The organism is Photobacterium phosphoreum (assembly GCF_002954725.1).
In the GTDB taxonomy this organism is placed as follows: domain Bacteria; phylum Pseudomonadota; class Gammaproteobacteria; order Enterobacterales; family Vibrionaceae; genus Photobacterium; species Photobacterium phosphoreum.
In genome coordinates, this window is the sequence record NZ_MSCQ01000001.1 from 1,904,784 (window position 1) to 1,948,688 (window position 43,905).

Annotated in this window: 41 protein-coding genes and 1 pseudogene; 12 read left to right on the forward strand and 30 right to left on the reverse strand. The window is 35.8% G+C overall.

The window, feature by feature from the left end; all coding sequences use genetic code 11:
* Window positions 1–89: 89 nt before the first annotated feature.
* Window positions 90–1,463, reverse strand: coding sequence for an MBL fold metallo-hydrolase (locus BTO21_RS08265; protein WP_045030638.1), 1,374 nt, complete (start codon window positions 1,461–1,463; stop codon window positions 90–92).
* 229 nt (window positions 1,464–1,692) lie between these two features.
* On the opposite strand from BTO21_RS08265, the gene BTO21_RS08270 reads away from it, so the two are divergent.
* Together BTO21_RS08270 and BTO21_RS08275 are read left to right on the forward strand one after the other, a co-directional pair.
* Window positions 1,693–2,571 (forward strand): lipase family protein, encoded by an 879-nt coding sequence (locus BTO21_RS08270; protein WP_052672687.1) that lies wholly within the window; start codon window positions 1,693–1,695, stop codon window positions 2,569–2,571.
* Window positions 2,568–3,227, forward strand: coding sequence for an N-acetylmuramoyl-L-alanine amidase (locus BTO21_RS08275; protein WP_045030640.1), 660 nt, complete (start codon window positions 2,568–2,570; stop codon window positions 3,225–3,227). Before BTO21_RS08270 ends, BTO21_RS08275 begins: the two co-directional genes overlap by 4 nt.
* Window positions 3,228–3,349: 122 nt before the next feature.
* Here the strand turns inward: BTO21_RS08275 and BTO21_RS20340 are convergent, their stop codons facing one another.
* Window positions 3,350–3,478, reverse strand: coding sequence for a hypothetical protein (locus BTO21_RS20340; RefSeq protein ID WP_269781394.1), 129 nt, complete (start codon window positions 3,476–3,478; stop codon window positions 3,350–3,352).
* Between the two features lie 523 nt (window positions 3,479–4,001).
* On the opposite strand from BTO21_RS20340, the gene BTO21_RS08280 reads away from it, so the two are divergent.
* Window positions 4,002–4,277 (forward strand): hypothetical protein, encoded by a 276-nt coding sequence (locus BTO21_RS08280; protein ID WP_045030642.1) that lies wholly within the window; start codon window positions 4,002–4,004, stop codon window positions 4,275–4,277.
* Between the two features lie 271 nt (window positions 4,278–4,548).
* Here the strand turns inward: BTO21_RS08280 and BTO21_RS08285 are convergent, their stop codons facing one another.
* From BTO21_RS08285 to BTO21_RS08295, 3 genes are all read right to left on the reverse strand, one after another.
* Entirely contained in the window at window positions 4,549–4,737 is a 189-nt protein-coding gene (locus BTO21_RS08285) for a hypothetical protein (RefSeq protein WP_239992743.1), read from the reverse strand.
* Window positions 4,738–4,964: 227 nt separating this feature from the next.
* Entirely contained in the window at window positions 4,965–5,372 is a 408-nt protein-coding gene (locus BTO21_RS08290) for a type II toxin-antitoxin system YafO family toxin (protein WP_052672688.1), read from the reverse strand.
* Complete coding sequence (locus BTO21_RS08295; RefSeq protein WP_107293850.1) at window positions 5,369–5,683, reverse strand: type II toxin-antitoxin system Phd/YefM family antitoxin; 315 nt, start codon at window positions 5,681–5,683, stop codon at window positions 5,369–5,371. The genes BTO21_RS08290 and BTO21_RS08295 overlap by 4 nt, the downstream gene beginning before the upstream one ends.
* A 482-nt stretch (window positions 5,684–6,165) precedes the next feature.
* Between BTO21_RS08295 and BTO21_RS08300 the strand changes: the two genes are divergently transcribed.
* Window positions 6,166–6,846 carry a Crp/Fnr family transcriptional regulator gene (locus BTO21_RS08300; protein WP_045030646.1) on the forward strand — a complete coding sequence of 227 codons (681 nt, stop codon included), beginning with the start codon at window positions 6,166–6,168 and terminating at the stop codon, window positions 6,844–6,846.
* Window positions 6,847–6,900: 54 nt separating this feature from the next.
* Here the strand turns inward: BTO21_RS08300 and tsgA are convergent, their stop codons facing one another.
* The 3 genes and pseudogenes from tsgA to BTO21_RS20345 all read right to left on the reverse strand — a co-directional run.
* Window positions 6,901–8,067, reverse strand: a complete 1,167-nt coding sequence (gene tsgA / locus BTO21_RS08305; protein ID WP_045030648.1) for an MFS transporter TsgA — start codon at window positions 8,065–8,067, stop codon at window positions 6,901–6,903.
* Window positions 8,068–8,143: 76 nt separating this feature from the next.
* The gene (gene deoD, locus BTO21_RS08310) at window positions 8,144–8,851 is read right to left on the reverse strand and encodes a purine-nucleoside phosphorylase (RefSeq protein ID WP_045030649.1); all 708 of its coding nucleotides are present in this window, start codon (window positions 8,849–8,851) and stop codon (window positions 8,144–8,146) included.
* Between the two features lie 386 nt (window positions 8,852–9,237).
* Window positions 9,238–9,804 (reverse strand): annotated as a pseudogene (locus BTO21_RS20345) (polysaccharide biosynthesis protein); the annotation flags it as partial.
* Window positions 9,805–10,295: 491 nt separating this feature from the next.
* Here BTO21_RS20345 and BTO21_RS08320 point away from each other — a divergent pair.
* From BTO21_RS08320 to BTO21_RS08355, 8 genes are all read left to right on the forward strand, one after another.
* The gene (locus BTO21_RS08320; protein WP_045030651.1) at window positions 10,296–11,846 is read left to right on the forward strand and encodes a PTS transporter subunit EIIC; all 1,551 of its coding nucleotides are present in this window, start codon (window positions 10,296–10,298) and stop codon (window positions 11,844–11,846) included.
* Between the two features lie 2 nt (window positions 11,847–11,848).
* Window positions 11,849–12,538: an N-acetylmannosamine-6-phosphate 2-epimerase gene (locus tag BTO21_RS08325; RefSeq protein WP_045030653.1), complete on the forward strand. Its 690-nt coding sequence runs from the start codon at window positions 11,849–11,851 to the stop codon at window positions 12,536–12,538.
* Window positions 12,539–12,576: 38 nt separating this feature from the next.
* Complete coding sequence (locus BTO21_RS08330) at window positions 12,577–13,431, forward strand: MurR/RpiR family transcriptional regulator (protein WP_087820958.1); 855 nt, start codon at window positions 12,577–12,579, stop codon at window positions 13,429–13,431.
* Window positions 13,432–14,023: 592 nt separating this feature from the next.
* Entirely contained in the window at window positions 14,024–14,500 is a 477-nt protein-coding gene (locus BTO21_RS08335) for a hypothetical protein (protein ID WP_045030655.1), read from the forward strand.
* An 18-nt stretch (window positions 14,501–14,518) separates the two neighbouring features.
* The gene (locus BTO21_RS08340) at window positions 14,519–16,135 is read left to right on the forward strand and encodes a site-specific integrase (RefSeq protein WP_045030657.1); all 1,617 of its coding nucleotides are present in this window, start codon (window positions 14,519–14,521) and stop codon (window positions 16,133–16,135) included.
* Window positions 16,136–16,138: 3 nt separating this feature from the next.
* Window positions 16,139–19,039, forward strand: a complete 2,901-nt coding sequence (locus BTO21_RS08345) for a site-specific integrase (protein ID WP_105026762.1) — start codon at window positions 16,139–16,141, stop codon at window positions 19,037–19,039.
* Window positions 19,039–20,286 (forward strand): hypothetical protein, encoded by a 1,248-nt coding sequence (locus tag BTO21_RS08350; protein ID WP_045030663.1) that lies wholly within the window; start codon window positions 19,039–19,041, stop codon window positions 20,284–20,286. The genes BTO21_RS08345 and BTO21_RS08350 overlap by 1 nt, the downstream gene beginning before the upstream one ends.
* A gap of 215 nt (window positions 20,287–20,501) precedes the next feature.
* Window positions 20,502–21,677, forward strand: coding sequence for an Arm DNA-binding domain-containing protein (locus tag BTO21_RS08355; protein WP_045030665.1), 1,176 nt, complete (start codon window positions 20,502–20,504; stop codon window positions 21,675–21,677).
* 104 nt (window positions 21,678–21,781) lie between these two features.
* Here BTO21_RS08355 and BTO21_RS08360 read toward each other — a convergent pair whose 3' ends face one another.
* The 22 genes from BTO21_RS08360 to BTO21_RS08465 form a co-directional block, all read right to left on the reverse strand.
* Window positions 21,782–22,792, reverse strand: coding sequence for an acyltransferase family protein (locus BTO21_RS08360; RefSeq protein WP_045030667.1), 1,011 nt, complete (start codon window positions 22,790–22,792; stop codon window positions 21,782–21,784).
* 173 nt (window positions 22,793–22,965) lie between these two features.
* On the reverse strand, window positions 22,966–23,751 hold the full coding sequence (locus BTO21_RS08365; protein ID WP_045030669.1) for a glycosyltransferase family protein: 786 nt from the start codon (window positions 23,749–23,751) through the stop codon (window positions 22,966–22,968).
* A gap of 144 nt (window positions 23,752–23,895) precedes the next feature.
* Window positions 23,896–24,441 carry a dTDP-4-dehydrorhamnose 3,5-epimerase gene (rfbC, locus tag BTO21_RS08370; RefSeq protein ID WP_045030671.1) on the reverse strand — a complete coding sequence of 182 codons (546 nt, stop codon included), beginning with the start codon at window positions 24,439–24,441 and terminating at the stop codon, window positions 23,896–23,898.
* Between the two features lie 20 nt (window positions 24,442–24,461).
* Window positions 24,462–25,355, reverse strand: a complete 894-nt coding sequence (gene rfbD, locus BTO21_RS08375) for a dTDP-4-dehydrorhamnose reductase (RefSeq protein WP_205068434.1) — start codon at window positions 25,353–25,355, stop codon at window positions 24,462–24,464.
* Window positions 25,356–25,368: 13 nt separating this feature from the next.
* A complete protein-coding gene (rfbA, locus tag BTO21_RS08380; protein ID WP_045030674.1) occupies window positions 25,369–26,247 on the reverse strand; it encodes a glucose-1-phosphate thymidylyltransferase RfbA in 879 nt (292 codons plus the stop codon).
* An 80-nt stretch (window positions 26,248–26,327) separates the two neighbouring features.
* The gene (gene rffG, locus BTO21_RS08385; RefSeq protein ID WP_045030676.1) at window positions 26,328–27,386 is read right to left on the reverse strand and encodes a dTDP-glucose 4,6-dehydratase; all 1,059 of its coding nucleotides are present in this window, start codon (window positions 27,384–27,386) and stop codon (window positions 26,328–26,330) included.
* A gap of 13 nt (window positions 27,387–27,399) precedes the next feature.
* Entirely contained in the window at window positions 27,400–28,566 is a 1,167-nt protein-coding gene (locus BTO21_RS08390; protein ID WP_045030678.1) for a nucleotide sugar dehydrogenase, read from the reverse strand.
* 19 nt (window positions 28,567–28,585) lie between these two features.
* Window positions 28,586–30,010 (reverse strand): phosphomannomutase, encoded by a 1,425-nt coding sequence (locus BTO21_RS08395; RefSeq protein ID WP_045030679.1) that lies wholly within the window; start codon window positions 30,008–30,010, stop codon window positions 28,586–28,588.
* Between the two features lie 2 nt (window positions 30,011–30,012).
* Window positions 30,013–31,431, reverse strand: a complete 1,419-nt coding sequence (locus BTO21_RS08400; protein ID WP_105026763.1) for a mannose-1-phosphate guanylyltransferase/mannose-6-phosphate isomerase — start codon at window positions 31,429–31,431, stop codon at window positions 30,013–30,015.
* Window positions 31,432–31,440: 9 nt separating this feature from the next.
* Entirely contained in the window at window positions 31,441–32,223 is a 783-nt protein-coding gene (locus BTO21_RS08405) for a hypothetical protein (protein WP_128973089.1), read from the reverse strand.
* A gap of 395 nt (window positions 32,224–32,618) precedes the next feature.
* Window positions 32,619–33,668, reverse strand: coding sequence for a glycosyltransferase family 4 protein (locus tag BTO21_RS08410; protein WP_045030685.1), 1,050 nt, complete (start codon window positions 33,666–33,668; stop codon window positions 32,619–32,621).
* The gene (locus BTO21_RS08415) at window positions 33,658–34,716 is read right to left on the reverse strand and encodes a glycosyltransferase family 4 protein (protein ID WP_045030687.1); all 1,059 of its coding nucleotides are present in this window, start codon (window positions 34,714–34,716) and stop codon (window positions 33,658–33,660) included. The genes BTO21_RS08410 and BTO21_RS08415 overlap by 11 nt, the downstream gene beginning before the upstream one ends.
* Complete coding sequence (locus BTO21_RS08420; protein ID WP_052672690.1) at window positions 34,697–35,722, reverse strand: glycosyltransferase family 4 protein; 1,026 nt, start codon at window positions 35,720–35,722, stop codon at window positions 34,697–34,699. Before BTO21_RS08420 ends, BTO21_RS08415 begins: the two co-directional genes overlap by 20 nt.
* The gene (locus BTO21_RS08425) at window positions 35,703–36,587 is read right to left on the reverse strand and encodes a hypothetical protein (RefSeq protein ID WP_105026764.1); all 885 of its coding nucleotides are present in this window, start codon (window positions 36,585–36,587) and stop codon (window positions 35,703–35,705) included. The genes BTO21_RS08420 and BTO21_RS08425 overlap by 20 nt, the downstream gene beginning before the upstream one ends.
* Before the next feature lie 9 nt (window positions 36,588–36,596).
* Window positions 36,597–38,021, reverse strand: a complete 1,425-nt coding sequence (locus BTO21_RS08430) for an oligosaccharide flippase family protein (protein ID WP_170064501.1) — start codon at window positions 38,019–38,021, stop codon at window positions 36,597–36,599.
* Entirely contained in the window at window positions 38,018–39,136 is a 1,119-nt protein-coding gene (locus BTO21_RS08435) for an SGNH/GDSL hydrolase family protein (RefSeq protein WP_105026766.1), read from the reverse strand. Before BTO21_RS08435 ends, BTO21_RS08430 begins: the two co-directional genes overlap by 4 nt.
* Before the next feature lie 78 nt (window positions 39,137–39,214).
* On the reverse strand, window positions 39,215–39,967 hold the full coding sequence (locus BTO21_RS08440) for a glycosyltransferase family 2 protein (protein WP_045030694.1): 753 nt from the start codon (window positions 39,965–39,967) through the stop codon (window positions 39,215–39,217).
* Entirely contained in the window at window positions 39,961–40,293 is a 333-nt protein-coding gene (locus BTO21_RS08445; protein ID WP_239998053.1) for a cupin domain-containing protein, read from the reverse strand. Before BTO21_RS08445 ends, BTO21_RS08440 begins: the two co-directional genes overlap by 7 nt.
* Entirely contained in the window at window positions 40,286–41,374 is a 1,089-nt protein-coding gene (locus BTO21_RS08450; RefSeq protein WP_045030698.1) for a nuclear transport factor 2 family protein, read from the reverse strand. The genes BTO21_RS08445 and BTO21_RS08450 overlap by 8 nt, the downstream gene beginning before the upstream one ends.
* Window positions 41,367–42,005, reverse strand: a complete 639-nt coding sequence (locus tag BTO21_RS08455) for an HAD family hydrolase (protein ID WP_239998051.1) — start codon at window positions 42,003–42,005, stop codon at window positions 41,367–41,369. Before BTO21_RS08455 ends, BTO21_RS08450 begins: the two co-directional genes overlap by 8 nt.
* Window positions 41,998–42,627 (reverse strand): PI-PLC domain-containing protein, encoded by a 630-nt coding sequence (locus BTO21_RS08460; RefSeq protein ID WP_045030700.1) that lies wholly within the window; start codon window positions 42,625–42,627, stop codon window positions 41,998–42,000. The genes BTO21_RS08455 and BTO21_RS08460 overlap by 8 nt, the downstream gene beginning before the upstream one ends.
* A gap of 18 nt (window positions 42,628–42,645) precedes the next feature.
* Window positions 42,646–43,635, reverse strand: coding sequence for an undecaprenyl-phosphate alpha-N-acetylglucosaminyl 1-phosphate transferase (locus BTO21_RS08465; RefSeq protein ID WP_045030702.1), 990 nt, complete (start codon window positions 43,633–43,635; stop codon window positions 42,646–42,648).
* Window positions 43,636–43,905: the final 270 nt, after the last annotated feature.

The window sequence follows — 43,905 nt, forward strand, 5'->3', positions numbered from 1 at the left end:
CCCACAACGCGCGGACAGTTGATTCTTTCTCGCCCCTGCTCTTTCTAGTTACTCGAAACTCGCAACCTCGTCCCTGCCCTTCCTATCTCTTACTCACTTGCCGCAATAATCACCGTGGCTTCAGGTTTAACCCTACGTAATTCAGTCGCCAACGCGGTTTGTGCTTCTAAATCACCATGCACGACTTTAATCACTTGTGGGCCTTGCTCAATGTCAGCCACAAAACTGACTAAATCTTCTTGGGCGGCATGAGCAGAATAGCCTGATAATTGATGGATCTGCGCGGCAACATCGATCACCTTGTCGTCAATTTTAATCACTTTTTCGCCATCCACTAAAGCGCGTCCGGTTGTACCTTGAGCTTGATAACCTGCAAAAATCACATCGGTACGTTTATCAGCTAACAACGCTTTTAAATAATTCACCACGCGCCCGCCAGAACACATTCCACTGGCGGCAACAATGATCGCGGGCTCACCAGAATGCTGAAGTCGATTCACCAATTCGAGATGATCAGTATGGCTATTAATAGTAATGCATTGTTCAAACGCCAATGGATGACGGCCCATATAACGGCGCTGTTTTGCTTCTTTGGCCCACAACTCGTGGAAATAACGGTATTGTTCGGTCACCTTTTGCGCCAATGGTGAATCCAGTATGATGGGTAACCTTTTCCACACCCGTTTAATGGTTTGATCTTCGTTAGGATCAACATCAACTTCTGCAATAATATTTTCAAGATCAAACAGTAATTCTTGGGTACGGCCAACACTAAAGGCAGGAATAACAATCGCGCCACCATCTTGTAATGACCGTTCAATGATCTGTTTTAAAACCCGCTGCCGCAGTTCAAGTTGGTGGTGAGGTTTATCGCCATAAGTACTCTCAATCACTAACGTATGCGCCGCTGTAGGGGCAACGGGATCGGTTAATAATGGGGTGTTTTTCGGCCCAAGATCACCACTAAAAACCACAATCTCATTGGTAGGCAGTTTAATTTCAATATATGCCGATCCCAAAATATGCCCCGCAGGACGAAAACGGATCTTCACTAACTCACCAGTCGGTAACACGATTTGCGCCCAACAATCATAAGGCACCGGACGAATGCGCTGATGAATTAAAGCCAACGCTTTTTGACATTGTTTTTTATTGAGCCCTAACTGAATTTTAAGCCCATCTTCTAACATTAATGGTACCAACGCGGCTGTTGCTTCAGTGGCATAAATAGGACCCGCAAAGCCTGCGGCAAGTAACCACGGTAAGCGCCCAATATGATCAATATGGCTATGGGTCAGTAATAATGCAGCAATATTATTAATATTAAATTCAATATCTAACGTCTCACGGGCTTCTTTTCCCTGAAATAAACCACAATCAATCAATAAGCTATTATCACCGATAACAAGCTCATGACATGATCCCGTTACTCCTGTTTTCGCGCCATAATGAACAATATCCACTGCTACCTCCCTCGCCACTCATAAATAAAAATCCATAATGACAGCGTACTGATATTGTTAGAAATATTAACAGGAAGAAATAGGAACCATCCGCCGTTACCATGTTAATGTAATGTAACAATCACTGGGGAGTTCTTAATCGGTCACAAAAAAGCACCTTAATATATACATATGCACACATATAAAATGTAATAGCACTCTGGTAACCCACCAAGAGAGCTTACCCATTATGTATCCGATCATTATTGCTATTCATGGCCGCGGAAATAAACTTCCCACCACCACCTTAAGTGCTCATTGGCAACAAGCGCTGCAACATGGCTTACAATGCTATAACCAATCACAGCTACATCCGCACATTGATTTCAAAATGGCCTATTATGCCGATCATTTTTATCAGCAACCGTTGGTGCTATCAGCGGCAACAACCACCGCTATTCAACATATTCATGCCATTAAACCGTTACCAACTCGCAATAATACGCATAATAATAACCAACCATTAGCCACCACTAACACTTCCCATTGGGGATCAAAAATAGCGGAGTGGATGGAAGATAAATTCAACGTCTTTTCTTGGATCTCGAAACCCTTTTTAAAATCACTGCTACCTGATATTCATCATTATTTTCATGATTCGAGCTACCAACAAGCTGTCGAACAACCGTTAATAAAACTCATCAATCAATATCAACATCGACCGATTATTTTACTCAGTCATTCAATGGGCACCGTGATCGCATATAACGTCTTGCATCAACTGAGCCGCCAAACTACCCCACCCCAAATTAGTACTTGGTTTACGTTTGGCTCTCCACTCGGACTGACCAGCGTCAAAGGTTTTTTACCTAAAATAACTCACCAGCCGAGCGTTAGAAAATTAGCCACGCCAGATTGTGTGACCGAGCAATGGATCAATGTCAGCGATAAAACCGACATCGTGTGTATCGATCATGATTTAAGTGATGATTACCTTGCCAATCGCCATCAAGTAAAGCCTCAAGATTGTTATATCACCAACGACTATCCCGGTAATACGCATAAGTCTTATGGTTATTTATGGAGTGATGTTATCGCCAAATACGGTATTCCGAAGGTGACGTTATGAAACCCTTTATCTTATTAGATCCCGGTCATGGCGGCGTGATTAATGGGATTTACCAAACACCCGGTAAGCGTTCACCATTATGGTCTGATGGTAGCCAATTATTTGAAGGGGAATTTAATCGTGCTATTACGCAAGGTATCAGCCAAGCATTAACGTTACGTGGAATTGAAAATAAAATTATTGTGCCAGAGCTGGAAGATATTAGCTTACCAACCCGCGTCAGACGCGCTAATCATTTAGTGACTCAATACCCTGTTCACCAGTGTTTATTAATTTCAGTACATGCCAATGCAGGCGGTGGCAGTGGTTTTGAAATTTTCACCAGCCGAGGTCAAACCGACAGTGACATCATTGCCGATCATATCACTCACGCTTTCACGCAAGTGTTTCCCAATAAACCATTACGGTGTGATTACAGCGATGGTGACAGTGATAAAGAACGCGGCTTTTATATGCTGAGAAAAACCCGCATGGCGGCAGTATTAACTGAAAATTTCTTTATGGATAATGAAGTCGAGTGCTGCTTGATCTTAATGCAACCTAAAGGCCGTCAAAAAATCATTGATTATCATGTTCGCGGGATATTAGCGTGGGTAAGAGAGGAAGGAGGTAGTGCAGGGAAAGTAAGGGACGAGGGTAAAGCAGCAAGTGCATAATCATCTAATTAAGCGAGGAAAATAAAGTAACAATAATATTAAATAGCAGCCATAAAAAAACCACAACCATGTTATGCGAATATGGGTTGTGGCTTAATTATTATATATTTAAGAGTCTAGTATTATTTTTTTACAGACTCAGTGGTGTAATCATATTCACCACGACGATCTTCACAACGTATCTTTTTTGCTTGCTTGTCGTACTCATCAAGTTTGCTTAGCCATGCCGTAAACTTCTTAAATAGTTGCATATTATTTCACTCTAAAATATATAAATATATCGAACAGCACCCTGTTCTATTTATTAAGTATATGTAGGGCATCAGTTGCACGCTATCAAAATAATACATTTAAGGTATATTTGTGACAATAAACATAAATGTAAAAGATATAATGCCAATAACACACAGATAGTATGATTTATTCTTATATTAAGCGTTTTAAAGCTGCTATAATGAGTCAAAAGTGGAATAAGAAGATTGAGAAGCTAAAAAATGTGTCTTATCATGTCAGTAAGAGCTAATAAGATAAAGGATCGACTGTCCGCCAAAATGCCATAAACACATAATTATGCTACTAAAAAATAGAAACTCATTACGTTGTGACAAAAACATCACCATTCATCCCATTTTAGAATGAATAATTTGATCAAGCTCTAAAAACATAACTGCTTTTATTGACCATAACCTGATGGTAAAATATAAGAATTCATTATATTAACTGGTTGATGTATTGATACCTTATCTTAATGCTTGATAACAAAAGATGATAAAAATGAAATTGATTGATTACGTACTATCAATGCTAAATAACAAAAAACAAAACGACGTAAAGTTTATTGAGTACACATGGAATGACGTTCTTAATATGTCACCAGACACTGATATTGTTATAAAGTGGAACTATGAAAGTAGCGACGCGACGCCTGAATTAAAAACTGCGGGAGAAGTGCAAGCGATGGTAAAAGAGTATGACGATAATCAACAATATGGTTATAAGAGCTTCGCGACATGCTACCACAAAGACACTTTGCCGCTGTTATTGCAATAAATAAAAATACATCAACACACGAGCCTATTGTTAATCAGTAGGCTTGATGATTGAACCATCAACATGTTCTATCGTGTTGTCATTTATCCAATTATTTAAACACCTTGAAGTAACTCACTTAAACTCACCTTGCTTGGTAAATGCCATCGCTTCAAGCTATGCTTTATTTGGCACTTTCGCTTCGTCGCATGCTGCTATAAATGGGTCAAATACATTCGCCCTAATCATAACACCTTCATATTTAGCAATAACTTGCGTTGCCTCTGCTTGATTAATCAGTGCAATTATATTTACGTGATCGACCGTCACCAATGGCTGCTATCTGATTGTCTTCAATAAGTTTATTAAGCCAACGCTGAAGCGTACGGCGAATTAAGTCGGGATGAGCCATAATAAGGTCTGAAACAGACACTGGGTGACAGTGTTGTTCGATATAGCGTTGGATTTCAAACCTATTCATGGCAGATACCCTTTTAATTGTGACACTTCTCTGAATAAAAGTGTCACAATTATGGCGCATTTATCCTTTAGTGACAATAAAGGTGTCACAGTAAGCATTTTTTGCATGACTTAGCTACACCAAGTATTCATGCTTCATTAGTTACAGCGAAAAAATTGGACGGACATATAAATTAGTCATGCTAACAATGGTAAAGAAAGCGGTCATCACAAATCAAGAAATCATCGTTAAAAACTCGTTTTAAAGCGTTCTGCTAATTCAGAGAGGCTTAACATTATATCCATTGATTCAGCATCTTCATGGGTCAACATATCAAGCAAACAATAAATTGAGTGATCGTCATTAAAGCAATAGGCGAGGTGATAATCACTGGTATTATTGTATTGCTGCTTATCTTCGTTGTAGCTATCGACGGTTAAAAGATGGACATGTTGCATTTCTGCTTGTAATGCTGCATTAGGGCGGTGATATGGGACGTCACGCCCAAATGACCAGCCATCTTGTATATTGTTGTTTGTTATTTTGTACTCGAGAAAAGACGCTTTCACTGAATCTCTAGCATCATTATCGGTAAAACTATCTCTAAACGGTTTAGCCGAAATGATCCTTATAACATCAGGCATAATGGTGTTCACTCAAACAACTCATCATCAGACATATCTTTATACTTAACGTAATTACTCGCACTTTTCGTTTGAATTCCATTTAATGCTTTTTTTGCACGACTTATTTTAGATTCAATATCAGGGCTTAATTGCTTTTTAATTGATGTGAAACCATCCAAAATATTCATCATAGATTCAAATGTTTCTGCGTTAACGATATAACCCGTCACCTTATTATTATTTAATAATGCCGTTGTACCATTATCTAAACACTCTTTTATATGGCTTCTTGCGTAAGTCACACTGACCGCTTTTTGAGAATATACATTTTGCGTCGTCATATCACCACCTTTTTTGTACATTATAACGTACATAACCTAATTGTGATATAAAGCTGTTTGAGTTTGAATAAAATTATTTAAACATCTTGGAACAAATCACTTAGACCCATCATTTTTTGTCCATGCCGCAACGCCAAGGCATGCTTTATTGAGCGCTTTAGTCTTATTACATGCAGCCATGAATTTCTCAAAGACAGTTGCTTCCACTGCCATTATTTTTAACTCATCATTGCATGTTCAAAAATAACTGAGGCTAAATCTTCCCCCATTAAACGAGCATATATTCCATAACGCCATTTATAAACATCATTTAAATAGATCAATACCGCGCACTTACCCAGCATTTTTCATCTCGAGACTCGTTACTAATACACCCACAATCTTAACCCTGCTCTTCTTTGCCGCTGCTGCTTCCTCTCTTTTCCTAGCCCAAATCGAATCAATACCGTATCATTCATAGGAATAAATAATAGGTATTTAACATGCAACTTAAACCGCTACAAAAAGGCCGTTATCAGCAATCTTGGACTGATGAATATTCGAAAATAGAAAAAATAGTATTAGCTTGTATTAGCGAAAAGAGATTCGTGAATGAAGGGCAATTATTGATACAGCAAGGACAGAAGTTAGGATCACTGGTCTTAGTCAAACAAGGTCGCATTGCGTTAAAATATAGCACCCGCAGTGGACGTAACTTTCAATTAGGCTCGATTTATTGCGACCACCAAATCTTTGGTGAAATGGAGTTTTTTTCTAATTACCGTTGTCAGATGGATGTCATCGCATCTGAAGCACTGGAAGTATGGATCATTAATCGTGACAAGCTCCAACAAGCACTTAATCAAAACCCGCAATTAGCTTTATTTTTTGCCAGCGCGATAGCCATTGATTATCAAGATACGATTGAAATTTTGACTCGACGTTTACTCTACCCGATTGCTTATAATATTGCCTACGATCTTTATCACCAACACTTGGATGATCTTCCTATTGATGGCTTTACAAAAGGCTATTTAGAAGCAGAACGCTTTGGCACATCAGACAGAGTGTATCGCCGCTCAGTCCAGCAATTGATCACATTAGGATTAATCATTAAAGAAAAGAAAAAATTAGAAGTCGTTGATATGGATAAACTTAAAGCCTACTTAGACGCAGAAGAGTAAGCACATAAGTCCTTACTCTTCATAACGAGTGGTGAAGGTTTAGTTAGCGTTACATTAACGACATAACACCGCTTGACGCACTTGGTAACGCTGACATAGCAACAACATCACCAAAATAGCTGCATAGATAACAGGGATTGCGTACATCACCGTTTGTAACCCAACCACACGCTCAAACACGGAACTGATTGCTGGGCTAAACATCGCGCCAGCACTACCACTGACTAAGATGTACGACACATTTTTACTGCTCGCATTGCGTACAAACGACACCCCGTAAGCAATGAAGGCATTATAAAGCGCGGCACACACAAAACCGTAGCCATAAGTTAAGTAAGAGAGCCATGACATCTTATCGGTGGTCACAATAAGCGCGGTGATCACCATTGCAAATGAAATCACTATCAGTAAGAAATGTTGGATTTTCATGCGTGAGACAATCACGGTCGACACTAGTGCACCGACTAACGCAGCTGACCAATATTGGGTAATAATGCTACCCGCATCTTCAAATGGAATCGAAAATTTGTCTTTAACAAAGATAGGCGCCCAAGTAAGGAAGGTATAAAGCGCAAGCATGCCAAGAAACAAGCCAATACCGCCACTAATAATACCGAAATTCCATTCTGAGTGTTCTTTCTCGCCATTTACCCCTGTCGATTCACAGGCTTTAAAATTAGTGAATACCGCTATAATTGCCGTTGCAATCGCCACCATACCCACAGCTAAATAACTGTAACTCCAAGATAGACCTTGAGTTAATGCATAAGTAGTGATTAACGGAAATATGACCCCTGCAATGTTAAACGTAGCATCTTGCACCACTAACATTGTGCTTTGAATTTTGTCTTTCCACACAGATACCACAATGGTACCAGCGATACATAAACCGACACCGCCACAAAACCCAACTACCGTCATCGCCATCATCACCACAGTTAAACTGGTGGTCAGATGAAGAATAACCGCCGCAACGGCAATCAATGAATAACATCCCATTGTCATACGTTTAATACCGATTTTTTCAATCAGGAAAAACGCAGCAATCGTACCTGCTAATGCACCACCATTGAGTAATGAAAATATCGACGCAACTTCGTTAACGTTAGCAGCAAACTTAGTTGCGATAGGTTCAATTAACATTCCAAATTGAGTGGCAAAACCTGCCATAATAAAATTGGCAAGGAAACTAAGGGCGGTAAGGGTGATTTTATTCTTCATTGATTCCACTCCATGAGTCAGCGGCGAAACAATGGCTCTTTTTAATATAGTCAAAAAAGAGCCTATTGCGGAATGATTAAGGCTGTAATGCGGTTTCTAATGCCAATTCAATCATATTATTAAAAGACAATTGACGTTCTTCAGCGGTAGTTTCTTCGCCGGTTAGACAGTGATCAGACACCGTTAAAATAGCGAGGGTTTCAATATTAAACTGATGCCCAAGGCCATATAAACCCGCCACTTCCATATCAATCCCTAATACCCCAAAGCGCTCTAATGCGGGGATCAAATCTTCATCAGGATCGTAATACATATCACCAGTGAAAATATTGCCGACTTTAACATCAATGTTTTTTTGCTGGGCTGTCATGTAAGCATTATGCAACAGACCAAAACTGGCCGAGGTTGCCATTTGATAACCACTACTGCGCTTAGCGTTAGTTGGAGAATCAGTACCAGCAGCTTGCGCTAAAATAATATCGCGCATATGCACATCTTTTTGGGTTGCACCAATGCTACCAATACGAATAATGCGCTTAACCCCAAAATCATGAATCAGTTCGTGGCCATAAAGCACCATTGAGGGAATACCCATACCGTGACCCATTACCGACACCCGCTGACCTTTGTAATAACCGGTATAGCCCAGCATATTACGAACATCAGTGACTAACACCGCATCCGTTAAATACGTTTCAGCGATAAATTTAGCGCGCAGTGGATCACCCGGCATAATCACAGTTTCAGAAAAATCACCCGGTTGAGCATTAATATGTGCAGTCATGAGATAAACCTTCAAGTGTTTGTATGCGCTCATAGTAATCAAACACCCACTCAACATTTCAGGACTAAAGTCCGCTTTTCCAGTTTGATATCTCAATTTTATTATTCTTTTTTGGGTTGAACTTTTTACGCTATTTGTTGCAAACGCTCAATTAACATATCCCTATAAAGAATATGAAGAATATGAAGAATATGAAGAATATGAAGAATATGAAGAATATAAAGAACGATAATATAGCTACTGTCTATTAATGTTCAGAAAACCTGAAATCTTAAACGTAAAACAACATAAATATAAAGCCCCAAAACAAAAAAACACCCGTACTGCAAAGTAATACGGGCGTTAATCTATTTTCAATCTTTTAAAAATCATCTTGCGTCACAAGACTAAGCACTAATCAGTTGATGCGGTATCACTTCAGCCAATTGCGGACGCGATTTAATATTCCACACGATGTCACAAATACCATCAGTAGGAACAAAACCTGTTGGTGCTTCAAGCAGAATATTACGTACCACTTCATGCTCAAAGTCATGACATGCAACATCTAAGCGCTGTAATAACGGCTCAAATTCAGACTACGGCAAGTAAATCTCATCAGCAGTCATAATACGTTCATGACGAGTTTGACCAACATTATCGCCAATCAATAACTCTTCATACAGCTTCTCACCAGGGCGTAAACCTGTGAATTGTATTTCAACGTCACCGTTAGGATTTAATTCATCTTTTACTTCCAAACCTGATAGCTTAATTAACTTCGCCGCTAATTCAGCAATCTTAACTGGCTCGCCCATATCTAATACGAATACATCACCACCTTTACCCATTGCGCCCGCTTGGATCACCCACTGCGCCGCTTCTGGAATAGTCATAAAGTAACGAATGATATTAGGATCAGTTACTGTAACTGGGCCACCTTTAGCAATTTGACGCTTAAACAATGCATAGATGATTGGCACAGTACGCGGTATAGCTACGAATGAACTTGGTGCGATACTGATAAGAGTAACAATATGCGGATTGTTAGTTTTTAATGATAAAATTAACAATAGCTTTTAGGCTATTCCTCCCCTTTTTTACCCCCTCTCCAATTTTCGTTATAAATCAATAAAATACTATAAATTCAAATAGTTGCAGTGACAGCTTTACTTCAAAAATCGGAAAAATGAGACAGTTTAGATGACAGCGCTGTGTCTAAAAATGGGCAGTAATACCAATAAAGCACTCAAAAAGCCGGAACAAAAAGCATGAATAGCTTCAACTTATGATCTGCTTTAGATATTACGGCTCGCCCTTTTTCGTGCTCAGTTCACATTTTTGATACTGGAAAAATTTTGCTCATAAAAGTGTGAGCGATGCCTATTTCTTCATCTCAAAATGAAAATAAACTCCACAAAAAGCAACATGAAATGACAATTCTAATTTTACGGAGTTTTTCACCATGTTAGACCGCATCAGAAATGGATTTTTTGAACAGGCACAAAAGTTCGGAAAATCGTTAATGTTACCCATTGCCGTATTACCCGCAGCTGGCTTATTGCTCGGGATTGGTGGTGCCCTATCAAACCCGAATACATTACAAGCTTACCCTTTCCTCGACATTTGGTTGCTGCAATGTATTTTCACGCTGATGGCCAGTGCTGGCGCTGTTATTTTTGGTAACTTACCTGTGCTTTTTGCCGTGGGTTTAGCTGTAGGATTAGCGCGCAGTGATAAAGGTACAGCAGGTCTTGCGGCGCTACTGGGTTATTTTGTTATGAATGCGACCATCAATGCACTACTCGTGCTTAATGGTGAACTACTAACAGAAAACTTAGGTAATGCTGGTCAAGGGATGATCCTTGGTATGCAGGTGCTTGATACTGGTGTGTTTGGTGGCGTTATTGTGGGTTTGATGACGTACAGTTTGCATAACCGTTTTAACAAAATCGAATTGCCTCAAATCCTAGGTTTCTTTGGCGGCTCTCGCTTTATTCCTATTATCACCTCATTTAGTGCCATTTTGCTGGGGGTTGTGATGTATATCGTGTGGCCTTTTGTGCAATCAGGCATTGGTACTCTTGGCTCATTGGTTGATGCGTCAGGCTACCTTGGCACCTTCATTTACGGTTTTGTACTGCGTTTACTGGGTCCTTTTGGTCTTCATCATATCTTTTATCTTCCATTTTGGCAGACCGCATTAGGTGGCAGTTTAATTGTTGACGGCGCTTTAGTTGAAGGCACCCAACGTATTTTCTTTGCTCAACTTGCCGATCCTAATACTCAACAGTTTTATGAAGGCACTGCACGCTTTATGTCTGGCCGCTTCATTACCATGATGTTTGGTTTATTAGGTGCCGCATTCGCTATCTATAAATGTGCAAAAGAAGAGCATAAAACACGTGTTGCTAGCTTAATGTTTACCGCTGCACTGACCTCTTTCTTAACCGGGATCACTGAGCCGTTAGAATTCGCGTTCCTCTTTGTCGCGCCAGTACTGTATTTCATCCATGCCATCTTTGACGGCTTGGCTTTCATGATGGCGCATATCTTCAATATTACAATTGGGCAGACGTTCTCAGGCGGTTTTATTGACTTCATTTTATTTGGTGTGTTGCAAGGCAATGCGAAAACCAACTGGATCATGGTGCCTGTGATTGGCAGCGTGTGGTTTGCACTTTATTACTTCAGTTTTAGTTTCATCATCAAACGTAAAAACCTTAAAACACCAGGACGCGAAGATGATGACAGCGCAATCATCGAAAATATCGCGGGCTCTGAGCGAACAGAAAAAATTATCGAAGGACTCGGTGGCCGCAATAACATTAAAGATGTCGATTGTTGTGCAACACGCTTACGTATCTCTGTCATCAATGGCGAAAACGTTAATGAAGCGCTATTAAAAATGACAGGCGCACGAGCAGTGATAGTTAAAGGTAATGGGATCCAAATTGTCTATGGTCCACAAGTCACCATCATTAAAACAGAAGTTGAAGAAGCAGTAGGATGTTAGAAATGAATATGTTGTCAATTGTGAAAAATAATCTGATTGTTTCTTGCCAAGCATTAGAAGATGAGCCGCTGCACAGCAGTTTTATTATGGGACGCATGGCGTTAGCAGCCAAAGAAGGTGGGGCTTGTGCAATACGTGCTAACTCACCACAAGATATTGCAGAAATTAAACGTGTCACCCAGTTACCTGTTATTGGTATTTTAAAACGCGACTATGAAAACTCATCGATTTATATAACTGCCACAATGCAAGAAATCGATGAACTCATGACCGCAGATCCAGACATGATCGCACTTGATGCTTGCTTAGCGTTAAGACCCGATGGCATGACATTAAAGGAAATGGTCAATACCATTCGCCAGCGATACCCTTCAGTATTGTTGATGGCCGATATTGCGACATTAGAAGAAGCCTTAACCGCACAAGAATTTGGATTTGATTGTGTATCTACCACTCTTCATGGGTATACTACTGAAACTAAAGGAATGAAACTTTACCATCATGATTTTTCATTCTTACGTGCTGTTGTTGATGCTGTCTCAATACCCGTTATTGCAGAGGGTAATGTAGGCACACCAGCACAAGCGAAACGGTGTCTTGAGCTCGGTGCACATTCTGTCGTGGTTGGCGGTGCTATCACTCGACCAAAACAAATTACAACAGCATTTATCGATGAAATTAAAATGTGTTAGGCCATAATAACAAGGCCTAACCTCGGTTAGGCCTTTTTATGACTTCAACAAAATCATTACTGAAAGATATTCAAAAAAATCAAGAAACCTTTACTAAGTCAGGACGAAAGCTTGCGGAATATATTCTGCTGCATAGCGATGATGTCATCACTATCTCCATCTCAGATCTTGCCTTAAATGCGAATGTCGGCGAAGCCAGTGTGACACGATTTTGTCGTCAATTAGGGTTTCATCGCTTTCAAGACTTCAAAACTGCCCTTGCTGTTGATGCCACACAACAAGAACATGGCATAGATCCTAATCTCGGCTCATTTGCATTATCCATAACAGATGATGTTATTGACGTCGCCAGTAAGTTAAAGAACAACCTTAATACCATCCTTAACGATACCATCACCCCTATTAAGCCCAACGAAATAAAATTGCTGGTTGATAAAATCACTCGCTGTCGTGATATTTGCTTTTTTGGTATCGGCTCATCCGGTATCGCAGCGAATTATGCTTATACCAAGTTAATGCGCATTGGATTAAAGGCTGAATCACTCCACAACAATCATATGATGTATATACGTGCGAGTTTATTAAATAAAGAAGACATTGCTTTTTTTATTTCTCATCAAGGCGAATCACAAGAGATCATCAAATCACTCTCATTAGCCAAAAAAGAAGGGGCTACAACGATCGCATTAACACATTGCCATCAATCAACTGTAGCCAAGATGGCCGATCATGTATTGATCACGGGTGATGATCAAACCTTCATTCAGGGAGACTCTATCGGAACGGTCATTTCTCAACTGTTTATGATTGATCTTATTTATACACTACTCATTCAGCGTGAGCCTAAAAAAGCACAAGACGTGAAAATGAAGACAATCAAAGCATTAGGGTAAAGACTAATTTATGTCAGGTTGTTGCGATTTTAGCTTGTCATAATAAGGTCTGAAAATAATATGGCGATGGGGTTTATGTGTGAGGAAAAGCAAGCCTCGTTTTCGACATAGCGAAGAAAATAAGTCACTTAGACCCATCATTTTTTATTCAATGCCGCCATACATGACTCAAAAATAATGACTTCCACTGTCACTGTTTTTAACTCATTATTGCAGGTTCAACAATAGCGAAGGCCAACCTTCCCCCATTCAACATGCCTATATTCCGTTGCGCGGTTTACACTCAATAACGCCAGTTATAAACATCATTTCAATAAATCAATACCTTTCATTAACTCAGCGTGTTTAATGTTAAACACTTCGCCTCGCGTCGCAGTCCCACAGCAAACAATATGCAACAAAACACTCAAATCCCCCCCTGCGTCGAAACAAACAATATTGCACAATAAATATACGCCTAATGCTGTTATACATAAAATAAAAAAATAATAGCGTCGCTATCACATTATTCATCACGGGATCTATTTTTAGCGATTATTTTTCACTCTTATTCAACCCATAATATTGCTTTATTACGTATTAGGAGATCGGCATGGCAAACAGAAAAACAATAGCTTTACGAACATTACAGCTCACTTATCACCCCCTGCTGGCTCAAATCATCACCGAGGATAGTGTTCAATTAATCAACCAAGCTCAACTCTGCTGTATTACCGATAAAGAGCTTGCCGTATTATTTGCGCAAATAGCACTGCCCGTCACCCCGCATCCAACGATGACTGATCAGTATTGGTTGCTTGCACCTTGCCCTGCCTTTTTCTTTTTACAACAACACTCGCTCTCGACAACGCTGAAGGTGCAAATACAGATCTACCCTGTTGATGAAGTAGAATCGGTGATCCACACACTGAGCTTTATTGAGCCGAGTCTCTACCATGGCCTACAAGCTAAACCGCTACATAACCTCTCAAAACGTCATCAGTTAGCGAAACAGCATCATCAATCGGTGCCTTCAAAACAAAAATTGGCACTGCTCGCGAATACTTCACCTTCCGCTGTCCGCCATTAACACAAAGAGATGATAACCATGGGTATTAACGCGGCTATTGCCAAAAATAATCGCAAAAAAAATAGTGGTGGGATCGCGCCTGACGCCTTGCATGTGGTTAATACTCTGCAGATTGCCATTATTCATTTTAATCGGTTATTTCATGACTCTGAGGATAACGCGCCATTGTTGTTCACCTTTATCTATTTATGGATGACACAGCAACTCGATAGCCTCACCGCAGCCGAGGATATTCCGTCGTTATCGCGTGTAACAGGTAAAGATGCGTGTGCCGAACATCGACTACGTATTATCAACCTCAGTGGTATTTCATGGGTGGAATATGCCCTGTGTTATTCAACCTCAACCGGGGTTGTTTGGCAGTGGCAACCTGTGCCTAGCGCACTGAATCATTTTTTCTACCGCTACGTTAGAACCCTCAACACAACAGCGCAAAAGCCATTATTAAATGTCGCACTGAAACAGCAACTGTGGCGATTTATCAATAAATCATGGAAAACACCCAAGCTGTGCGCGCAGTATGGTCGCCTAAGAAAAGATGTCTTTTTTCGCTATTTCACGATCATGGCTCAACGTTGTCCCTATCTCTCAACGTCGGCAAAATCAGTCTTGTTAGGGAATAAAACGTTGCATCATCGCAGCGCAACTGCCTACCAACGGGAAAGCAGTGATCAGATCCGCTATAAAATTTTTAAAGCACACAATGAGTATTTAGAGCGCATCGTCCAAACAGCGAGTCGTTATCGCATTAATCTCGCGATAGATAGCGCGCATCATCATCTTTCACTGTTATTAAATACAAAAGTGACGCTGCCAGCGTATTTAACCACAGTAGGAAAAATTGTTGTTTTTGAACGCCGAAAAAACCCTCGTGATCACGGTTATCAATATATCGAATTACCCACACTTTGGGTGGGATCAGATCGCGCCTTACCTTTAGATGATGTACGGACTTTTTTCCTGGCGCTTGATAATAACGTCAAACAACATACCGTTGCTAAGATCGCGACCAAACCCCAATTAAAGGCCTATTACAATGCATTAACCTATCAGCTCGCATTTCAGTTTTTGATGTTAACAGGCGCAAGGCCGACACATGCGATCTCACTTGAAACGCGTCGATGTTATGGCACCTTTCAATCAACGCTATCGGATAAAGGCCGTTACCGTACGCTTTACCTTTGCGATTATTTACAACAGGCCATCACACACTACTTGGCCATTCAACAGAATTTATTGACCCAACTTGGTAGCCATGCCTCATCGCCATTTTTATGGTTTTTATTTGATGAAAACAATCAGCCCCTGCCTCTTAATGCCCGCAGTATGCGTCAATTTATGCACCTGCATTGGCCTTATAAGAGCAGCAATGTAAAAAAAATCGTGCCTTATTGTTTACGTCATACCTTTGCGCAACAGGCACTGACATCGATCAATCCGCAGCTCACAACACAGCACATTGATCGTCTAATGGGCCATTCCTCCTTTGGTGAGCATCTTGGCAGCGATCAATGTTTTCCCATCAACAAAAAAATATTGTTGCAGTTTTTAAATCCGCTCCCGGGAAAATTATATTTCAGTCTAGATAGCACCACATTATTTTCTTTTTCACATATTCATCTTTTACAGGAATGATCGATGCTAGAAAATATGACACTAAAATCAGTGAGTGACGAGATCATAAATAGTCATTCTCAGCAGGGATTAGCTTGTGAAAATAAAGAATTTATTCAATACGTTATTGATCTTATCAACAAAACACCTCGTTCAGATCGCAGCATGACAATGGCAGAGCTACAAAGCATAAAAAAAACAATCACTACCATTCCAACAGGCAAGCAACGGCATTTACTGCGGGCCGTTGATAATGTGTTATTTTACTTACATCAACATTGTGCATGGCAACTGCCAGAGCTCGAGCTTAAACGTTTTCACGATACCCAATTAGCGTGGATGCAACTCATCAGCCTACAAGCGCATGATGCATCAGCACTGTATCAGGCTTATCAAAAATACAAACCGATCTTTGTCCAGGATCGCCCAGAGCTCAATATTGGTTTTATTGCGCTGGCATTGAGTATTGAAGTCGCGCCACTATCATTGCGCTACTGGGCGGAGGTTTTAAATGAGCCTGCCAGTATTGAGCTCTTTGATAATCAACTCACGATTGTCGTCCAGCACCAGACTCCCGCAGCACGGCACCCACAACAGCCGTCCTATTTTACGCGTTATGCATTAACCCCGTTTAGCTGTCGGTTGTTAATCGACTACTTTAATAGTGAGCCAGATAAGATAACACTCAAAACGTTGCATCACGCACTGGATCAATGGCTATCACGGGCGCCGTTTTACCTTGCCTCAAGAAATGTGGCGCAATGGCAACATTGTTTTCAACAAATTTGGCTGGTGCAATACCAATTTCCTTGTGCACTACTATTAGATATCAGTCAGCCACATCGTCATGTTGCCTTTGTTCCACAGCGACCTCACCCACAGTATGAACAACACATTAAGTTGATTTATGATCAAGATTGGATAGCGCCTGCCTACCACACATTTACAGCCAATAAAGTTGAACGTTGGCCACACCTCGCACTGATCAACGCCATTAAAAATCAACCGTCTTCTCAATGGCAGCATTTTTTAAACACCCAATTTGCAACGCCACCACCAAGCTCTCACGACAATATTATTGCCCATGTTATGTATTACTTTACCTATGATTTAATTCAATTTGGTGGTGTAAGAGCGACATCATTACAGTTAGATAGTATTCGTAAATACACTCGTATATACCATCAACTCGAAGACTATCCGCTTTCTTATATCGAGGCCTGTGATCACGAGGCGCTCATGGATTGGGCAATCGAGGTGTATGCGCATTTTGATAACGACAGCGAACGGTGGCTAATGTATAACTTTTTGCGTTTTTTACCTCAACACCCCGTAACTGAGCATTTTGATATCTCGCAATTCACATCACCGTTACTGTCAGCCACGGTTGATCCTTTTTGTCTGAGTGCCGACCAATGTTTAGTGACGATTAAAGCCCTCGTTTCTCAATCGACAGGCAGTCCACTACAGCGGTTATTTTGCGCCACGGCCTTGATCTTAGGTTTTTACGGTGCATTGCGGCGTGGGGAAGTATCACGGCTACGTTGCCAAGATATTATTGGGGATGTGGATAACCCACATAAATTTACGTTATGTATCTGTAAAACCGCCGAAGGTAACACTAAAAATAAACAAAAACGGTTTGTTTATCTTTCATTACCTACCACTATCGCCAAATTAATCAGAATCGTGATCCATATTAAGCGTGGCTGCTTAGCGACAACACCCTTGTTAGGGTTTAACCATGAATCCATGACATCACGTCAATTGCATTATTTATTACCTGTCACAAAGGCATTAAAAGCCTTATGGGGCACGAATGTCCGCTTTCACCACCTTCGCCATAGTGGCGCACATTGGTTGATGCAACAAGGCCTTCAGCTCGCACTCGCCTTAACGCAATCGCCCCTGCCTTTAGGTAAAGCGACCGCGGCAATGCTGACCGAACACCGTTGCCGCGAGCGGTTTGATTTTTGGCTAGAAGGACGCCCCTTTTCTCACGTCAATGGTGGACTATTGTTTGATGTCATCGGCGATCAATTGGGCCATAGTCACTATGCGACAACGCGTTGGAGCTATTTACACGGTATTGAGTGGTTAACGCCCTTATTTTCAATTAATGATAATGGCTATAAACAAAGTGAACTGCGCTATTTACTCGGGATCGGTCCATTATCTAATGATGTGTCACGATTTTTAAATGCCATCGCCCCAGATTACCGACAAGCAACAACCCATCAAAAGCAAAACTACACCTTGATGTTAACCGCGCTTGAATTAACCCCACATCTATTAAAGAAAAAAGGATTTAAACAGCTCAAGTCGGTCACACCTCAACAAACAAGCATCAGTGAGCCCAAAGATGAAAACCACTTACTGTCGTTATGGCTAGAACATTGCACTGTCGACATTGCCCTTATAGACAGTCATCAACCAACAGCACGCTGCTATAACTACCAATCTAAAAAGTTATTGGGAACATTAACTACAGATAAACAGGCATTTTCAGCACTTAGCGAATTTTGGGCACTAACAGGTAGACACCAGCCGATCATATTCACCAAACAGCAACGGCAAGCATTACAACAATTAGGGCCAATGGATGTCGATTTCGATACACGTACCCTGTCATTTACCGTTCGCTGCAATAAAGACAATGGCATCTACTTTCAACGGGTGTTTAGAAGCCCACTTTTTAAATGCTGCCAATTTGCTTTTGCGCTACAACACAATAGAAAAACTCGCATCAATAAAAATAAAGTGCTGATTGACACTTACTTTGCGACAAATAAAGACACCGTTTCGATACATAAACTCAATACTGGAAGCACACAGCTGAACATTACAGTGCGCTTTATTCCTCAAGCACCATTGCTATTTCAAATGCTGCATGACTTTTTAAACGCATCACTAAGGAACACATGATGAAGACGATATTAATCGACAAACAATATTACCCACACATTATGCTGATGATTGATGCTATTGATAAAAAAGAACGCACATCGCTGATCACGTTTATTATTGATAAAGCGGCTAATACTATTAGTGTTATTGGTGGTAAACGTGATGCACTGAGGATCATCAAGCTCCCTTTTGAGGGCCAAGATCCAACATTACAGAATGGTAAATGGTCGATAGATGCTGATATGTTTAAATACTATTGCGAGGATTGCTTAAAAACTAAGAGGAAGAATCAAGAGATCATTTTAGAGCTTGATGAGCACCCCCAAAGTGATAGTTATGTTATTGGGTATGCTAACGATCATGCTGTTCGTCGCTGGCAATGTAGTGCCGCTTGTGAAGCGCACCTTGATTATATCGCGTCACTTGATAATAAAACCTTTCAGACCGTATCAATATCAGCGCTACAACCCATGCTTGAGGTTGCAAGCAATCACTGTCCTTTAGAATTTTTTAAAATCGATAAAGCACAGCATAAAATTATTGTTCAGCGTGATAATGATATAACAACAACGGCACTGCCACAGGATCTGATCCCAGAAATCGACTTAGTCGCTAACCAAGATGGTCTTGATATACTGAAACATACTTGTCAGCACACACAATCAGGCACATTAATGATCAATGTTGATAATGAACAACTGACTGTCACCGATGGTAAACACAGTCAGTCTTGCTCTCTTGAATCACTGTCAGAGTTTAATAATAAACCTAAAGCCAATTACACAACGGAGGTGAAGTGCGTTGTTAAGATCTACGCACTCAAATCAGAAATTGAAGCTTATACGCGTGTGCATCAAATAAAGCATAACAACATCAGTTTGCTCTATTTCACCCAAAATGATGTCTATCTTTCAGGCTTTGGTTGTACCGTTGATAGCTTTCAGAATCTCTCCGCACTGGATATTACGACCAAACAGCCATTGCTCTACAACATTAATTTGCGTCAACTGCTTAAAGTGCGGATCAAAAATATTACCGAGCTGAAAGGAATGACGCTACGTATACTGAAAACCGCTGATGGCTCAAGAAAATTGGCCTTTTATAATGAACATGATCCTAAACGCCCTTATGCAAGCATTCCTATTGAGCTGAACACCAATAACAATGATCTGATGGCCATGCAAACATTGATGGCTATCTACAATAAACAAAATCAGGGGGATAGTTGCAAACAAGCCGATTTATTAGGCTATGACGATATTTAAAAAATATCGATTACACACTGGACAAATAACCAGTACCGTCTACAGTTAGATATGCACAGTAATTCATTACTGTCTCAGATAAGCAGTTGAAGCGAAGTGGCGGCAACCACTTCGCCTCGTACCGGCTGCCCCGACGTTTAAGCAAGACTCAGCCGATGGCCTTAGTGTATCTAAGTCCATTGGATATGGGTAGATCTATTCAATGGAGACTTGATATGGCTAACATTCGTGTGCGCCCAAATGGGATCATTCAGTACGATATTCACGTTTATGGAACAAGATTTCGTGAAACTTCTGGCATGCCTGCTACCCCTAAGAACCTTAAAATCGCCAAAGCGACTGTCAAACAAATCAATGCTGAAATTGCGTTAAAAACTTTTCAGTACCGTGATTACTTTCCTGACAGTAAAAAGGTCGAGCAGTTTGAGCGCTTGCAACGAGATAAATATCCCGACCGCTTTTATCCTTACTTTGATGATTTTGCAAAGAAGTGGCTATCGCAGCAGGCACCTAAATGGAAGAATAGCTACCGTAAGACGGTTGAGCGTAATATTGATAATTATTTGATCCCCTATTTTGGCAATACCTTAATTAATGAGATTTATTTAAGTCAGTTAGATCAATTTCGCCAACAATTAGCCGCGCGAGAAAAAGAGGATGGCAGCCGCACATTATCTAATGCACGCATTAATAATATTTTGTGGCCGTTAATTTCTATTATGATAGTCGCGGCAGAGGAATTGAAATTTAATTATCCCTTCTCACGTTACCGCGCCTTGCGAGAGCAAAAAGCGGACAGTTCGCCGATGACCTTAGAGGAAGTGAAACGCTTTTTAGACTATGTCGACCCTAATTGGTACGACTATTTTTTACTGCGTTTTATGACGGGAATGCGAAGTTGTGAAGTGCATGGACTGCAACTTAAACATATTGATTTTGAGCATCGCTTACTTCATATTCGTCAAAATATGGTTAATGGTGACATCACTGATGTGAAAACCCCAAAATCACGTCGCGACTTACCGATTAATGATCTGTTACTGACTGCAATTAAGCGTATTACCGCCCCCCTCACTGACCCTGATGATTTTTTGTTTACCGATGATAATGGCTTACCACTAGATACCCGTAAAATTGGCAAAGATATTTGGCATCCAACGCTTAAAAAAGCCAATTTAAAAACACGTCGCCCTTATGAAACCCGCCATACTGCGGCAGTGCTGCATTTAGCCGCTCATGAAAACCCATTATACGTTTCACAAATGCTCGGTCACAGTAATACACGGTTATTATTTGATGTTTATGCACCTTATGTCTTTAACGCCACTCGCCATGATGGCAGTGCATTTTCAGATATGATGGAATCAAATGGCGTATTTGATAGACGTTAATAGTTTTATAAATGTTTAAAACGCAAAAAGCCCGTATGAACACTAATATAAGTGATTCAATACGGGCTTTTAAGTAATATTAACACCACATAAAAGTCAATTTGTTAATTAATAACATCAGCCTTACTGGATAAATATCTATATTGCTTACTATGGTTAACACACTTCTTTTCAATCAAATGCCAGCTAATATAAGAAAGCATTAAGACTGTTAGTAGTGTAAGTGAAACACCAAGTATTGGTTTACTGTATAGACCATAATATATATATAACTGTATTACTGGGAAATGCCATATATAAATACCATAAGAAATATCTCCTAATTTTTCACTTACATTTATCTTAGGCATTAAAAATGCTAAAATATAAACAAGAAAACCGGTCAATATAGGTTTCATCCATATCCAGTCTATATATATTAACCCATATATGACAAAGGGAAGTAAAAGTAGTATATGTTTATTATCTTTTTTAATAAAGTTAAAATACGCACCAACCATAAAGTATGAAAGGAAAGATGGTAACTGGTTATTTAAAGATGAATTTAAATTATACTCATCTATTAAATAAGACAAGCAATAACAAAATATAACTGAAAATACTCCAATAATAACAGTTCCTATTTTCCTATGACTTTCTTTTATTAAAAAAGAATATATCACAGGAACAATAAGATAAAACATAACTTCAACTTTTATTGTCCATAATGAACCGTTTACAGCACCACCATTCCCATTACCTATAAATACACCTGGTAAATTTGGCTCTAAGAAATTCAATAAAAACAAATTATTTATTACATATTTAATAGCCCCAGAATTTAGATACTCATCATAACTTAACGTACTTATAATACTACCAACAAAGAAAAAAGTAATAATAACAATTAGATACAATGGATATATCCTAAAAAATCGAGAATGAAAATACATTTTAAGATTTTTGTTATTAATAAAACTTTTTGTTATCAAATAACCACTTATAATAAAGAAGCCATGAACTGATATATCACCAGGGAAAATTAACAGCCATTTTATATTAGCTAAAACACCTATATGGTATAATAAAACGATTACAGAAAATACAATTCTAAGTATATTAAAATTATTAGCCATTTTCAAAAACTTACTTCTTATTTAATCAACATATAATATGGATATTATTCTAAATAAGATCTTATAGTTGTAATTATCAACTTAAAACCTCACCTAAATAATATAAACTCTAAGAGAAACCACTCATAATACATCCAGATACAGATACAGATACAGATACAGAGATAATAAACTTAAATCTCATAAAAAAGACAAGATTTAGGCGTTGTAAACTCTTTTTTAGTTAATAAAAATCTAATAACACTATTTATATGCCAATATAAATGTTTAGAAAAGAACTTTCTATTTTCATGCTTTGCATAGTGTAATGCTTTAATTTGAGGATAATAAACAACAGGGTGCCCTTGTTTATTACTTCGATAACAAATATCTATATCTTCACAATACATAAAATATCTCTCATCAAAGCCTTCTAGACTTTTATATCTTTGCACTAGAAATGCTAAAAATGAGCCTGCCGCCCAATCTACAGTCGTTGTATCACTAATAGTACCCTTATCTATAATCGCAGTATTACCAAATCCTAAAAATGATCTTATAAATTGATGGAGTTTTGGAAAGTCTCTTATTGAACAATCATAAATAGTATGTTCTTCATTTCTAAAAAGATTAATACAACTCATATGTGTTTTATCTTTTTTCATTAAAGAAACCAAATCATATATAGAATTACTATCCATTAAAACATCCGGATTAAATACAATAAATAAATCATCATCTTTCATATTTAGATTATTGATACAATATGAAAAAACATAATTATTATTATGACCAAAACCTAACCCATAATCACTATCAATCCAATGGACATTATTACACAGAGATAATTCTTTGAAGTCATCACCTCGCTTATTACTTTTTATTATAATATTAAAACTATCAGATAATAACTTAAGGCAACCCAAATTATTTATTATTTTATCATGTCCATGAGAAACAACTGAAATATATACATCCATAATTATACCAATAAGTTCATGTAGAAAGATTATTTTGCAAGGATTTGAAAAATGATTTACACCATAAAAATATAAACCATAAAAATAAAGGAAATAAGAACACTTTTAAAAGTTAATTTTTAATGAATAAAGGTATTATTACTATTACAATCCTTTTGCTTTTTTAAATTCAACACCATTTACATCTTTATTAGATAATACTGGCATATCAATTAATGGCCATTTAATCCCAATATCTGAATCGTTCCATAAAATAGAATTTTCTGAATTTGGGTTATAATAATCTGTACATTTATAAACAAATTCAGCTTCATCACTAGTCACATAAAAACCATGAGCAAAACCTTTAGGTACCCATAACTGACGTTTATTTTCAGCAGAAAGATAAACACCAACCCATTTACCAAACGTTGGGGAATCTTTACGAATATCAACCGCTACATCGAATACCTCACCAGAAACAACACGCACTAACTTACCTTGAGTATTTTCTGTTTGATAATGTAATCCGCGTAAAATACCTTTTTTAGATTTAGAATGGTTATCTTGTACAAATTGGGTAGGCTTACCAGTAACTAATTCTTCAAATTTATTTTGATTCCAAGTTTCCATAAAGAAACCACGCTCGTCACCAAAGACAGCTGGCTCTATAATTTTTACATCAGGGATGCTTGTATTTATGACTTTCATTATTGCTCTCTAATTCAGTATTAAGAATAATCACTCAAATGATTTAATGCTAATCGCCAATCACTTGCTAGAATATTAAATACTATTGTTATTTTTTTTGTATTCAATTTTGAATTGGCAGGACGTTTCGCAGGTGTTGGATATTGTTCTGTTTTAATCCCCTTTACGTCAGGCGATTTTACTAAAACCTTTTGTTCAATCGCTTTGTTAAAGATGATTTGAGCGAATTCACACCAACTGACATGTGGCATACCGGAGAAATGATAAATACCGTAATGCTCAATATTAAATGTATTTTTTGAGTCTGTGATTGATTTAGCTATTTTAATTAATGCAGCAGCAATATCACCTGCATAAGTTGGTCCACCGAACTGGTCAGCAACAATGCCTAATGAATCTCTTTGCTGTGCTAAACGAAGCATGGTTTTTACAAAGTTATTACCATCTTCACCAAATACCCAAGCAGTTCGTAAAATAATATGACGAGAGCAGGCATTGATGACAGCTTTTTCACCCGCTAATTTACTTTCCCCATACACACCTTGCGGGTTAACAGTATCAGATTCACTATATAAACCGTCTTTATCACCCGCAAAAATATAATCTGTCGATATATGTAATATTGCAGCGCCAATTCGCTCGGCTGCTTGGGCTAAATATAAAGGGCCATCTCGATTTATAGCATAAGATAATTCAACTTCATTCTCTGCTTTATCAACTGCAGTATGAGCTGCTGCGTTAATAATAATATTTGGCATAAAATCATTGACGGTTTTTACAACCTCTTGCTCAGAGGTAATATCAAGTTCATTTCTGTCAACAGCTAAAAATTCAATCTCAGGACAAGATTGTAGCTGTTTAACTAAACAGCTACCTACTTGACCATTGCTACCTGTAATTAATACTTTCACAATGTTTATTCACTTCTTATTTTTCTTCAGAAACAATACGCATTAAATATTGACCGTATTCATTTTTCATCATTGGTTCAGCCAGCAATTGTACTTGCTCTGTTGTTAACCAATCATTACGCCATGAAATTTCTTCTAAACAAGCAACTTTTAAGCCTTGAATATTTTGTACGGTTTCAACAAATGATGCTGCCTGTTGCAGGCTCTCATGAGTCCCCGTATCAAGCCATGCAAAACCACGGCCTAATAGCTCAACATTTAATGATCCATCATTTAGGTACATTTCATTTAATGTGGTAATTTCAAGCTCGCCACGATGTGACGGTTTAACTTGCTTTGCCATTTCAACGACACGATTATCATAAAAATATAATCCTGTTACTGCATAATTTGATTTAGGTTGTTGCGGTTTTTCTTCAATAGAAATGGCTTTCATATTGTTATCAAATTCAACCACACCAAAACGTTCTGGATCATGTACTTGATAACCAAAAACAGTAGCAACACCTTGTGATATTAACTCTCTGGCATGGCTTAGCTGTTGTCCAAATGATTGGCCATAAAAAATGTTATCGCCAAGCACTAAACACACGCTATCATTACCAATAAACTCTTCACCAATAATAAATGCCTGTGCTAGACCATCCGGAGAAGGCTGAATCGCATACTCCAGATTAATTCCAAAGTCAGAGCCATTACCTAATAAACGTTGAAAACTTTGATTATCTTCTGGAGTAGTAATAATCAGAATATCTTTAATGCCCGCTAACATTAATGTAGATAGTGGGTAAAAAATCATTGGCTTGTCGTAAATAGGTAGTAACTGCTTAGATACACCACGCGTAATAGGGTAAAGACGCGTACCTGAACCGCCCGCTAAAATAATGCCTTTCATAAATAAGAATCCAAGGTTATATATCTAGGGTTGGTAAATAAATACTCAACCCGAGATCAAAAAAGAAAGATGTGGATAAATTAGTTACCTAAACGCTCACGGTTATATGAGCCATCTAATACTCGGCTCCACCATTTTTGATTCGCTAAATACCATTCAACAGTTTTACGAATACCTGATTCAAACGTTTCTGCCGGTTTCCAGCCAAGTTCACGGGCAATTTTAGAAGCATCAATTGCATAACGAACATCATGCCCTGGGCGATCTGTTACGTAAGTAATTAAGTTTTGGTATTCAGTTATGTCTTGAGGTTTATTAGGTACTAACTCTTCTAGCAATGAACAAATCGTTTTTACCACTTCAATATTGGCTTTTTCATTATGACCACCAATATTATAGGTTTCACCAATTTCGCCTTTAGTGACTACGGTATAAAGCGCTGAGGCATGATCTTCTACATATAGCCAATCACGAATTTGCATGCCATTGCCGTAAACTGGCAATGCCTTACCGTCTAAAGCATTTAAAATAATTAACGGAATCAGCTTTTCGGGGAAATGGTACGGACCGTAATTATTTGAGCAATTAGTTACAATGGTTGGTAAACCGTATGTACGTAGCCATGCTCGCACTAAATGATCGCTTGATGCTTTAGAGGCTGAATACGGACTCGATGGCTCATACGATGTTGTTTCAGTGAACAAGTCATCGGTGCCTTCCAAGTCACCATATACTTCATCGGTTGAAATATGGTGGAAACGAAATGCCGCCTTGCGGGTATCATCTAATTGATTCCAGTAAGCACGAGTTGCTTCTAAAATTGTATAGGTACCGACAATATTGGTTTCAATAAATGCCGCAGGACCATCGATTGAACGATCAACATGGCTTTCAGCAGCTAAATGCATAACCGCATCAGGTTGATGCTCAGCAAAGACACGATCTAACTCTGCGCGATCACAAATATCAACTTGCTCAAAAGAATAACGATCATTGTTTTCTACATCAACTAATGACTCTAAGTTACCTGCGTAAGTTAATTTATCAACGTTAACAACACTATCTTTAGTATTACTTATAATATGACGAATCACGGCCGAACCAATAAAACCGGCACCACCAGTTACTAAAATTTTCATTTTTATTCTCTTATTAATCTGCGCCAAACAAATCGCGTGTATACACTTTATCAGCAATATCTGAAAGTTCTTCAACCATACGATTAGAAACAATCACATCACACTGTTGTTTAAACTCAGCTAAGTTATCCATGACTAATGAATTAAAGAATTCTTTTTCATGTAATACAGGTTCATAAATAACAACTTCAATACCTTTAGCTTTAATACGCTTCATGATCCCTTGAATACTTGATGCGCGGAAGTTATCGGAACCTGCTTTCATAATTAAACGGTAAATACCAACACATTCTGGATTTTTAGCAATAATAGAGTCAGCTATAAAATCTTTACGGGTGGTATTGGCATCAACAATTGCACCAATAATATTATTTGGCACATCGCGGTAATTAGCACGAAGTTGTTTAGTATCTTTAGGTAAACAATAGCCACCATAACCAAACGATGGATTATTGTAATGATTGCCTATACGAGGATCTAAACCTACACCTTCAATAATTTGACGTGCATCTAAACCATTGGAAGCAGCGTAGGTATCTAATTCATTAAAGTAAGCAACACGCATTGCCAAATAGGTATTAGAAAATAACTTTACCGCTTCAGCTTCAGTTGAATCTATAAATAAAACTGGAATATCTTGTTTAATAGCGCCTTCAAATAATAAATTAGCAAATACTGTTGCACGTTCGCTTTGTTCACCAACAATAATACGTGATGGATAGAGATTATCGTAAAGAGCACGACCTTCACGTAAGAACTCAGGTGAGAAGATAATATTCTCAAAGCCAAACTGCTCTTTAACCTGTTTAGTATAACCAACAGGAACAGTTGATTTAATCACCATCACTGCATTTGGATTTATAGCCATAACATCTTTAATAACAGCTTCAACAGATGAGGTATTAAAAAAGTTATTTACAGAGTCGTAATCAGTCGGGGTTGCAATAATAACAAAATCAGCACTTTCATATGCTAACTGCTTATTCAATGTAGCATGAAAATTTAATTGCTTATTTTGGAGAAAATCTTCAATTTCCTTATCTACTATTGGGGATATTTTATCATTTAATAAATTTATTTTTTCTTCGATAATATCTACAGCAATAACTTCATTATGCTGTGCTAAGAGCATAGCATTAGACAGGCCCACATAACCAGTTCCGGCAATAGCGATTTTCATTTTAATTCCGAATATATAATTAGAAGGATTGAATATTTTCTAGTGATTTAGTCACAATATATTGAGCTTGTTCTAATTGACCAGATTCAGCATAACAGCGAAGCTCTGGAGCATTTCCTGATGGGCGAAGATGAATAACATCACCATTAACTAATATAATTCTTAATCCATCAGTTAAATTAATACACTCAACAGAATAATCATCAAAGCCTAATTTAGTTATAAATTCTTGTGGCGCATTTTTTGCTTCACTTAAAATAGCGATGCTTTTTTCAGTTGCGAAATTTTGAATACGATCACTATGAGTAAACCGCTGTGGCAAGTCATCCACTAATTCATATATCGGCTTTTCTTTTGCTGCTACCAATAACATTAATGCAGGTAATACCGCATCACGAGTAGGTAATGATTTAATTTCTTTGCCATTAACTGAAACATCAGAGCCTAATAAAAAACCGCCATTGGCTTCAAAACCTGCAATCGACTGATATTTTTTCGATAACTCAGTAAATTCAGCAATCACATAAGGCGAACCTATTTTTGTTCGAGTCACATGACTAAATCGATCGTAACTTTCAATCGCAGTATTACAACTAACTGGAACTGCTAACGCTTCAATATTCATGGCATCAGCACATAACAGACCTAAAATATCACCACGTAACCAATCACCATTTTCATCTGCGACCAATGGACGATCACCATCGCCATCAGTTGAGAAAATAAAATCTAAGTTATATTCTTTTGACCATAGTTTCGCTTTTTGCTTATCGGCATCTGATACTGCTTCGGTATCAATCGGTACAAACTCATCGCTACGCTCAAGCGAAATAACTTCAGCGCCTAATGCTTCAAACATTGGCACATATAAATCACGCCCAGCACTTGAGTGCTCGTAAATACCAATACGTTTACCTATTAACACTTGACTATCGAATAACGAGATATAGCGAACTATATACTGAACAGCCGCTTTATTATTTATCGTTAGTTCAAGTAAATCAGCTATTGATTCAAACTCAGCAGCGGCATTTAAAATAGCTTGTTCATCTTCTTTACTAATTTCACCATCTGGACGGTAAAATTTAAGGCCATTGCGATCAAAAGGGATATGGCTACCTGTTACCATAATACAAGGAATATTGTCTTGCATTGAAGCATAAGCTAATGCAGGTGTTGGCACTACACCATAGTAGATAACTTCAAGTCCTAATTGTTGAACAACTTTAGCACACGCTTGTGCCATTGCCGGACTACTTGGTCGATTATCTATTGCAATCGCAACCTGCTTAAAATTAAATTCAGTTTGCATACAACTAATAAATGCATGGGTAAAAGCCGCACACACGTTAGCAGTGAATTTTTCAACTAAACCACGAGCACCACTGGTTCCAAACTGAATACCTGAATCTTTAATAACTTTTGAACTTAGTAATAAACTCATTTTTAATATCCTTCACCATCAGTTCCAATACGGACGATATCGTCTTCCGATAAATAATTTCCAGTTCGTACTTCAACAAGCTCTAAATCAACTCTGCCTGGGTTTTCAAAAGAATGAGGAGAACCGATAGGAATATAAGTCGACTGATTTTCAGAAACTAAATATGTTTCATCACCATTTAAAACTTTTGCCGTCCCAGATACTACAATCCAATGCTCTGCACGATGATAATGAATTTGGGTTGCTGTTTTTTCACCGGGGCGTACTGTTATCTTTTTGACGTGATAACGATCACCTTCTGCAATTTGTTCATGTTTACCCCAAGGGCGATAAATATCTAAATGATGTTGATATTCATTTCTACCCATATCCTTTAAACGATTAACAATATTTTTAACATTTTGTACTTTATCTTTATGTGCCACTAAAATTGCATCTTTTGTCTCGACGATAACTAGATCAGAAACACCTACCGTTGTAACCAATTTATTTTGAGCATAAATATAACTATTCGTCGTTGAATCTAGAAGCACATCGCCACGACAAGCATTCCCTGCTTCGTCCTTATTATGAATCCCCCATAATGCAGACCAAGAACCAACATCACTCCAACCAGCATCCATTGGTACGATAATAGCTTTATCTGTTTTTTCCATAACGGCATAGTCAATTGAATCATCAGGACACTTATCAAAAATATCCTTAGATATACGTATAAAATCTAAGTCAGAATATGTTGATGCTATAGCCAATTTACAAATATCATAAATTTCAGGATTATACTTTTTAAGCTCACTCAAATACGTAGATGCTTTAAATAAAAACATACCACTATTCCAAGAGTATAGTTTTGAACTAAAATAACTTTCTGCTGTTTCTAAATCAGGTTTTTCAACAAATGCTTCTACCTGAAATAGAGAATTACCAAGATGCTTACCCTGTTTAATATAACCATAACCTGTTTCAGGATGGCTTGGAACAATACCAAATGTCACTAACATTCCATCATTAGCTGCATCTTTTGCTTTATTTACAGATTCGATAAATGCACTTTCTTTAGTAATAACATGGTCTGCAGCTAAAACTAAAAGTAAAGGATCATTACCATCGCTTATTGCTTTAAAAGCAGCAAGTGCAATTGCAGGTGCTGTATTTCTTCCAACTGGCTCTAATATAATACTAGCATTATTAACACCAATATTTCGTAATTGCTCAGCAACCATAAAACGATGTTCATTATTACAAATAATTATTGGTTCTGATTTAGATAAAGAATCTAATCTTGTAATAGTATTTTGAAGCATAGAATCATCATTTACTAAGGAAATAAATTGTTTAGGATAATGTGTTCTAGATAAGGGCCAAAGACGTGATCCAGAACCACCGGCCATAATAACAGGTATCAATTTTTTTTCGTTCATAATATATTATCAGTTATTTACTCTAATAAGAATACGAGTAATTAGTGAGAAAAAATAGTAAGCTATTAGTATTAATATTGCAGTTTTAATTATAACTAAAATAGGAGCTTTGATTAACATGAAGCTCATTGAAAGATAAATAACATAGAGCTCTCCCGGTAGTTTTCTTATTACTTTAAAGAAAAAATAATAAAATATTGGAAATAGAAAAATGACGCTATATCCGAAATATATCATGAATTCAGATAAGAAAAAGTGCCCACCTAATGGATAATACTTTAGAGAAATTACGCCATTAGACATTGCGTTAGATATCACTTCAAGAATATGACTTTGAAAAAAGTTTGTCAGATTAAATAAAGAAATAAAATTATCATATATGAAGTAAATTGGACTACCTAAAAAGCTTCCATTGTTATTGATTATTTCAACTGTTTGATATGCACCATAAGACCCAAATATAGCCTCAGAGAAAAAAGGCCACAAAACAAGGCCGAAAGAAAATTCAATATCAGTTCTTCTTAGGGTCATATATACAAAAATAAAAAATAGAGCCAACAAAAAAGGAAACATCGATAGTGCTTTTTTTAAGCTATATCTTTCACCATAAAAGTAAATAAATATTGCAATCATCATATGTGTTCTAGCTGTATCAACAATGCTGATGAATAACAATATCAAAAGAAAAAGAAAAAATTTATATGAAGATATTTTGTTCTTGCTTCTTGATATAGATAACGATGAAAATACTAAAAGTAAGATAGTTTTTGAAAAGGTTGCAACTGAGGTCATAACCGTCACTTCCTCACCATATTTAGGCCAAGGATAAAACCAAACCAAAACAAGTACTATGGGTGAGAGTATTGGGAACAAAATTCTTGCAAAAATTTCAAACCTACCATTTACATCATAGTTAATACAAAAAACCCTTCTATTATAAAATGTTATAGTAAATAGAAAAATATTTATACTAATGATAGTTAACGATATATAGTGGGATATTTCTTTATTTAGTAGAGGTAGTTCAATATTTACAACATTGCTACCAAACTCTAGATAATATAAAGGAAATACAGAATATAAGAATATGAATATTCCATATACTAGTAAGCCAGAATTAAGGCTACTATCAATCTTATACCATCTTATGAGAACAAGAAAAATACTCAATAATAATATAATAAAAATCATATCTTTTTTATTTCCGAACTAATAATGTCTGCATTTTTAGCCCACGAGTCATTATATTTAAAATTACATATTTCTTTCTCTGATACTAAGGTTTCTTTAATTAAAGAATATAAATCATCAATAGCCGGATCAAAGAAGGTAATATCTTCAAGACCCATATTTGGGATTTCACTTTGAGATGTGCATATTACTTTAGCCCCACAAGAAAGAGCTTCCAATGGAGGAATACCAAATCCTTCATAGATACTTGGAAAAACAAATAATTCGCAAGAATTATACAAAAGAGATAGTTCAGTATCCCTAACAAAACCAGTAAACTTTACCCTATTACTATAAGGTGAAGATTGAACTTCTTTAAAAAAATCATGCATCAACCAGCCAGAAGGCCCTACGATAAGTAAATCACCAATATAGTTATCTTTTTCGATTAAGGTGAAAAAAGCTTTAACAAGAGAATTTATATTTTTCCTAGGTTCAATCGAACCAACAGCAAGAATAAAACTATCTCTCGGAGAAGTGTTATTCTTAAATAGGCCAATATCAATAGAGTTTCTAGCAACCATTATTGCCTTAGGCTCCAAAGAGAAAAAATCAACTATTTCATTTTTCGTAAACTCTGATACTGTTATGATTTTCTTTGCACGCTTCAAACTGAAAGTAAATGAGAATCTGTTCATCCATTTATTAAGTAACGTCATTGTCTCTGGGTAACGATAAGCTACAATATCGTGAACAAATAGAATACTTTTAATTCGAAAGAAAGGAATACAATGACAGAAACCCAAAAAGATGGCATTCCGAGGAAGGATAAAACTCAAGAGTATAGAAACGAAAATTGTACCCGGTATTTTTGAGAACTTATCGTACACATTCACATCGATAGATTCCTTTTTTATCTTCTCAGGAAGAATTATCTCCTTATTAGATATTAAGGTAATTTTATAACCAAGGTTAGATAATTCATATACCATTTCCGTGACATATCTTGCGACTCCAACCGGATTGGCCTTTAAACTACGTGCGTCAATATATAATCTAGGATACATTATCACTCCAGCTATTTTTTATTTTATCAAATGAATATTTTCTAGATGATACAATTGCATTAAAGGCCACCTGAGAATAGCATTCTTTATCTTTTATTGTGAGGATGTCGATAACTGTGGATACATATTCATCTTCAGTTAATATAATCCCATCATTACCAGAATTTATAATTTCTTTAGGTCCAATATGATCTGTGGTTATTACCACAACGCCCTGACTCATTGCTTCAATTATAACAACACCAAATAGCTCTTCCCAATATTTATTGCGTTTTGATGGAACTAAAAGGAAGTTTAAACTTGATAGATAGCTCCTAACATCATCACGGTTACTAAGAAATCCAAGATAATCTATATTTCTACTTCCTGTAATACAATCCTCCATTGCACCTTTACCTACAGCATAAAAGTCAACGTTAGAATATAATAATTCATTATTCGCTATTTCAATAAATTCATTGATTCCTTTAGACTCATTAATACGACCAAGAAAACCAACATTTAGCTTATTTATATCTTTCCATTTTCGTTCAAAACATTCTTTCGAAATTTCCTGACAGTCAACAACATGATATATCTGACTTAAATCAGAAATCTTCATATTGATAAATAAAGATAATTTTTTTTGAGCTTCTTTTGTTACACAGATAATCTTATAGTCTGTTCTCAATAATTTCTTCCAAATAATCTCAAGATATTTATTCAGAAAACCATAACTAAAAGGATAATAAGCCCCCCAGTGAGGCCAAGACGAATGATATATTACAGTATTTCTATATTTCAACACTGAGTATAAAATCATTCTTATATTTAACGGAGCCATTGCAATTAGTATTTTATTTCTTTTTATAAATGGAATAAAAACCAAAAGTAATAGCGAATTTAATACATCATCGCTGATTTTTTTATGCTTTATAAGATCTCTTAATAAAAATCTAAATGGTCGCGAATTACAAAATATAACATTATCTACGCTCTCTAAAGCTTTATAATATGGTCTACCATCAAAGTCGTGTATTATAATTAACTTATTGTTGAATCTCTTCATATATAATCTCAAAAGTATTATTCCAATTGTATTTACTCAGGAATACCTTACTATCTATATCGTCGAATAAATGATTTTCGAAAAGTAAATTAGTAATACTTTCGACATTATTGATATCAAAATAATATATATTATCACTATTAAACTCTTTAAAAGCGGGAATATCATTACAATAGACAATAGTACCAGAGTTTATAGCCTCTAGTATCGGCAATCCGAAACCTTCATACTTAGATGGAAATACAAATGCATAAGCATTTTTATACAAAAAATAAAGTTCTTTATCCGAAACAACCCCTGTACAGGTAACTCCATCACTTACTATATTATGTCCAGAACCGACTAAAATAAGCTTTCTTTCTCCACCTACTTTTATATAAGTTTTGTAAGCACAGAGAAATTCACTTATTCCTTTATGTGGACGACCGTTTCCAACATACAGAAAATATTCACTCCCAAATTTATCATTAGATACTTCACCATCAATTGATATTTTAGAAAATAAATCGTTAATCCCTTCAGAACAAATTATAGAATTACAAATAAACATACTCAACAAATCATCTTTAGTTGTCTGTGATACAGAAAATACATTATCCGATGATAACAATGAATATTTAACTATAAAGTCATAATATCTGACTCCAATCAAACGTTGAAAACCAGGTTTAAAAAAATCATCAACGATTCTATACATTAAATCATGAACTGTAATAAAGCATTGAGTTCTATCTCTCTTAAACCATAACCCTGAATAATGGAATGATATGTATTTTTCTGGATTGATAATATAAATAAAAAACGAGAAAATAAAAAAATGAATTATATTAAACGGCTTAAATTTAGTAACTTTTTGTGTTCCAATTAATTTATCATTTTTTTTATTAACTAGTAACAGTATTTTATCTTTACCAAACTTTTCAACAAATCTATTCGCATTTTCTATACTGAATCTTGAGATCCCTGTTTCAGACTCTGCTACAAGTCTACAGTCTAAAATTATCATCAAAGAACCTTTTTAACTTAATCTTAATTTTTTTTATTTTAGGAAGCGCATAGTAATCTTGATTTTTTTTCTGATTAAGTATGTAAGAATCTATCAATTCTCGCTTATTTGAATATATTTTTTCAGAATTTATAAAAAAAAATTTAATACCATTATCTGTTATATTCTTATTAAATGGCTCAGGATCTGATTCCTTAACGGGAAAATAGACTATATGATAGTCTTTATACCTTACCCACTCATCAATAACGTTAATATTATTTTTCTTTAATTTTCTAGCCAATAATTTTTCAGGATTCCTACCAACTTGATTATATTCTCTATGAAGATAATCATTATCTTTCCATGACCATACTTTTATCATTGTTTTAACACTTGCAACCATAATATGATCAGATACCCACGAATAAGGAATTAAATAGTTTTTTGAAACTAACGCCATTCCTTCATCTATTCTTTCAGTAGGAAAAAAATCTTTAGTAATAATTGAGCAATCTGTTCTCATACGTACTACATAATCATAATTAATATTAAAAATCTCTAAACATTGCACTAATATTCTCATGCTGTTAAACATCCCTATAATATTAAAATGGGATGATAAGCCCGAGTCACTCTGCTTTTTGAAAATATTATCATAAGATGTTTCAAGATTAGGTTCTGCTTCTATCAAATATTTAATATCATATTTCCCTCTATTCAATATCTGTTCTTCTTCTCTTGCTTTACTTTTTGACTCTGCTTTCCATAAAAAAACATAGTAATCGATATCCCTATCTCCCTTTACTCTTTCAATGTTATCAATTACTGAATTTATATATCTAGGTGGTCCAGCGATTAAAACAGCTATTTTTAATTTTTTCATAGTATATAATTAATTATTTTCTTTCATTATCAACAAAAATTTTTTCATAAAAACAACAATTGGAAGTATTGTAGATATAATCCCTATAAAATAAGATTCATGATCTAAAATATTTTCTAGTACAGAATAAATAAATATTGTTAGTATTATATATGGTATAAATTTCAATATGACTTTATATATAGTTAAATAAAATGATTTTAGCTCTTTCTTAAAACCGAATTTAAATAGTATATAATATATAGATATAAAATTTAGAATAAAAGATATTGTAACAGACCAAGCTGTTGCTTTAATAGAATAAAAAAATATAGATGTAACTATAGATATAACAAATATAATAGAACCAATAAGTCCAGCTCTAAATAGTAAATCGACACGACCAATTGATTGAAAAAAAGCTCCAGATGTAGCCATTATCATTTGGAAAGGCAAAGAGTAATTAAATATTTCAATTAACGGGATAACCTTTAACCATTTATCTCCAAGAATTAAATAGACGATTAATTCTGAATTAAAAAAGAAAAAAGAAAATATAATTAAGGACAAACAGACTATCTTTTCTATTAATTTATTATGCTCATTAGCTATATATTCTAAGTCGCTTTTTTTTTCACTTAGAACGGGCTGAATGGCTGAACTTAGTGCAAATGATGTTAATTGTAATGGATATCTCATCAATTGATATGATTGATCATATATTCCAACTTTTATTGGTCCTAAGAACTTAGCAATAAGTATATTATCTAGATTTCTAGAAAAATAATTTATAATTCCAAAACCAAATTGATAACTGCTAAACTTCCAAATCCTTTCAAAAATACTAAAGTCAAATCCTATTATAGCTCTCCCTAAGGAGGTTTTCGAAGACACTTTATATAAAATAAAGAACCTTACGCATGAAAAAATGCTACTTCTCAAAGCCAATAATACAATAGGTGAAATAAAATCAAGAGTTATTATAATTAGTAAGAACGAAATAATATGAGATATTGCTTCTATAATATTTATTTTTATTATCAGAACATCTTTCAAACAACAGGTATAAGGCACTATAGAACAACAGCTAAATAAAACTGTAGGTGCTATACATAAGACTAGAAGCTGGTATATTTTATCACTATAGAAATCAGAAATAAAAACAGATGATACTAAAAATATAATCGTAGTAATTATTCCGATAATAATGGTGAGAGTAAACACACCATTAAGTTCACTTTTAGAGATTCTTTTCTCATTAATTAATGCAGGTCCAATACCAATATCTGATAGCAGTTGAAAAAATACTACAAATACAAAAATCGATGCTACTTTACCGAAATCGTCAGGTGAAAATAATCTCGCATATATCATAAGAAGAGTAAACTGAACAATATAAACTGCCAGTTTACCAATAACACTTGATACTATAGCTTTATATAATTTTACGTTCAAAGTAATAATCTCTTGATAGAATATAAATATCTTATGACTATATTGTTTTTGTTTTTTGCCACAAACTTATATAACCACCTGCTATTTTTCTTATAAGAAATATATTGTTCAATATTATTCCTTTCCTTTAACATATAGGCAAGTAAGTTATTATGAATCTTACCATGTCTATTAATTTTAATTAGTTTTTTCTCATTTTTTTCTCTAATAAATAGCGCGACTAAACCAAAATTAGAATCTGATAAAGAATTAGATTCAAAGCGTATAGTTTTCTCACTTTGAAAGTTGCACTTAGATGTAACAATATATGTATTACTATCTATCATAAATGGTGTACTTATATCATGAAACTGATTCTCATTATTCCCCCCTCTACTGTATGAGCAATTAGCAGAAAAAATATTAATAATGCTATTACTATCATTCCAACTATGAATTCCTATGATTTTATATCCGTCATAGTCTAATTTTAAAACATCACTAACCAATGTAATATTTTCATTAAATTGACTATTATTTTTAGATTTTTTATCACAACCAAAACCATTTAAAATAACATAACGATCATCATCAGATATAATATTATAGCCAATATCATATTGCGAAAAATTATCTATTATTTTCTCTCCTAACCTATACATTAGATAGTCAAGAGGATGATCTAAGTTATCAAAATCGTAGAAATATTCTACGCCATTTTTTTTATAAAATGAGTCAATATCTACATAGTCAAGTTTATATAACTTTATATATTTTAAATGTATATTATTAATTTCAACTTTAAATTTATATTTTTTAGTTAATAATGGTAATAGTAATACAATTACCTTTGTTTCAATGGATGACAGTCTTTCATATAGTGATTTTATATTTTGCTCTATTGTAGCTATATCTGTATCCAGCATATTTGTATTATGAAAATCATTTACATTAGATTCACATATTACGATATCTGATTCCTGTAATACTTTTTCCCACCTTATTATTTCATACAGATTTTGTAGTGACGAAGATGCCCCTAATGAATAATTATATAATGTATGATAATCTCTGAAGTATTTAGATAGCCCATTTTTTTTTATTGAATTACTTCCACCCAGTAGTACAACTTTCACATTAATCACTTTAGAGTATGGTTTAACTTTACTATTAAATGGTTTTATAATAGATCATACCATTTAATATTTAATTACTTAAAAATCAATAGCCTTGCATAAGACACGACTTTGAAGGAATATTTCAAGATCTGAGGGAATGCCTAAACCATACATTCCATTAGCTTCTTCACCTATATTATATATTCCAACATTAAGTTCTTTTGATACCATAAATGTATAAACAGGCGCTACATAAAATTCACCATTACTGCGAATATCCTCACTTATCATATAATCTGCAAATTTACAAAAATCACTACCATGTTTAAAATTATATATACCAACTGTAGCTTCGTCAGATACAACTACTTTTTCAATAACTTCTAAAACTAAACCACTAGAATCAACTTTTGCATATGACCATTTTGGATCATTAGCTTTCATTGTCAGCATACTTCCGTCTAAACCACGACTATCCATATTTAATAAATAATCGTTGATATTGATATCTACCCACTGATCAGAATTAGCTATCATTAATGGTTCATTATTATCAATAAAATCTCTTGCTTTTAATACTGTTATTGCGGCACCTTCTGTAATACCATCAATGCCAATTATGTCGTAGTTTTCGCAAGAAGAATTAAACACTTCTCTAAGTTGATACTTATCTATATGCTCATTTTGACAAACAAATATAAAGCGATGCTCACAATCAGGCTTAAGATTATTAATTACAACCTCAATCATATGTTTACCATTAACATCAATTAATGGCTTTGGTAATTCGTAACCAGCATCCGCAAAACGACTACCTTTCCCCGCCATTGGAACTACAATATTTAACATTCTACAACCTCAAGATATTTATCATTTAATGCGCCAGGTAATTTTACGACGGCAGTCACAGTATCTTCTAAAGCTTCAAAATTAGTATATTCACCGGGTTCAATTTTTAATATATCCCCCTCCTCTAATATGATTTTATTCATCATCGCTTTACCTGATATAATCACGGTTATCTCTGTAGCAATTTTATGGCAATGGCTCGCTTCTTTATCACCTTTCTTGAATTTTTGAATTGCAACTTCTACATCTGTTGTATTAAATAGTGTTGGTTTGAACCCACCAACAAACCATCCTCGAATATAATCATCTAAATTACTTTTATTCACTGTATACCTCATATAAATATGCACATATTGATTGTATTTCGAACTGGTCGTTCCATTCAATAATATCTGTACCAATAAATTTTTTATTATCAATTTTCAATTCAAATTCTATAATACTATGCATAGTATCCACCATAATATTATTTTCTTTAAATGAAAGATGAGATACATTAGTAAATAAAGTTTCTATATAATCAAGTACATTTTTTTTACCTGATATCGATGTATTTGGATCAATCAAAGAAATTTCTTCAGAAAAATATTTCTTCATTTTATCAATATTGCATAAATTGAAATCAGCAATATACTGCTTACTTTTTTCTATAACTTGATTTCGATTAAATTTTCTATTATCAGAGCATTTAATATCAAAGGTCTCTAATGAGTGTTCATCATTAATATGAAAATATTTAGATTTATCTATCTTAATGGCTTTAACAATACCTTCATTTAATATGATTTCATTTATCGTTGGCGAAATAAAAAATGAATCATTTATTTGAACATCTTTACGTATCATTTCTTTAGCTGCATCGATAAATATACGAGCAGATTTATAAAAATATAAACCAGCTATCGCATTATTACTAATTGGTGTCTTTTCTGCTGCCTGAGTAACCGTATTATTATTATCAACTTTTACATATGACCATTTCGGATGTATTGCCTCGAATGTAAGTACACCCGCATCAACATTTCCATCTAATAACTCAGATAAATATGGGTTAAGATCAAAATCTAATACTTGTTCAAAACTTGAAATAACTAACGGTTTATCTAGATCAATATTATCAATGGCTAATAATGCTGAACAAACTGAACCTTTTGTATGACCATTAATTAAAGAAATAGCAATATCATCACCAAGTAAATGGATAACTTTATCAAGTTGATACTGTTCAGCTTGTTTTGTCGGTACTGCTACTATTATTTTTTTATCGAATTTAAGTGATAAGAAAGGAGCAGCAGCATGTTCAATTAATAATCGTCCATCAATTTCAGAAAGTAGCTTAGGAAAATTATTATCTTTCGTTAATTTAAATGTATTTTCTCCAGCCATCGGTATCAAAATATTAAGCATTTTTTTCTATTCCTTCAATATACTGAATGATATTGTCATAATTAACATCATAAATTGAATCTACTTTGAGGACATTAGCTCCAGAAGCTAAAGCTGCTTTTATTCCGTTCTCATTATCTTCTACTATCAAACATTCTTCAGGTTTTAGACCTAATTTAGATATAGCTAAATTATAAATTTCAGGACTAGGCTTTCCTTCAGAAACATCTTGATTTGATAAATAAAAGTCAAGATAATTAATTAAAGATGACTTCTCCATCATAACCTTAACAGTATTTCTTATTGAATTGGAAGCAACTGCTAATTGATAACCATTTTCTCTCAACTTAGATAATGCATATTGATGGTGGAACACTGGTTTACATAACTGATGAGTGATATCCATTGTATATTGCTGTTTCATCTCATTAATAAAGCAATGTAATGACTCAGGTAATACATAGGTTTTAGATAACATATTGAGTTTTTGGCTTGTAGAAAGACCATCAAAAGTAACTAAATGTTCATGTCTACTAATTGTTAATCCAAATATTGATAATGCCTTATTTAATGCATCATAGTGCCAATCTTTCGCATCAATGAGCACACCATCCATATCAAAAATAACAGCTTTAATTTTACGATCAGACATTAAAAAATTCCTTAGCTAGCATAGGGAAATCTGTACATAAAAGAATATTTTCTGAAGACTGACTATCCCTTATGTGATTTTTTAGTTGTTCCCAATAGGTTGTATACTCATAACCATGCAGTTCTGGTGATACTAAAGCGACTTTCTTACCTTCCTCTAATACCTTATTTAACTCAGCTAAGTTTAATTTATTAGACGAAAAATTATCCAGCCATATTCCTGCAGCATCTTTATAAAGCAGAGCAGTAGGCTCTACATCCGAAACTCTTGAAAAATAGCACATATTTTTTTGATTAAAAGTCAAACAATCAGGAATAGACATGTCAAAATAAAAATGTTTATGCTCTCCTAAATATTCATTTCTTTGCAATAAATCTTGTAATCCGTCACATTTAATATTTAGAGCTAATGTCACCTTTTTATTTTTAGACACTAATTTCAAAAATTCATCTAATGTTTTATTTTTTTCAGTTGGAAGATCATGACTAATTACAATTTTCCCATGATAGTCTCTGAGATCCGTTTCAATACCAAAACCATTACTGATTGCTCGTTCAAATGCTTTAAAAGAATTCTTTTCCTGAGACTCTAACCAATAACCACGGTGGGCAATAATTTCCATTCTTTTACCTATAAAATATTATTTATAAACTTTTGTTTGATTTACTTGATGATTAATTGATTTTTTGACCCAAGTCGTTATCCGCCAAATATGACTAATCGCTGTAAAGTACACCACGAACATGATTAAGAAAGTGACGAACATGGTGGATTCAGCTACACCATTAAGATCAGCCACAATCCCCACTGCCGCACAAATCGATGCTAATAAGCAGATAACAAATAACGTCATTAATGACGATAAACCCATGCGCTCACAAATATGATGCAGATGTTCACGATCAGGTTTAAAGGCGATAATATCGACTTCTTGAGTGCCGCGGATCAACATCCAGATCACTGAAAAGCCGATGAACATACTGCCCGCATCACCCATAAATATTTTAAACCGGCGTCCTAGTGGAAAACCGAGGTTCAGCAAAATGTATGGGATTAATGCGGTTACGATTAATAAACAAATCGTGGACAAATACTCGTTACCGCTGATGTAAAATACAATCCCTAATGCAGTAAAGGTCACTGAGGCTAACCCACCCAGCAGACCGTCAATACCATCGACCATATTAAAAGCGTTAATAGCACCGATAACGGCTATCACGGTAATAACTGCACCTGCCACTTCATTGAGTACAATGGTGTCACTGCCCATCAAAAAACCTAAGTGATGTAGGCTGTGGCCACCGACCCAAATCATCGCCAGTGAAATTCCCGCTTGCACGGCTAAGCGAATTTTAAAGCTGACGTCAAAGAAATCATCCAGCGCGCCAAGCACAATCAAAATCGCCGAGCAGCCCAAATACAATTGCAAGTTTAGGCTCATCGGTAGAAACAAGGTAAAGCCAGCCAATAATGCTAAGTAAATGGAAATACCGCCCACCAGAGGCACAACGCCCTTGTGGTGTTTGCGGGCGTTAGGTTTATCAACCAGACCAACTTTCTTTGCTACTTTTCGCATAACGAATAACGTTATAAACGACATAAGAAAGACAAACAGATATGCAGTATTCATTATTGCCAACTTTATAAAAATGGAATGTAAACTAAAATAGGGGTGTAAAACGCGTTGCTTTGGGTGTAAAAAACACCTGCTTTAGGCCGCGATTTAATCGCGGCACTTACCGAAAAAATGAATTTTTTCAGCAGGCCAACTCAGTGTTTTTAAGGGCCTGAGACACAAAACCTGAAATTTGAGCCATAAAAAAGCACTAGCTGTCGCAGCTAATGCTTTGTTATGAAACAAGTTTGTTTGTTATTTAGAAGGTTGAGGGAATAGGTCCAA

What these genes read in the sequence shown, in the direction of transcription:
- BTO21_RS08320 (WP_045030651.1), top strand. Translation starts at nt 10,296, where the DNA reads ATGTTAGACCGCATCAGAAATGGATTTTTTGAACAGGCACAAAAGTTC.
- BTO21_RS08400 (WP_105026763.1), bottom strand. Translation starts at nt 31,431, where the DNA reads ATGAACGAAAAAAAATTGATACCTGTTATTATGGCCGGTGGTTCTGGA.
- BTO21_RS08460 (WP_045030700.1), bottom strand. Translation starts at nt 42,627, where the DNA reads ATGGAAATTATTGCCCACCGTGGTTATTGGTTAGAGTCTCAGGAAAAG.
- BTO21_RS08325 (WP_045030653.1), top strand. Translation starts at nt 11,849, where the DNA reads ATGAATATGTTGTCAATTGTGAAAAATAATCTGATTGTTTCTTGCCAA.
- BTO21_RS08390 (WP_045030678.1), bottom strand. Translation starts at nt 28,566, where the DNA reads ATGAAAATCGCTATTGCCGGAACTGGTTATGTGGGCCTGTCTAATGCT.
- BTO21_RS08455 (WP_239998051.1), bottom strand. Translation starts at nt 42,005, where the DNA reads ATGTCTGATCGTAAAATTAAAGCTGTTATTTTTGATATGGATGGTGTG.
- BTO21_RS08285 (WP_239992743.1), bottom strand. Translation starts at nt 4,737, where the DNA reads ATGAATAGGTTTGAAATCCAACGCTATATCGAACAACACTGTCACCCA.
- BTO21_RS20340 (WP_269781394.1), bottom strand. Translation starts at nt 3,478, where the DNA reads ATGCAACTATTTAAGAAGTTTACGGCATGGCTAAGCAAACTTGATGAG.
- BTO21_RS08365 (WP_045030669.1), bottom strand. Translation starts at nt 23,751, where the DNA reads ATGGATGTATATATTTCAGTTGTTTCTCATGGACATGATAAAATAATA.
- BTO21_RS08415 (WP_045030687.1), bottom strand. Translation starts at nt 34,716, where the DNA reads ATGAAGAGATTCAACAATAAGTTAATTATAATACACGACTTTGATGGT.
- BTO21_RS08465 (WP_045030702.1), bottom strand. Translation starts at nt 43,635, where the DNA reads ATGAATACTGCATATCTGTTTGTCTTTCTTATGTCGTTTATAACGTTA.
- BTO21_RS08395 (WP_045030679.1), bottom strand. Translation starts at nt 30,010, where the DNA reads ATGAGTTTATTACTAAGTTCAAAAGTTATTAAAGATTCAGGTATTCAG.
- deoD (WP_045030649.1), bottom strand. Translation starts at nt 8,851, where the DNA reads ATGACTGCACATATTAATGCTCAACCGGGTGATTTTTCTGAAACTGTG.
- rfbA (WP_045030674.1), bottom strand. Translation starts at nt 26,247, where the DNA reads ATGAAAGGCATTATTTTAGCGGGCGGTTCAGGTACGCGTCTTTACCCT.
- BTO21_RS08295 (WP_107293850.1), bottom strand. Translation starts at nt 5,683, where the DNA reads ATGACGACGCAAAATGTATATTCTCAAAAAGCGGTCAGTGTGACTTAC.
- BTO21_RS08425 (WP_105026764.1), bottom strand. Translation starts at nt 36,587, where the DNA reads ATGAAAAAATTAAAAATAGCTGTTTTAATCGCTGGACCACCTAGATAT.
- BTO21_RS08335 (WP_045030655.1), top strand. Translation starts at nt 14,024, where the DNA reads ATGGCAAACAGAAAAACAATAGCTTTACGAACATTACAGCTCACTTAT.
- BTO21_RS08450 (WP_045030698.1), bottom strand. Translation starts at nt 41,374, where the DNA reads ATGCTTAATATTTTGATACCGATGGCTGGAGAAAATACATTTAAATTA.
- rfbC (WP_045030671.1), bottom strand. Translation starts at nt 24,441, where the DNA reads ATGAAAGTCATAAATACAAGCATCCCTGATGTAAAAATTATAGAGCCA.
- BTO21_RS08440 (WP_045030694.1), bottom strand. Translation starts at nt 39,967, where the DNA reads ATGTTAAATATTGTAGTTCCAATGGCGGGGAAAGGTAGTCGTTTTGCG.
- BTO21_RS08330 (WP_087820958.1), top strand. Translation starts at nt 12,577, where the DNA reads ATGACTTCAACAAAATCATTACTGAAAGATATTCAAAAAAATCAAGAA.
- BTO21_RS08360 (WP_045030667.1), bottom strand. Translation starts at nt 22,792, where the DNA reads ATGGCTAATAATTTTAATATACTTAGAATTGTATTTTCTGTAATCGTT.
- BTO21_RS08420 (WP_052672690.1), bottom strand. Translation starts at nt 35,722, where the DNA reads ATGATAATTTTAGACTGTAGACTTGTAGCAGAGTCTGAAACAGGGATC.
- BTO21_RS08410 (WP_045030685.1), bottom strand. Translation starts at nt 33,668, where the DNA reads ATGTATCCTAGATTATATATTGACGCACGTAGTTTAAAGGCCAATCCG.
- BTO21_RS08275 (WP_045030640.1), top strand. Translation starts at nt 2,568, where the DNA reads ATGAAACCCTTTATCTTATTAGATCCCGGTCATGGCGGCGTGATTAAT.
- tsgA (WP_045030648.1), bottom strand. Translation starts at nt 8,067, where the DNA reads ATGAAGAATAAAATCACCCTTACCGCCCTTAGTTTCCTTGCCAATTTT.
- BTO21_RS08350 (WP_045030663.1), top strand. Translation starts at nt 19,039, where the DNA reads ATGAAGACGATATTAATCGACAAACAATATTACCCACACATTATGCTG.
- BTO21_RS08405 (WP_128973089.1), bottom strand. Translation starts at nt 32,223, where the DNA reads ATGACCTCAGTTGCAACCTTTTCAAAAACTATCTTACTTTTAGTATTT.
- BTO21_RS08300 (WP_045030646.1), top strand. Translation starts at nt 6,166, where the DNA reads ATGCAACTTAAACCGCTACAAAAAGGCCGTTATCAGCAATCTTGGACT.
- BTO21_RS08355 (WP_045030665.1), top strand. Translation starts at nt 20,502, where the DNA reads ATGGCTAACATTCGTGTGCGCCCAAATGGGATCATTCAGTACGATATT.
- rffG (WP_045030676.1), bottom strand. Translation starts at nt 27,386, where the DNA reads ATGAAAATTTTAGTAACTGGTGGTGCCGGTTTTATTGGTTCGGCCGTG.
- BTO21_RS08345 (WP_105026762.1), top strand. Translation starts at nt 16,139, where the DNA reads ATGCTAGAAAATATGACACTAAAATCAGTGAGTGACGAGATCATAAAT.
- BTO21_RS08270 (WP_052672687.1), top strand. Translation starts at nt 1,693, where the DNA reads ATGTATCCGATCATTATTGCTATTCATGGCCGCGGAAATAAACTTCCC.
- BTO21_RS08340 (WP_045030657.1), top strand. Translation starts at nt 14,519, where the DNA reads ATGGGTATTAACGCGGCTATTGCCAAAAATAATCGCAAAAAAAATAGT.
- BTO21_RS08280 (WP_045030642.1), top strand. Translation starts at nt 4,002, where the DNA reads ATGAAATTGATTGATTACGTACTATCAATGCTAAATAACAAAAAACAA.